Here is a 57,671-nt window from a genome sequence, read left to right as displayed (position 1 = left end):
CTCACGGCCCACGGCCACGAGCCCGTCGACTGCGGTCCCCACATTTACGACGCCCAGGACGACTACCCCCCGTTCTGCCTGCGCGCCGCGGAGCGGACCGCCGCCGACCCGGACAGCCTCGGCATCGTGATCGGCGGCTCCGGCAACGGCGAGCAGATCGCCGCCAACAAGGTCAAGGGCGTACGGGCCGCGCTGGCCTGGAGCGAGGAGACCGCCAAGCTCGGCCGCGAGCACAACAACGCCAACGTCATCTCCGTGGGCGGCCGGATGCACACCCAGGAAGAGGCGACCCGCTTCATCGAGGTCTTCCTCGGCACGCCCTACTCGGGCGAGGAGCGGCACACCCGCCGCATCGACATGCTCTCGGCCTACGAGACCACCGGCGAGCTGCCCGCCATCCCCGCCCACCACCCGCAGGGCTGACCCCCGTTCATCCCGTCGCCCGCCCGCCCCGGCCGCCGGGGCGGGCGGGCGCGCCCGCTGGAGGACACCCGTGCCCGAGGGGCATACGATCCACCGCCTCGCCCTGGACCACCGCGCCCGCTTCGAGGGCGGACCGGTACGGGCGAGCAGCCCCCAGGGCAAGTTCGCCGACGGCGCCGCCCTCGTGGACGGCCAGGTCATGACCACCGCGGAGGCGCACGGCAAACACCTCTTCCTCGGCTTCGGTCCCCCAAGGACCTCCGACGATCCCCCGGTCTCACCTCCGTTCGACCGGGGGGACCCCCATCGGTCCAGGGGGTACCCCCATCGCTGGATCCATGTGCACCTCGGCCTGTTCGGCAAGCTCGGCTTCGGCCCGGCCCCCGCCCCGCCGCCCACCGACACCGTGCGCCTCCGGCTCGCGAACCCGGCCGCCTACGCGGACCTGCGCGGCCCCACCACCTGCGCCCTGATCTCCGAGGACGAGAAGCGCGCGATACACGACCGGCTGGGCCCCGACCCGCTGCGCCCCGGGGACGACGGCACCCGCGCCTGGCAGCGGATCTCCCGCAGCCGTACGACGATCGCGGCGCTGCTGCTCGACCAGAAGATCATCGCCGGGGTCGGCAACGTCTACCGCGCCGAGGTCCTTTTCCGCCACCACATCGACCCCTACCGCCCCGGCCGCGACCTCACCCGCACCGAATGGGACGCGATCTGGTCCGACCTGGTGTTCCTGATGGCCGAGGGCGTCCGGGACAACCGGATCGACACCGTCCGCCCGGAACACCTGCCGGAGGCCATGGGCCGCCCGCCGCGGGTCGACGACCACGGCGGCGAGGTGTACGTCTACCGCCGGGCCCACCAGGACTGCCACCTCTGCGGCAGCGAGATCCGCACCGCCGGGCTCGCCGCCCGCAACCTCTTCTGGTGTCCGGGCTGCCAGCCGTCCACCGGCGGCGGCTGACCGCCGGGGAGGGCCGCACCGGCCCTCAGAACCCGTGCGGCAGCCAGGGCGCCACCTGCGACCCGAACGCCCACGAGGCGGCCGCCACCGCACCGGGCCGCAGCTCGCGCACCCGCCCCGCCGACGCCGGCGCGCGCAGCGAGAACCCGCCCGGACAGGCCGAGCCCAGCTCCCGCACCGACAGCGCCAGACCGGCCGGGGCCGCGGCCCGCTCGCAGACCGCGCCCGCCGCGTCGCCGGACAGCCGCCAACGCCCCTCGTTCCAGGGGCAGAACGGGTCCGGCACCGATGGCCAGGGCCCGTGCGACCTCGGTGAGGGCGCGCCGGAGCGCACGCTCCTCCTCGGACGGCGGCACCCCGCCGAACGCCCGCTCCAGCGCGTTCGACCAGTCGTCCCACTCGGTGTCCCGCAATGTCCGCGATGCGCTCGCCATGGCCCATGCCCAGCAGGGTGCTCTCCGGCCGCGCGACCGCATTTCGAACGGTGTTTCCCGGCTATTCTCCGGGGCGACGTGCGGCGAATCGACGCGCCGCCGAACGGGTGGATAAGGTCCCAGAACAATGACAACCGGCCAGGGAACGGAAGCCCTGACGGCCCGGGTGCACAAAAGCCTGCACCGGGCCCGCATCGGCGTGCGCAAGGCCGGTGTCGACTACTTCCGCGGCGACGGCTCCGACCGGTTCGCGCTGGCCGTCCTCCTCCTCGCCATACCCGCCCTCGCCGCGGGCACCCTCGGATGGCCCGAATGGATCGCCCCGACGGCGCTGGTCCTCCCGGTCATCGCCGGCGGACTGCTGCTGCGGCCGGCCAACCTCCTGATCCTGTACGCCGCTTCCGCGGCCGCGCTGGTCGTCGAGGCCGCGCTGTTCGGCCCGTATGACGAAGGGCCGGAACGGATCACTCCGGGCACGGTCCTGGTCGTCGCCGCGGTCGGGTTCTCCGGCCTGCTGATCGCCCAGTTCCGCAGCCGGGTCGGGGTGCCCTGGCGGCGCGGCGGCACCATGCTCTTCGACCTGCGCGAACGGATCCGGGTCCAGAGCACGCTGCCCGCGCTCCCCGAGGGCTGGCACCACGAGATGGCGCTGCGCCCGGCCGGCGGCCAGTTCTTCTCCGGCGACTTCGTGGTGGCCTCCCGCACCCACGGCGGCCAGATCCTCGAAGTGGTGCTGACCGATGTCTCCGGCAAGGGCATGGACGCGGCCTCCCGCGCGCTGCTGCTGTCCGGTGCCTTCGGCGGCCTGCTCGGCTCGCTGCCGCCGCACGGCTTCCTGCCCGCCGCCAACGGCTATCTGCTGCGCCAGGACTGGGACGAGGGGTTCGCCACGTCCATCCATCTCGTCCTCGACCTGGAGTCCGGCGACTACGAACTCCTCTCCGCGGGACACCTGCCGGCCCTCCAGCTCAGTGCCGGCAGCGGCCGCTGGGAGGAGAAGCCGGGGGAGGGGCCGCTGCTCGGTGTCTACGACGGCGCCCAGTTCGACCCGGTCAAGGGGACGCTGCGGCCGGGCGATGTCCTGATGCTGTTCACCGACGGTCTGGTCGAGTCCGCCGAGCGTGATATCGCCGAGGGCATCGACCGGCTGACCGGCGAGGCCGACCGCTATGTCGCCAGTGGTTTCGCCGGGGCCGCCTGGCACCTGATCGAGGCCGTCGCCAAGGACGTCAACGACGACCGCGCGCTGCTGCTGATCTGCCGGGACGCGTAACCCGAGGACGCCTGGCACGAGGACGCGTCACACGAGGGGACCGGAGCCCGGGGCGGACGCCCGGCCGCCGCCGTGACGATGCCCGGCCGGCCCCGTGACGACGCGCTCAGGCGCTGACGCGGGCCCGCGCCGTGTCGGCCGGGTCCTTCCGGAACGCCCAGGCCATCGTCGGCTCCATCGCGAAGCGGAACACCCTGCGGACCGGCGGGGTGCACAGGGCCGTCACGATGGCTCCCGCGAGCAGGGTGACCGCGATCTCGCCGAGCGGGGAGTGCAGCCACTCGTAGTCGTCGAACCAGCCCCAGAACCGCGAGCCCTTGGCCAGGAAACCGTGCAGCAGGTAGCCGTAGAGCGTCCCGGCGCCCAGCACCGTGAACCACGTCCGCCGGGTCGGTACCCAGGAGAAGAAACAGGCCGTCATCACGATCGAGCAGCCGAAGAGCGCCAGCGTCATCACCACGCCGATCCACCAGGTGGTGCCCAACTCCTGGGCGCTGTCGCGGTGGTAGAACCACGCCGAGCTCATCCGGGGCGCCGCCCAGTAGGCCATCACCAGCGCGCAGGCGAAGACCGGCAGCGAGGCGATCCGCACGGCCCGCCGCTGCACCAGCTTGAAGTGCTCGGGCCGCAGCGCCAGTCCCAGGACGAAGAACGGGAGGAACTGCAGCACCCGCTGGAGATCCAGGTCATCGCCGATGTCCGGGGACACGGAGGCCATGACGGCGATGGCCACCGCGAGCGGAATCGGCCAGCGGACGATCTTCCACAGCGGGGTGGTCAGACGCCAGATGAACAGCGCCACCAGGAACCACGTCAGGAACCACGGGTCGAGCAGGCTGATGGGGTGCCCGGGATCGTCGTCCGCCCAGCGCTTGAAGAACGCATAGGCGGTCTCGAAGAGGACATAGGGGACCGCGACCCCGGTGACCAGCCGCTGCAGCCGGTCCTTGCGCATGTCGAAGCTGCGCGAGAAGTAGCCGGAAATGATGATGAAGGCCGGCATGTGGAAGGTGTAGACGGTCATGTAGAGCGCCTCGGCGGCGCGACTGCCGTCGGTCAGCGGTTCCCATGCGTGCCCCATCGCCACCAGCACGATGGCCAGATACTTCGCGTTGTCGAAGAAGGCGTTGCGGCCATCGCTCTTGGGTGCGGGTGGCGCCGCGCCCTCGGCACCTTTGGCGCCGTCCGCCCCGGACGACCGGTCCGTGGGCTCCGGCCGGTCGGTGCCCTCCGCCGCGCGGGCAGGGGGCAGTTCGGTGCGCGGTGTCGGGGCAGCGGGAAACATTGGAGGCACGATAGCGGCGGCCGGCGAATGCGTAAAACCGCCTCGAAGGCATTCCCCTATTTCCTTGGGTTACACAGCGGACGGGGCGTGGATAACATGCGCTATCGCCCCGGACAGCCCACACCATCGCCGCCCGATTCGCTCCCTATCGTCCCCTCAAATCGCCCTGTATCCCCCGCAAACGACTCAGGGGGAATGTCCGATTCCTTAGTCTTATGTCCGAATGCTCATCAGCCTTGATGGCGCCCTTCACCGCAGTGACGGATGCCACGGGTGGGAAATTCTCCGGGCCGGAAAATGATCAGAATGCCCGGGCGGAATAGTCGTGGCGAGCTGTGGTGAATTGCCGACGCCGTGGCAGGCGGAGAAATTCCCGGCGGCGGCCCGGCGCGAGGTGGCCCGTCCGTCCGTGGCGCCGGGCGGGCACCGCCACGCCGCCCGCGCGTCACCCTGCCGCCGCGCCGTAGCCACCATCGACGGGAATCGGGCAAAGCGTTGGCCGATGATTCGTCACCGCCCTGCAGTGGGCATGGAGTTGGTGGCACGATGGGTGCAGGGGGGTGTGCGCGGCATGCCCCCGGGCCGGTGAGGCGTTCCGACCGAGGGTGTGATCAGTGTGGCTCTTTCGCTGTCAGTGGTGCTGCTGTTGGGAATCGTTCTGATCGTCCTGATCAGAGGGAAGTCGATCAAGGCGGGTCCGGCGTTCGTCGCCATACTGTTCGGCTTCTTCCTCGCCTCCACGGGCATGGCCCCGTCGATCAACCGGTTCCTCAACTCGATCGCCAACACCATCAACCACATCACCTTCTAGGCGGCCCGCCTCCGGGTGTCCGCCGGCCCCGTGCCGGGCGCCGCACGGGGTTCAGCCCTTCGAGGCCTCTTCGCCCCCGGTCCGCGCCACTGCCTCGCGTACGGCTTCCTCGCTCCGTCCCACCAGCGCCGAGCCGTCGTCCGCCGTGATGATCGGCCGCTGGATCAGCCGGGGGTGTGCCGCCAGCGCCGCGATCCACCGCTCGCGCGCGGCGTCGGTGCGCTCCCACTGCGCGAGGCCCAATGTCTTCGCCTCGTCCTCCTGGGTCCGGGTGATGTCCCAGGGCGCCAGGCCCAGCCGCGTCAGCACGCCGCGCAGGTCATCGGCGTTGGGCGGGTCCTCGAGGTATCTGCGCACGGTGTAGCGGGCGCCCTCTTCGTCCAGGATCTCCACGGCCGAACGGCACTTGGAGCACGCGGGGTTGAGCCAGATCTCCATGCGGGCCACCTTATGGGGGCCGCGGCCCGGCGCGAAGGGGCGTGCGGACACCGGGTGGCTCGTTCCGGAGAGCGGAAAACCCCAGGCCATCCGGCCCGGGGTTTCCTGGTGAGAGCGGGCGACGGGAATCGAACCCGCGTAGCTAGTTTGGAAGACTAGGGCTCTACCATTGAGCTACGCCCGCGAGCGCCGCAGGTCGCAGGACCTCGGCACGCAGTGCATCCTAGCGGGTCGCGGCGGTGCACCGCACATCCCCTCGCGCGGACGAGGCGGACGGCCCGTCCGGGCCCGCACATCGCCCCACGGGGCATCCGGGTAACTGGCAGCCGTACCGCCTGCGGCCATGTACCCTACGTGTCGCACCGACGGGGTGTGGCGCAGCTTGGTAGCGCGTCCGCTTTGGGAGCGGAAGGTCGTCGGTTCGAATCCGGCCACCCCGACCAGCAGCAGGTCAGCCCGACGACACGGTGTCGGGCGGGGCCCCGGCCCACCGTGGCGGCGCCGCCCGGGAGCGGCCGTCCAAGGTCGCGTTGTGGGCGTCATCCTTCTTGCGGTTACTATGCAAGCTGCGTGCCCGTGTGTCTGTGTACCGGGCGAGATCGGCCGGACCCGGATCAGCCGGGCACAGGCAGATCTCACGCAGAACCCCAGAAGTCAGCCCCAAGGAGACCGAACCGTGAAGAGCGCCGTGGAGACCCTGAACCCGACTCGGGTTCGGCTCACTGTCGAGGTGCCCTTCGAGGAGCTCAAGCCCAGCCTCGACGCGGCGTACAAAAAGATCAACCAGCAGGTCACGGTGAAGGGCTTCCGCCAGGGCAAGATCCCGGCCCGGGTCATCGACCAGCGGTTCGGCCGTGGCGCCGTGCTGGAGGAGGCCGTCAACGACGCGCTCCCGAAGTTCTACACCGAGGCGGTCAACGAGGGTGAGCTGAACGTCCTCGGCCAGCCCGAGGTCGACATCACCGAGCTGAAGGACGGCGAGCTGCTGGCCTTCACCGCCGAGGTCGACATCCGCCCCGCCCTCGAGATCCCGGACTACTCCGGCATCGAGGTCGAGGTCGACGCCGTCGAGGTGTCGGACGAGGACGTGGACAAGTCCGTCGAGCAGCTGCGTGAGCGCTTCGCGACGACCAGCCCGGTCGAGCGCGCGGCCCAGGACGGCGACGTCCTGACGCTGAACCTCGAGGCCAAGGTGGACGGCGAGGTGCTGGAGGACGGCGTCGCCGAGGGTGTCTCGTACACCGTCGGTTCCGGCGAGCTCCTCGACGGCATCGACGAGGCCGTCACCGGCGTGGAGGCCGGCAACAGCGCCACCTTCACCTCCGAGCTCAAGGGCGGTTCCGCCGAGGGCAAGGAGGCCGAGGTCACGGTCGAGGTCACCGAGGTCAAGTCCCGCGAACTGCCCGAGCTGGACGACGACTTCGCCCAGCTGGCGAGCGAGTTCGACACCCTCGAGGAGCTGCGCGCGGACAGCCGCAAGCGCCTCGAGCAGATGAAGAAGTACGACCAGGCCACCCAGGCGCAGGAGAAGGTCCTGGACGAGCTGCTGAAGCTCGTCGAGGTGCCGATGCCGGAGAAGCTGCTCGCGGACGAGATCGAGACCCGCAAGCACAACCTGGTCAACCACCAGCTCGGCCAGATGGGCCTCGACCTCGCGAAGTACCTGGAGATCCAGGGCAAGAGCGAGGAGGAGTTCGACGCCGAGACCAAGGAGCAGGCCGAGAAGGGCATCAAGACCCAGTTCATCCTGGACGAGCTGGTCAACAAGGAGAAGCTGAACGTCAGCCAGGAGGAGCTCACCGAGCACCTCATGCGCCGCGCGCAGTCCTCCGGCATGTCCCCCGACCAGTTCGCCCAGGCCGTCGTCGAGGGCGGCCAGGTGCCGATGCTCGTCGGTGAGGTCGCCCGCGGCAAGGCCCTCGCGGTCGTCGTCGAGGCCGCCACGGTCAAGGACAGCAACGGCGAGGTCATCGAGCTCGACGACGAGGACGAGACCGCCGAGACGGTCGAGGCCACCGAGGCCGACGAGACCGAGGCGGTCGCGGAGGAGAAGCCCGAGGCCTGAGCCCCGGACACCGCCCTGCGCCTGCGCGCAGCTCTGTGAGCACGGGCCCGAACACGCACGTCCGCGTGTTCGGGCCCGTGGTCGTACCGCCCCGTGAGCCTGCGCTCACAGCGAACAGTTATCGATGCGGGATGGCGTTGTCCGACCTGCGCGTTAGGGTCCGTAGATACGAGGGCAGGGGAGTCCCTGAAACCGCGCCGGGGCCACACACGGCGCCGCCTCCCCACGCCCCAGCAGACGACGCTGAGACGGCCTGGAGCCGTCCGACAACGAGCAGGTGGACACGTGACGATCCCGATGCCTTCCGCCGCCGCTGAGCCGACCTTCGGTGGCCTCGGCGACCAGGTCTACAACCGGCTGCTCGGCGAGCGGATCATCTTCCTCGGCCAGCCGGTCGACGACGACATCGCCAACAAGATCACCGCGCAGCTGCTTCTCCTCGCCGCGGACCCGGACAAGGACATCTTCCTCTACATCAACTCCCCGGGCGGCTCGATCTCGGCCGGGTTGGCGATCTACGACACCATGCAGTACATCAAGAACGACGTGGTGACGATCGCGATGGGCCTCGCGGCCTCCATGGGACAGTTCCTGCTGAGCGCCGGCACCCCCGGCAAGCGCTTCGCGCTGCCGAACGCCGAGATCCTCATCCACCAGCCCTCCGCGGGCCTGGCGGGCTCCGCGTCGGACATCAAGATCCACGCCGAGCGGCTGCTGCACACCAAGAAGCGGATGGCGGAGCTGACGGCCTTCCACACCGGTCAGACCGTCGAGCGGATCACCCAGGACTCGGACCGCGACCGCTGGTTCTCCGCCGATGAGGCCAAGGAGTACGGCCTGATCGACGATGTGATGACCTCCGCCGCCGGCGTTCCGGGCGGGGGCGGCACCGGGGCCTGAGCCCCGTACCACTCGCCCTACAGCCCCCAGCCCACTTGATCGCCACCAGGACGGTGAACACCACGATGAACAACTACCCCGGCAGCGGCCTCTCCCAGGGCGCGGAGTCCGAGTTTTCCGGCCCGCGCGCAGAGTCCCGCTACATCGTCCCGCGCTTCGTCGAGCGCACCTCGCAGGGCGTGCGCGAGTACGACCCGTACGCGAAGCTGTTCGAGGAGCGCGTGATCTTCCTCGGCGTGCAGATCGACGACGCCTCGGCCAACGACGTCATGGCGCAGCTGCTGTGCCTGGAGTCGATGGACCCGGACCGGGACATCTCGATCTACATCAACAGCCCCGGCGGCTCCTTCACGGCGCTCACGGCCATCTACGACACGATGCAGTTCGTGAAGCCGGACATCCAGACGGTCTGCATGGGCCAGGCGGCCTCCGCCGCGGCCGTGCTGCTCGCCGCCGGTACCCCCGGCAAGCGGATGGCGCTGCCGAACGCCCGGGTGCTGATCCACCAGCCCTACAGTGAGACCGGCCGCGGCCAGGTCTCCGACCTGGAGATCGCCGCCAACGAAATCCTGCGGATGCGTTCGCAGCTGGAGGACCTGCTGGCCAAGCACTCCTCCACGCCGGTCGAGAAGATCCGTGACGATATCGAGCGTGACAAGATTCTGACCGCCGAGGAGTCCCTGGCGTACGGTCTGGTCGACCAGATCGTCTCGACGCGGAAGTCGTCCGTCTCCATCGGCTGACGATCCTCGCGAAGTGAGCCGGAGCGTTGCCCCCTTGGACCAAATCGGATCGAGTGAACCGAGTCGGTCCAAGGGGGGCCCGAACGGGGGGCCCGGCAAGGTACCGTCGATAGGCAAGCACCCGGGTCCGTGAAGCAATGCGGATCCCAGGCGAAGGGGAAGCACCTCGTGGCACGCATCGGTGACGGCGGCGACCTGCTCAAGTGCTCATTCTGCGGAAAGAGTCAGAAGCAGGTGAAGAAGCTCATCGCGGGACCTGGTGTGTACATCTGCGACGAGTGCATCGACCTCTGCAACGAAATCATCGAGGAGGAGCTCGCCGAGACCTCCGAGGTGCGGTGGGAGGAGCTCCCCAAGCCGCGGGAGATCTACGAGTTCCTGAACGGCTACGTCGTCGGCCAGGACCCCGCCAAGAAGGCGCTCTCGGTCGCCGTCTACAACCACTACAAGCGGGTGCAGGCGGGCGAGAACGGCCCCGGCCGCGGCGATGAGGGCATCGAGCTCGCGAAGTCCAACATCCTGCTGCTCGGCCCCACCGGCTCCGGCAAGACCCTGCTCGCGCAGACCCTCGCCCGGATGCTGAACGTGCCGTTCGCCTTCGCCGACGCCACGGCGCTGACGGAGGCCGGCTACGTCGGCGAGGACGTCGAGAACATCCTCCTCAAGCTGATCCAGGCCGCGGACTTCGACATCAAGAAGGCCGAGACCGGCATCATCTACATCGACGAGATCGACAAGGTCGCCCGGAAGAGCGAAAACCCGTCGATCACCCGCGATGTCTCCGGCGAGGGCGTCCAGCAGGCGCTGCTGAAGATCCTGGAAGGCACCACCGCCTCGGTCCCGCCGCAGGGCGGCCGCAAGCACCCGCACCAGGAATTCATCCAGATCGACACCACCAACGTCCTCTTCATCGTCGGCGGTGCCTTCGCCGGTCTGGAGAAGATCATCGAGGCCCGGTCCGGCGCCAAGGGCATCGGCTTCGGCGCCACGATCCGCTCCAAGCGCGAGATCGAGTCCAAGGACCAGCTCCAGGACGTCATGCCGGAGGACCTGGTGAAGTTCGGGATGATCCCGGAGTTCATCGGCCGCCTGCCCGTCCTCACCTCGGTCCACAACCTCGACCGCGAGGCCCTGCTGCAGATCCTGGTCGAGCCGCGCAACGCGCTCGTCAAGCAGTACAAGCGCCTCTTCGAACTCGACGGTGTCGAGCTGGACTTCGACCGCCCGGCCCTGGAGGCCATCGCCGACCAGGCCATCCTGCGCGGCACCGGCGCCCGCGGGCTGCGCGCCATCATGGAGGAGGTCCTCCAGGCGGTGATGTACGAAATCCCGTCCCGCAAGGACGTCGCCCGGGTCGTCATCACCGAGGACGTCGTGCACTCGAATGTGAACCCGACCCTGGTGCCGCGGGGGCGCGGCGAGTCGGGGGAGCCGCAGGAGAAGAGCGCGTAGGCGCTCCGCACGCACCGCAAGAGCCGCCCGGCAGCGTGATCGCTGCCGGGCGGCTCCGTGTTGTTACACGTGAGATGATGGCCCGTCGGCACCGAGCTGGCATGCCCTTTCGGCAATCCTCGAGTCGACCTTGATCGTGATTAGGTACGCCTGGCAGAAGGGGACGTTGTTATTCCGCTCGATGAGCCCGCCCTCCCCTGTCATCTTGCATGCGGCACGGACCTTCGGTCCCACCTTGTACCCGCCTTCGGCAAGGAACGACGTGCACTGCTTGGTGGTGGCCTGGGCCGGCGCGGTCGCCACGATCGGAAGCGCACCTGCCGCCACCAGTACTCCAGTCGCTGCGGCAAGGCGACGTATCGCTTTGTGCATGAACAACCCCCCTCGTTGTTGATCTTTCGGTCGAGGTGAGGCTAGCAGTCCATACGTCCCTTTCTCTGGGATGCGCAAGGTTTTGGCCAAGGCTCTGCCGAGTGTGCGGTTCCGCCTCCGTGAGCAAAGGCGCCCGACGAGGCCACCTCATCGAGCGCCTTGAAGCTTCAAGACCGGGCTGGACCGCTACTTTTCCTTGCGGACCTCGTTGCGGATCTTGGAGGTCTTCTCGGAGAGCTGCTCGGCGGTGGCGGCCTGGGCCGAGGGGGCGCTCGGCGAGGGGATCGCCTGGTTCATCACCACGCCCACCGCGCTGGAATCTCCCCAAATGCAGACGCTCATCCCGCCGGACGCGGTGATGGTCCCGGAGGTGAAGGAGACCTTGTAGGCCTTGCACTTCATGACCTCGCCGTCGAAGCCATCCGGGGAGTACGCGGTGACTGGTGTGACCGTCTCCACCTTGGCCTTGGACTCGCTCTGCTTCTGGCCTTCGTCGATCTTGGCGAACATCTTGTCCACCGCTCCGGTCGGGTCCGCGATGTTGCCGTAGACGCCGCCGACAGTGAGCAGATCTGCCTTGCTCTTCTGGTACTTCGCGTCGACGGAGGTGCCGTTGGTGATGCCCATCGCCTTGGCTTCCTTGTCGTCGGCGATGGGCTTGGACCCGCCGGACCCGGCGTCGGTCGCCTTGGTGTACTGACCGCTCAGCAGGCTGTCCGGCAGGACCATCGTGTACGGCTTCACCTCCCCGCCCGACCCGAACGCGAAGTACGCCCCCACGCCGATCGCCGCGACGACCGCGACCGCGCCGGCGATCAGGCCGATCTTCTTGCCGTTGCCACCGCTCTCCGGAGCGCCCTGCGGGATCGTGCCGTAGGGGGTCTGCTGGCCGCCGTACGGAGCCTGCTGGCCGTAGCCGGGCTGGCCGCCCTGCTGGGGGTAGCCGTAGCCCTGCTGGGGGGCCTGCTGCGGGTAGCCGTAGCCCGGCTGCTGCCCCGGTACCTGGCCGCCCTGCTGCGGGTAGCCGTAGCCCGGCTGCGGGGCCTGCGGCTGCTGCGGCTGGCCGTATGGGCCGGGCTGCTGGGGCTGCTGGCCGTACGGGCCGGGAGGCGGCTGGTTGAAGCTCATGGAGCGGTTCCCCTCGTGACAACTGAAGCCAGTTGAGTGCTGCGTGATGTTTATACGCTTCCGACATCCTGTATGACGCCGCTGACAGCCGGTGCCCGGGGGGCGAAACCGATTCGAAGCTGCGACATCCGCGCCCGTACACTGTGCGTCGTGACCGAGAACACTCAGCAGAGCAACCACAGCGCCCCCGAACTGCCGACTCAGTACACGCCGGCCGATGTAGAGGGGCCGCTGTACGAGCGCTGGGTAGAGCGGGGTTACTTCGAGGCGGACGAGAAGAGCGACAAGCCGCCGTACACCATCGTCATCCCGCCGCCGAACGTCACCGGCTCCCTGCACCTGGGCCACGCCTTCGAGCACACGCTGATCGACGCCCTCACCCGCCGCAAGCGCATGCAGGGCTACGAGACCCTGTGGCAGCCGGGCATGGACCATGCCGGTATCGCCACCCAGAACGTCGTCGAGCGCGAACTTGCCAAGGAGGGCGTCTCCCGGCACGACCTGGGCCGCGAGGCGTTCGTCGAGCGGGTCTGGCAGTGGAAGAACGAGTCCGGCGGCCAGATCTCCGGCCAGATGCGCCGGCTCGGCGACGGCGTCGCCTGGTCGCGGGAGCGCTTCACCATGGACGAGGGCCTGTCCAAGGCCGTCCAGACGATCTTCAAGCGGCTCTACGACGACGAGCTGATCTACCGCGCCGAGCGCATCATCAACTGGTGCCCGCGCTGTCTGACCGCCATCTCGGACATCGAGGTGGAGTACCAGGACGACGACGGCGAGCTGGTCTCCATTCGCTACGGCGAGGGCGAGAACTCCATCGTCGTGGCGACCACCCGCGCCGAGACGATGCTCGGCGACACCGCGGTCGCCGTTCACCCGGAGGACGAGCGCTACGCCCATCTCGTCGGCACCGAGATCGAGTTGCCGCTGACCGGCCGCCGGATCCCGGTCGTCGCCGACGAGCACGTCGACCCGGAGTTCGGCACCGGCGCGGTCAAGGTCACCCCGGCCCACGACCCCAACGACTTCGAGATCGGGCGCCGGCACGGCCTGCCCAATCTCGCCGTCCTCGACGAGCGCGGCGTCATCACGGCGCACGGCCCGTTCCAGGGCCTGGACCGCTTCGAGGCCCGGTCCGCGATCGTCGGTGCGCTGCGCGCCGACGGCCGGATCGTCGCCGAGAAGCGCCCGTACACCCACTCCGTCGGCCACTGCTCGCGCTGCAAGACCACCATCGAGCCGCGGCTGTCGATGCAGTGGTGGGTCAAGGTCGGCCCGCTGGCGAAGGCCGCGGGGGACGCGGTCCGCGACGGCAAGGTCGCGATCCACCCCAAGGAGATGGAGTCCCGCTACTTCGGCTGGGTCGACAACCTCCACGACTGGTGCATCTCGCGGCAGCTGTGGTGGGGCCACCGCATCCCGGTCTGGTACGGCCCGAACGGTGAGGTCGTCTGCGTCGGACCCGACGACGAGGCGCCCAGCGGCGAGGGCTGGACGCAGGACACCGACGTCCTGGACACCTGGTTCTCCTCCGGGCTGTGGCCGTTCTCCACGCTCGGCTGGCCCGAGCAGACCCCGAGCGTCGGGAAGTTCTATCCGAACTCCGTCCTGGTCACCGGCTACGACATCCTCTTCTTCTGGGTCGCCCGGATGATGATGTTCGGGCTGTACGCGATGGACGGCACCCCGCCGTTCCACACCATCGCGCTGCACGGCATGGTCCGCGACCAGTTCGGCAAGAAGATGTCCAAGTCCTTCGGGAACGCGGTCAATCCGCTGGACTGGATGGACGCGTACGGCTCCGACGCCGTCCGGTTCACCCTCGCCCGCGGCGCCAACCCCGGTGTCGACGTCCCGATCGGCGAGGACTGGGTCCAGGGCTCCCGGAACTTCGCCAACAAGATCTGGAACGCCACCCGCTTCGCGCTGATGAACGGTGCGACGGTGGAGGGCGACCTGCCGCCCGCCGAGCAGCTGTCGGCGACCGACCGGTGGATCCTGTCCCGGCTGAACTCGGTTGTCGCCGAGGTCGATGCGTACTACGACGACTACCAGTTCGCGAAGCTGTCGGACACCCTCTTCCACTTCGCCTGGGACGAGGTCTTCGACTGGTACGTCGAGCTGTCCAAGACCACGTTCATGGCGGGCGGCCCGGCCGCCGACGCCTCGCGCCGGGTGCTGGGCGAGGTCCTGGACGTCACGCTGCGGCTGCTGCACCCGATCGTCCCGTTCGTCACCGAGACCCTGTGGACGACGCTGACCGGCGGTGAGTCGGTCGTGATCGCCGACTGGCCGAAGGCGGTGGCCGTTGCTGGGGCCGACGCCCCGGGCGGCTTCCGGGACGTGGCGGCCGAGCGGGAGATCGAGACCGTCCAGCAGGTGGTGACCGAGGTCCGCCGCTTCCGCTCGGACCAGGGGCTGCAGCCCGGCCAGAAGGTCCCCGCGCAGCTGGAGCTGTCCGGTACGGCGCTGGCGCCCCACGAGGCCGCGATGCGCTCGCTGCTGCGGCTGCAGCCGGCCGGCGAGGGCTTCAGCGCCACCGCCTCGCTGCCGGTCGCGGGCGCCACGGTCGCACTGGACCTGTCCGGCGCGATCGACGTCGAGGCCGAGCGCAAGCGGCTGACGAAGGACCTGGGCGCCGCCGAGAAGGAGAAGGCGCAGGCCACCGCCAAGCTCGGCAACGAGGCGTTCCTCGCCAAGGCGCCGGAGAAGGTCGTGGAGAAGATCCGCGGCCGGCTTCAGGCCGCGGAGGCGGACATCGTCCGGATCACCGCGCAGCTGGCGGCCCTGCCCCAGGCGTAACCGCGGGCCCCGGGCCGTCCCCAAGGCCGTCGTGTGCAGGCCCCTCGTCCGTACGGGCGGGGGGCCTGCGCCGTCCCGGCTCCCGCCGGCCCCGTTCGCGTACCGGCCAGAGCAGGACGTACGCCGTCGAGACGGTCACGAACGCCAGACGGATCAGGCCCCGGGCGGCGTCGTCGGGGACGGCGAAGACGCTGCCGTAGAGGATCAGCAGGGCCAGCCAGCTCCACCAGGGGACCAGTCGGCGCTGGCCGATCACGTCCCACAGCAGGGTGCCCAGCAGCACCGACGCGGTGTAGTAGGTGTAGACGCTGGGGTCGAGGACGATACGGGCGTTGGCGCCGAGCAGCACCACCGCCGCCCAGCGCCCCCGCCACACGGCGACCGAGCCCAGTGCCAGGCCGAGCGCGGCCTGGGCGGGGCGGTCCCAGCCCGGGGTCTCGGGGTCGCCGACGCCCAGCCAGCGCAGTGCGGATGCCGGATGGTTGGGGATGGCGAACTTCGCCGCGGCGAAGGACTGCGGGTCGCCGGCGAAGAACGGCAGCCACGCCAGGGCGACCAGGCCCGCGCACCACACCCCGGCGCGCAGCCACTTCTCCCTCGGCAGGGCGAGCAGCAGCGGGAGGAAGGCCAGCGCGGTGGGCTTGGAATCCATCGCCAGGGCCAGGCAGACGCCGGTGAGCGCGGCGTTGCCGCGGGTGAGGGCCCGTACCGCGAGGGCGGTGAAGAACAGCGCGAGGACGTCGTCGAGATGCCCGAAGCGGACCGCGACCTCGATCCACATGGGGATGAAGGCCAGCCCGGCGATCAGTACGCGCTGCCGCAGCCGCTGGTGGTTGGTGCCGGTGCCCAGGAAGTGGAAGGCGGCGCTGCGGCCCGCCAGCACCACGATCACCAGGCCGAGCAGCGACATCAGCGCCGCGGCCAGGAACTGCCCGGTGGCCTCGGGGAAGGGGTTGAACAGGCCGGCCGTCAGGAAGCTGAGCGGGCCCATCTGGAGCTCGGGGTGGTGCGCGTAGAGGTTCAGGCCGCCGGAGCCGTCGCCCGCGTCGCCCTGGTAGATCAGTTCGCCGCCGGTGCGCAGATAGTGCCAGGAGAAGCCGCCGTGCGGTTCGACGAGGACGAACCACAGCACCGTCCAGGCGGTGAGCAGTACCAAATGCATCCGCTGACTGATTGCCGGCACCGGTCCTCAGCTCCAGCCTTCCCGTGCGCTGTGTGGTGATGATCTTGATCCCGGAGGCGTGGACAGCCCGCCGTGGAAGAGGGCGAAAGGCGGCGGGAAGTTGTCCCGCAGGGGCCGGTCCGGCGGTTCTCATCGCGCTCTCATAAAGCCGGGGCACGGTGGAACGGAATGCCGGAATGCCGGAATGCCCGCACCACCGCCCGTCCCCCACCGAGGAGCCGCGCTCCATGAACAAGCCCCTGCGCCGGGCCTCGATCTTCTGCCTGGCCCTCATCGTCGCGCTGATGGGCTGGGTCACCTGGCTCCAGGGCGCGAAGGCCGGCGAGTACAAGGAGGACCCGCACAATCCGCGGGTGGCGATCGGCAAGTACGCGGCGCCGCTGGGCAACATCCTCGTCGGCGGGGAACCCGTGACCGGCTCCGCCGCCACCTCCTCCACGCTCAAGTACAAGCGGACCTACAAGGACGGCCCGCTCTACGCCCCGGTCACCGGTTTCACCTCGCAGATCTTCGGCCACAACCAGCTGGAGAGCCTCTACGGCGACCTCCTCGACGGCTCCGACAGCCGGCTGCAGAGCCCCGCCGACGCGCTGACCCGCACCCGGGCCAAGGGCGGCGACGTGGCCACCACCATCGACCCCGCGGTGCAGAAGGCCGGCTACCGGGCGCTGGACGGCAAGAAGGGCGCCGCCGTCGCCATGGACCCGGACACCGGGCGGATCCTGGGCATGGTCAGCACCCCTTCGTACGATCCGGGGACGTTCGCGGGGTCCGCCGGGTCCGACCAGAAGGCCTGGCAGAAGATGTCCGCCGACCCGGACCACCCCGAGGTCAACCGGGCGCTGCGGCAGCCGCTGCCGCCCGGCTCCACCTTCAAGCTGGTGGTCGCCGCGGCCGCGCTGGAGAACGGTCTGTACTCCTCGGTGGACGAGCCCACCCACAGCCCCGACCCGTACACCCTCCCGCACACCCGCACCAAGCTCACCAACGAGAACCGCGCCGCGCCCTGCAAGAACGCGGACATCCGCACCGCGCTCCAGTACTCCTGCAACACCGTCTTCGCGAAGATGGCCGTCGACCTGGGCAAGGACAAGGTGAAGGCGCAGGCCGAGAAGTTCGGCTTCAACGACGAGAAGGTGGACACCCCGGTGCGGGCAGGCAAGAGCGTCTACCCCTCCGACATGGACGAGGCGCAGACCGCGCTGTCCGGGATCGGCCAGTTCGACGACCAGGCGACCCCGCTGCAGATGGCGATGGTCTCCTCGGCCCTCGCGAACGGCGGTGAGCTCAAGAAGCCGCAGCTGGCCGACAAGCTGACCGACGGCGGCGGCAACACCGTCCAGGACTTCGGCCCGGCGGCGTACCGCGGCGGGAAGGCCGTGTCGGCGCACACGGCCGGGCAGCTGAAATCGGCGATGCGGACGGTCGTGGACAAGGGCACCGGGTCCGGCGCGAAGATCGGCGGACTGACCGTCGGCGGCAAGACGGGCACCGCCCAGCACGGCGTCGACAACAACGGTACGCCCTACGCCTGGTTCGTCTCCTACGCCGAGGACGGCAAGGGGCACCGGGTGGCGGTGGCCGTGATGGTCGAGGACGGGCATGCCGCCCGCAACGAGGTCTCCGGCAACGGGCTGGCGGCACCGGCCGCGCGGGCGATGATGAAGGCGGCGCTGGCATAGGCGGCACGGGCGCAGGGGAGGGGGCGGCTCCGGCGTACGGGCCCGGGGCCGGGCCGGGGCCGGGCCGGGGCCGGGCCCGGCGTACGGGCGCGGTCCGGGGCCGGTCGCGCCGGCCTCCCGCTCCCTCAGGCGGCGTGGTACCCGGGAGGGGGCAGCGCAGCGCACCGCTGTCACACGTGCCTCGTAGACTGGTCGGCGTGAGCGAGCGCCCCCAGAACGACGACCCCGACCCGAACGAAGCCTTCGACGAACTGGTCGAGGCGGAGACCGACCGTGACCCGGATCTTGCGGTGATCGAGGCCGGCAGCCGGACCCTGCGCGCCCAGGCCGGGCCGCCGCAGGGGGACGGGATCCCTGCCCGCCCGGCCGACCCCGAGGTCGACCGTGCGCTGCGCGCCGTCGAGGACGAGCTGGCCGGCCGCTGGGGCGAGACCAAGCTCGACCCGTCGGTACAGCGCATCGCGGCGCTGCTGGACATCCTGGGCGAACCCCAGCGTGCCTACCCGTCCATCCACATCACCGGCACCAACGGCAAGACCAGCACCGCCCGCATGATCGAGGCCCTGCTGTCCGCCTTCGACCTGCGCACCGGCCGTTACACCAGCCCGCACGTCCAGTCGATCACCGAGCGGATCAGCCTGGACGCCGCCCCGATCTCCGCCGAGCAGTTCATCGAGACCTACCGGGACATCGCCCCGTACGTGGAGATGGTCGACTCCCAGCAGGAGTACCGCCTCTCGTTCTTCGAGGTGCTGACGGCCATGGCGTACGCCGCCTTCGCCGACAGCCCCGTGGACGTCGCGGTCGTCGAGGTCGGCATGGGCGGCACGTGGGACGCGACCAACGTCATTGACGGCGATGTCGCCGTGGTCACCCCGATCTCCCTGGACCACACCGACCGGCTGGGGGAGACGCCCGAGCAGATCGCCGGCGAGAAGTCCGGGATCATCAAGAAGGACGCCACGGTCGTGCTGGCGCAGCAGCCGGTGGACGCGGCGTCGGTGATGCTCAAGCGCGCGGTCGAGGTGGATGCCACGGTCGCCCGTGAGGGCATGGAGTTCGGCGTGCTCAGCCGCGAGGTCGCGGTCGGCGGACAGATGCTGACCCTGCGCGGACTGGGCGGCGAGTACCCCGAGATCTTCCTGCCGCTGTACGGCGCCCACCAGGCCCACAACGCCGCGGTGGCGCTCGCCGCGGTCGAGGCGTTCTTCGGCGTCGGCTCGGACCACGCCCGCACGCTGGACATCGACACCATCCGCTCCGCGTTCGCCGCGGTCAGCTCGCCCGGCCGGATGGAGGTCGTACGGCGCAGCCCGACGGTCGTGCTGGACGCGGCACACAACCCCGCGGGTGCGCGGGCGGCGGCCGAGGCGGTCACCGAGGCGTTCGGGTTCAGCCGGCTGGTGGGTGTCGTCGGGGCCAGCGGGGACAAGGACGTACGCGGTTTTCTGGAGGCCTTCGAGCCGATCTTCGCCGAGGTCGTGGTGACACGTAATTCCAGCCATCGTGCGATGGATCCCGATGAGCTGGCCGCCGTGGCCGTCGAGGTCTTCGGCGCCGAGCGCGTGCAGGTCGAGCCGCGGCTCGACGACGCCCTGGAGGCGGCGATCACCCTCGCCGAGGAAGAGGGCGAGTTCTCCGGAGCGGGTGTGCTGGTGACCGGCTCGGTGATCACGGTCGGCGAGGCCCGGCTGCTGATGGGAAGGGGCTGATCATGCGCACCCTGTGTGCGAGCACCCTGATAGGTGAATTCTTCGTGATCGGCTTCGCGGGCCTGGTGGCGATGCAGATGACCGACCTGCCGGCGGCCACGGTCTGGACGGTCAGCGGCATCGGGATGCTGCTGAGCCTCCTGCTGTGCGGGATGCTCAGCCGCCCGGGGGGCGTCCAGCTCGGCTGGGTGCTGCAGCTCGCCCTGATCGCCGCCGGTTTCGTGGTCCCGACGATGTTCTTCCTGGGCGCGGTCTTCGCGGCCCTGTGGTGGGCGTCGGTCCACTTCGGACGCAAGATCGATGAGGCGAAGGCCCGTTGGGCCGCGCAGGCCGAGGCGCCGGGCGAGCCGGCCTGAGACAGGGCGCGGGCGCCGCCCCGGGCCCCGGGGAAGGTGGCCGGGGGCGGGGCCGCCCGGGGCCGGGTCACCCATGTAGCCTCAGTTCACCCGCTGACCATTGTTCATATCCAGGGAGTTCCTCCGTGAGCCAGCGCACCCTCGTCCTCCTCAAGCCCGACGCCGTCCAGCGCGGTCTGATCGGCGAGATTCTCGGCCGTATCGAGAAAAAGGCCGGCTGGACGATCAGCGCGCTGGAGCTGCGCAGCCTGGACCGCGCGCTGCTCGAGCAGCACTACGCCGAGCACGTCGGCAAGCCGTTCTACGAGCCCCTGGTCGCCTTTATGTCCTCCGGGCCGGTGGTCTCGATGGTCGTCGAGGGCGAGCGGGTGATCGAGGGCGTGCGGACGCTGGCCGGTCCGACTGACCCGATTGCCGCGCCGGGTGGGTCCATTCGTGGGGACTTCGGAACGATCACCCGAGAGAATCTGATCCATGCATCGGATTCCGAAGAGTCCGCAGAGCGTGAAATCAAGATTTTCTTCCCCGGCATCTCCTGACGTCTCGTCAGCTACACACCCCTCGTGACCAGGGGCGACCGAAAAAAACATCGGTCGCCCTTTGGTGTATACGACACGATCGGGGGAACGCATCATCGCGACACGACGTCACCATTAAGGGGGGCGGGTGCGTGTACGGCTGACAATGGCGAAACAGCCTCCCGACGTGTTCGAGTGGGCGCACTACGAACTACGATGGAGGCTTCCGCGCCGCACAGCGCATCACCTCCTGCCGACCTCCAGTAAGCATTCGCTCCAGTTGGGAAGGCCAGACGTATCCTCATGGGGAACAACATGTCGTTCATCGGCCGTGACATGGCTGTCGACCTCGGGACCGCCAACACGCTGGTGTACGTCAGGGGCCGCGGCATCGTCCTCAACGAGCCGTCGGTCGTGGCCATCAACACCAACACCGGCGGGATTCTCGCGGTAGGTGCTGAGGCGAAGAAGATGATCGGGCGCACGCCCGGCAACATCGTCGCCGTACGGCCCCTGAAAGACGGCGTGATCGCCGATTTCGAGATCACCGAGCGGATGCTCCGCTACTTCATCCTGAAGATCCACAAGCGGCGCTATCTGGCCCGCCCGCGGGTCGTCGTGTGTGTCCCCTCCGGCATCACCGGCGTGGAGCGCCGCGCGGTCATCGAGGCCTCGACCCAGGCCGGCGCGCGCCAGGTCCACATCATCGAGGAGCCGATGGCCGCCGCGATCGGGTCCGGCCTGCCGGTGCACGAGGCCACCGGCAACATGGTCGTGGACATCGGCGGCGGTACCACCGAGGTCGCGGTCATCTCGCTCGGCGGCATCGTCACCGCGCAGTCCATCCGGGTGGCCGGCGACGAACTCGACAACGCGATCATCCAGCACATCAAGAAGGAGTACAGCCTTCTGCTGGGCGAGCGCACCGCCGAGAGCATCAAGATCACCATCGGTTCGGCGTACGACCTCGAGCAGGACGAGCACACCGAGATCCGCGGCCGTGACCTGGTCTCCGGCCTGCCGAAGACCGTCGTCATCTCGGCCGCCGAGGTCCGCAAGGCCATCGAGGAGCCGGTCAACTCCATCGTCGACGCGGTCAAGACGACGCTCGACAAGTGCCCGCCGGAGCTGTCCGGTGACGTCATGGACCGCGGCATCGTGCTCACCGGAGGCGGCGCCCTGCTCCGCGGCCTCGACGAGCGGCTGCGCCGCGAGACCGGTATGCCCATCCACATCGCCGAGGACCCGCTCGACTCCGTCGCGCTCGGTTCCGGCAAGTGCGTCGAGGAGTTCGAGGCGCTGCAGCAGGTCCTCGACTCCCAGCCGCGCAGGTAGCACGGCCCGGGTCCCGCTCCACGCCGCGGACGCCGAACGGCGTCCGCGGCGGTCGGGGCCCCTGGCGACCCCGGCCGGTCCGCCCGGCGGATCGCTGATATACAGGCACAACATCCCGACAGACACGGTGTCCTGACGCTTCATCATCCGGCGCCGTCACATCAGGCACAACGCTCAACTCCCGAACGAGACCGGCGGGGCCCGCAGCCGGCCGGTCCTACGAGGAAGGACACGGCCGCCGCACGTGAGGGACACACGAGAGAGCCGGCTGCTGCTGGTGCTGCTGATCGCGATCGCGTTCGCGCTGATCACGGTCGATATCCGCGGCGGCGAACAGTCCCCGCTCGATGGTGCCCGGCAAGCCGCCGCCTCCGCCTTCGGCCCGGTCGAGGGCGGCGTGGCCCGCGTCGTCAATCCGGTCGGCAACGCCATCGGTGCCGTGCGGGACTCCGGCCGCCGGCACAACCGGATCAGCACGCTGGAGCACGAGAACGAGGCGCTGAAGGCCAAGCTCGGCTCCTCCGACCGCAACCGCAGCCGCGCCGCCGAGCTCGACAAGATCCTCAAGACCGCCGGCACCGGCCAGTACGGCATCAAGGGCGCCCAGGTCATCGCCATCGGCTCGGCCCAGGGCTTCTCCTGGACCGTCACCATCGACGCCGGCCGCCGGGACGGCATCGCCCGCGACATGACCGTCCTCAACGGCGACGGTCTGGTCGGCCGGGTCACCACGGTCGGCGCCGACACCTCCACCGTCCTGCTGGCCGCCGACCCCGACTTCACCGTCGGCACCCGTATGGAGAAGACCAACGAGATCGGCTTCGCCAACGGGCAGGGCGTCCGCTCGCTGCGCGTGCAGCTTCTCAACGGCAAGGCCAACATCAAGCGGGGCGACCGCCTGGTCACCTTCGGCTCCAGCCGGGACAAGCCGTTCGTGCCCGGGGTGCCCGTCGGCAGGGTCGTCAAGGTCGAGCCGTCCAACGGCGATCTGACCCGCAACCTCCAGGTCCGGCCGTTCGTCTCGTTCTCCCAGCTCGACATCGTCGGCGTGGTCGTCGCACCGCCCCGCCAGGACCCCCGCGACACCGTCCTGCCGCCTGCGCCCGCGAAGCCCAAGCCGACGCCGACGGTCACCGTCACGGCCACCCCCTCCGCGAGCGCTTCACCCAGGAGCTGACCGATGCGCATCAACCGGATCCTGCTCTCGGCCCCGCTGGTGGTCGTCGCCCTCGTCATCCAGGTCACCATTCTCGCCAGACTCCAACTTCCCGGTGCGGTACCGGATCTGCTGCTGCTCGTCGTGGTCGGCCTCGCGCTGGTCTACGGCCATGTCGGCGGCGCGCTGGTCGGCTTCTTCGCCGGGCTGCTGGCCGACCTCGCCCCGCCGTCCGACCACGCCATCGGCCGCTATGCGCTGGTGCTCTGCGTCATCGGCTATGCCGCGGGTCTGACCAAGCCGGACTCGGGCCGGCACCGCTCGGCGACGCTTCCGCTGCTCGTCGTCCTCGGTGCCGCCGTCGGCTCGACGCTGATGTACGCCGGCGTCGGCTCGCTGGTCGGTGACACCGCCGCCCGCCACGTCGGCATCGTCGGACTGCTGCTCAGCGCCACCCTCTACGACCTGCTGCTGGCCCCCTTCACGGTTCCTCTCGTGATGGCTGTGGCGCGGAAAACCGAGGGCGATCTGCTGGCCGGCGACAGTTCCGGCAGCCAGAGCGGCGGGGCCGGCAGCCGCGATGCGGGATACGGCTGGCTCACCACCGGCACGGGACTCAAGGCCAGCCGCGGTGCCATGAAATCCCTGCGCACGGGCACGGGCATCGGCAGCCAGCGCGGCAGCCTGCTCGGCAAGTCGGCCCGCGACAAGGTGGGCCGCATCAAGGGGGTCAAGCGACTGTGACGCCCTGTCTCCTTCCGATCACCACCCCTCGTGGAGGCGCTGCGCGCCATGAGTAATCTCCCGGAAACCCGGACCTCCCGGGTCAGCGTCCGGCTCATCGCGATCCAGATCCTGGTCTTCTCCCTGCTGCTCACCCTCGGCGGCCGGCTCTGGTATCTGCAGATCCGCAACGGCCAGGAGTACGCCACCGAGGCGAAGAACAACCACGTTCAGCAGGTCATCGAGCCCGCCACCCGCGGCTCGATCCTCGATGCGCGGGGGGTGCCGCTGGCCGACAACCAGACCCGCCTGGTCGTCTCCGCGAGCCGTACCGATCTGCTGAAGATGAAGGACGACGGCAAGGCCGTGCTCGGCCGGCTGGCCAAGGTGCTCGGGATGTCCGAGAAGGAGATCCGCAACAAGGTCCGGCTGTGCGACGCCAAGACCCCGCAGCCCTGCTGGAACGGTTCGCCCTACCAGCCGATCCCGATCACCGACGAGGCCACCACCCAGCAGGCCCTCCAGATCCGCGAACGCTCCGAGGCGTTCCCCGGCATCAGCGCCGAACCCACCGCCGTACGGCGCTACGCCGAGCCCGGCAACGCCAACACCGCCCAGGTGCTCGGCTACCTCTCGCCGGTGACCGACGAGGAGATCAACAAGGCCAAGAACACCCGCTCGCCGTTCCTGCGCTCCGACCAGATCGGCCGGTCCGGTCTGGAACGTACGTACGACCGCTATCTGCGCGGCAAGGCCGCCGTCACCCGCTATGAGGTCGACAACCTCGGCCGGGTCATCGGCCAGGCCAAGAGCGAGAAGGGCCAGGGCGGCGCGAGCGTCGTCACCAGCATCGACGCCCGCGTGCAGGCCATAGCGGAGAAGCAGCTCGAGCAGGCCATGAAGGACGCCCGCAAGGTGCACGACAAGAACACCGGCACCAACTACAAGGCCGACTCGGGCGCCGTGGTCGTGATGGAGGCCAAGACCGGCCGGGTGGTGGCGATGGCCTCCAACCCCAGCTACGACCCCAACGCCTGGGTCGGCGGCATCTCCGGCAAGGACTACGCCCACCTCACCGGCAAGGACTCCAACTACCCGCTGCTGAACCGCGCCATCCAGGGACAGGCCGCCCCCGGCTCGATCTTCAAGGTCATCTCGACCACGGCCGCGATCAACGCGGGCTACGACTTCAACGGCCACTACCCCTGCACCAGCTCGTACAGCATCGGCGGCCAGACCTTCAAGAACTTCGAGGGCGAGGGCCACGGCGACATCAGCCTGGGCCGGGCGCTGGAGGTCTCCTGCGACACCGTCTTCTACCGGCTCTCGCACGAGGAGTGGAAGAAGGACGGCGGGGACAAGCCCAAGAAGGACCCCAACGACTGGTTCTACAAGACCGCCCACCAGTTCGGCCTCGGCAAGGAGACCGGCATCGACCTGCCCAACGAGGTCACCGGCCGGGTCCCCGACCGCAAGTGGAAGACCGACTTCTGGAAGGCCAACAAGGACGGCTGGTGCAAGCAGGCCAAGGCCTGGCCCAAGAAGAAGGACTTCGGTACCAAGCTCGCCCGTGAGGGCTGCCTCGAAGGCATGAAGCTGCACGCCTACGACTCCATCAACTACGCCATCGGGCAGGGCGACACCCTCGTCACACCGATCCAGATGGCGACCATCTACGGCGCGATCGCCAACGGCGGCACCCTCTACAACCCGACCGTCGGCAAGGCCGTCGTCAGCCCCGACGGCAAGAAGGTGCAGCAGATCAAGCCCACGTCGCACGGCAAGCTGCCGGACAGCCCCAAGACGCTCCAGCAGATCGATTCCGCGCTGGCGGGTGTGGCCACCCGCGGTACCGCCGCCTGGCGCTTCCAGGGCTGGCCGCAGGACAAGATTCCGATGCACGCCAAGACCGGTACCGCCGAGGTCTACGGCAAGCAGACCACCTCGTGGTTCGCGACGTACACCAAGGACTACACGATCGTCATGACGATCGCCCAGGGTGGTACCGGCTCCGGCGCCTCCGGTCCGGCCGTACGCAACATCTACAACGCCCTGTACGGAGTCGACGAGAAGGGGGGCATCAACCCGAAGGCCGCCCTGCTGCCGAAGCCCCAGGGCTCGCTCCCCAAGATCGAGGGTGACGGGACCATCGAGGCTCAGCCCATCAAGCCCTACGTCCTGCCGTCGCCGTCGCCGTCCGCATCGGAGAGCCCACAGTGACGACCAGCCCTACCTCCCGGGCGTTCTCGATCCGGCGCTACACCCCCGAGCTCGGTACCTGGGGCAAGCTGACGGCGCGTGATTCGGTGCTGCGCAAACTGGACTGGGTGCTGCTGCTGTCCTGCCTGGTGCTGTCGCTGATGGGGTCGCTGCTGGTCTTCTCCGCCACCCGCAACCGCACCGAGCTCAACCACGGCGACGAGTACTACTACTTCCTGCACCATCTGCTGAATCTCGGTATCGGCCTGGCGCTGGCCGCCGGCACGATCTGGCTCGGGCACCGCACCCTCCGCGGCGCGGTCCCGATCCTCTACGCCCTGTCGGTCGTGCTGGCGCTGCTGGTCCTGACGCCGCTGGGCGCCACCATCAACGGTTCGCGTTCCTGGCTGGCGATCCCCGGCGGCTTCTCGCTCCAGCCCGCGGAGTTCGCGAAGATCACCATCACGCTCGGCATGGCGATGATCCTGGCGTCCCGGGTCGACGCGGGGGACCGCCCGCACCCCGGCCACCGCACCGTCGTCACGGCCCTCGGCCTGGCGGCCGTCCCGGTCGCCGTGATCATGCTGATGCCCGACCTCGGATCGGTGATGGTGCTCGGCGCCGTCATCCTGGGCGTCCTGCTCTCCTCCGGCGCCTCCAACCGCTGGATCCTCGGACTGGTCGGCACCGGCGTCGTGGGCTGTGTCGCCATCTGGCAGCTCGGGCTACTGGACGCCTACCAGATCGCCCGCTTCGCCGCGTTCGCCAACCCGAGCCTCGATCCGGCCGGCGTCGGCTACAACACCAACCAGGCACGGATCGCGATCGGCGGCGGCGGACTGACCGGCTCCGGGCTCTTCCACGGCAGCCAGACCACCGGCCAGTTCGTCCCCGAACAGCAGACGGACTTCATCTTCACCGTCGCCGGTGAGGAGCTCGGCTTCCTGGGCGCGGGCCTGATCATCGTGCTGCTCGGCGTCGTCCTGTGGCGCGCCTGCCGGATCGCGCGCGAGTCCACCGAGCTCTACGGCACCATCGTCGCCGCCGGGATCATCGCGTGGTTCGCCTTCCAGTCCTTCGAGAACGTCGGGATGACCCTCGGCATCATGCCCGTCACCGGCCTCCCCCTGCCGTTCGTCTCCTACGGCGGCACCTCGATGTTCGCCGTCTGGATCGCGATCGGGCTGCTCCAGTCGATCCGCGTACAGCGCCCCCTGTCGGCTTCGCGCTGACGCCGCCTCACTGCCTGAGGTGGAGCTCGAACCACAGCGAGGTGGGCCGCGGCAGGTCCTCGGGCGGCGTCGTGCCCCAGTCGTCGGCGAGGTGGCCGGTCAGCAGGAGCCCGTAGTCGTCCGGCTGCCCGCCGGGCACCGGCCGCGGAATCCGGACCGGTGCCCGGTCGTGCACGCTGATCCGCAGGCCCTGCCCGGCGGTCAGCATCCGCAGCAGGATGTCCGCCGTGTGCGGTGTGTGCAGATGCGCGCGGGTCACCGCCTCCGAGGTGAGCAGCACGGCGGTGTCGAGGAGCGGGGAGAGCGGGGTGCGGCGCAGCACGGCGTGGACGAAATCGCGCGCGGCCTTGGGGGCGGTGGGGGTGCTCGGTGCGGTGAGAACGTACGGCCTGGCGCCCGCCGAGACGCGGAGGCGTGTCCGGGTGACGGGCGCGGTTGAGGGGTGCACGGTGTCTCCCTCCCCTGGGGGCGAGTGAGTGGCGAGCGGGTTGCACGCTCGATTCGTACTCTGCGTACTCGGTTCGTCACACAGAGTAACCCACCTGGTGTGTGCGGCGCTACCCGTTCCCGCGGACCCCTGCCGCGGACCGCGCGGTGGGGCGGTTTCCCCGTCCGGGCGGGTGGCCCCGGCCGGGGCGGGTGGCTAGCCTCGATGCATGGCGGACACCGTGCGGGAAATCGAACGGAAGTACGAGATCGACGACGGTGCGCGGCTGCCCGACCTGGCCGGCGTCGGCCGGGTCGCCACCGTGGCGGAATCGGGTGTCGAGGAGCTGGACGCCCGCTACTACGACACTCCTGACCAGCGCCTCGCCGCCGACGCCCTCACGCTGCGCAGACGCACCGGCGGCAGGGACGCGGGCTGGCACCTGAAGCTGCCGGTTGCGCCGGGCGTCCGGGACGAAGTGCGGGCGCCGCTGTCCGACACACCGCCCCCGGAGCTGACCGCGCTCGTCCGGTCACGGGTGCTGGAGGAGGAACTGGTGCCCCTCATCCGGCTGCGGACGCGGCGCACGGTCCGGGTGCTGCACGATGCCGGGGGCGCACCGCTCGCGGAGCTGGCGGTGGACGAGGTGCACGCACAGCGGGCGGGGAAGTCCGCCAAGAGCGGCGCGGGCGGGGCCCGGTGGCGCGAGATCGAGGTGGAACTGCTCGGGGGCGGCGACAGCGGGTTGCTGGACGAGGTCGGCCGGGCCCTGGTCGCGGCCGGGGCGCGCCCCGCCTCAGCGGAGTCGAAGCTGGCGCGGGCACTCGCCGAGACGGGCCTGGCGCGCGAGCGCCCCGCACGTCCCGGCGCGGGAGGGGAAACGTCCCGCCCCCAAGGCTCCGGCAAACGCGGAGGCAAGGCCATGACGGCGAAGAACAAGGCCACGGCCGGGAACAACAAGACCACGGCCGGGAACAACAAGACCACGGCCGGGAACAACAAGACCACGGCCGGGAACAACAAGACCACGGCCGGCAAGAAGAAGGAACCCACCGCCGGAGACGTGGTGCTCCGGTACGTCCGCGAGCAGGTACGGGTGATCATCGAGCTGGATCCGGCGGTACGGCGCGATCTGCCCGACTCGGTACACCGGATGAGGGTCGCCACCCGCCGGCTGCGCAGCGCCTTCCGCTCGTACACGAAGGTGCTCGACCGCGCCGTCACCCGGCCCATCGGCCTGGAGCTCCAGTGGCTGGCGGCGGAGCTGGGGGTGGACCGGGACCGCGAGGTGCTGACCGCGCGGCTGCAGCAGGCGCTGGCCGAGGTGCCCCGCACGCTGCGGCTCGGCCCGGTGGCCGCCCGGCTGCGCATCTGGTCCGAGCGGCGCCGCGCCGACGCGCGCAGGGAAGTGCTCTCCGTCTTGGACGGACCCCGCTATCTGGAGCTGCTGAAGACCCTGCACGCCCTCCTTCAGGAGCCGCCGCTGCGCCCGGCCGCGGACCGGCCGGCGCCCGACGTGGTGGCCGGCGCCGTGCTGAAGGACTACCGGCGGCTGGCCCGCCGGGTGGAGGCCGCGCTGGCGGCCCCGGCCGGGCAGGCGCGGGACGAGGCGCTGCACGGCGCCCGCAAGGCCGCCAAGCGGACGCGGTACGCGGCGGAGGCCGCCCGTCCGGCGCTCGGCCGGCCGGCGAAGAAGTTCGCCAAGCGGATCAAGCGGGTGCAGCAGCTGCTGGGCGACCACCAGGACAGCGTGGTGGCGCGCGGCGCGCTGCGCGAGCTGGCCACCCAGGCACAGCGGGCCGGTGAGGGCGGCTTCACCTTCGGTCTGCTCCACGGGCGTGAGGAGGCCCGTGCGGCGGACCGGGAGCGGGAGCTGCCACGCCGGTGGAAGAAGGCCTCCCGGCGCAAGCACCGGGCCGCGCTCCGGCCGTGAGCGCGCGGCGGTGGGGCGCACCACGGCGGGCCGCCTCACCGCACGGCGGCCGGCCGCCGCACCACGCGCTCCCGGCCCGGCCGCCAGCCGCCTGCTCAGCAGGGGCGCCGCGGCCTGCCGGCTCGCCGTGCGAGGGGGTGGCTTCGAGCGGTTACGCTTGAGAGTCGCCCCCTGCCAGCTCACGAAGGTTCGAGATGTCTGCCGAGTCGGTCTTCCCGCAGCTCGAGGCCCTGCTCCCGCATGTGCAGAAGCCCATTCAGTACGTCGGCGGTGAGCTGAACTCCACCGTCAAGGACTGGGACTCCTGTGATGTGCGGTGGTCGCTCATGTACCCGGACGCCTACGAGGTCGGTCTGCCCAACCAGGGCGTCATGATCCTCTACGAGGTCCTCAACGAACGCGAGGGCGTGCTGGCCGAGCGCACGTACAGCGTGTGGCCGGACCTCGAAGCGCTGATGCGTGAGCACCACGTCCCGCAGTTCACGGTCGACGCGCACCGCCCCGTCGGCGCCTTCGACGTGCTCGGTGTCTCCTTCTCGACCGAGCTGGGCTACACCAACCTCCTCACCGCCCTGGACCTCGCCGGTATCCCGATGGAGGCCAAGGACCGCACGGAGGACCACCCGATCGTCCTGGCGGGCGGCCATGCGGCCTTCAACCCCGAGCCGATCGCGGACTTCCTGGACTGCGCGGTCGTGGGCGACGGCGAGCAGGCGGTGCTGGAGATCACCGAGATCATCCGCGCCTGGAAGGCCGAGGACCGGCCCGGCGGCCGGGATGAGCTGCTGTTCCGCCTGGCGAAGACCGGCAGCGTCTACGTCCCCAAGTTCTACGACGTCGAATACCTGGCCGACGGGCGGATCTCCCGTGTCGTGCCGAACCGCTCCGGCGTCCCGTGGCGGGTGTCCAAGCACACCGTCATGGACCTGGACGAGTGGCCCTACCCCAAGCAGCCGCTCGTCCCCCTGGCCGAGACCGTCCACGAGCGGATGTCCGTCGAGATCTTCCGTGGCTGCACCCGCGGCTGCCGTTTCTGCCAGGCCGGCATGATCACGCGCCCCGTGCGGGAGCGAAGCATCACCGGCATCGGCGACATGGTGGACAAGGGCCTGAAGGCCACGGGATTCGAGGAGGTCGGCCTGCTGTCGCTGTCCTCCGCGGACCACACCGAGATCGGCGACATCGCCAAGGGGCTCGCCGACCGGTACGAGGAAGACAAGATCGGCCTGTCGCTGCCCTCGACCCGGGTGGACGCCTTCAACGTCGATCTTGCCAACGAGCTGACGCGCAACGGCCGTCGCTCCGGTCTGACCTTCGCGCCCGAGGGCGGCTCCGAGCGGATGCGCAAGGTCATCAACAAGATGGTCTCCGAAGAGGACCTGATCAGGACCGTCTCCACGGCCTACGGCAACGGCTGGCGGCAGGTGAAGCTGTACTTCATGTGCGGTCTGCCGACCGAGACCGATGAGGACGTGCTCCAGATCGGCGACATGGCGGTCAAGGTCATCGCCGAGGGCCGCAAGGTCTCCGGACAGAACGACATCCGCTGCACGGTCTCCATCGGCGGCTTCGTCCCCAAGCCGCACACCCCCTTCCAGTGGGCGCCGCAGCTGTCGGCGGAGGAGACGGACGCCCGTCTCGAAAAGCTCCGGGACAAGATCCGCGGCGACAAGAAGTACGGCCGCTCCATCGGCTTCCGCTACCACGACGGCAAGCCCGGCATCGTCGAGGGCCTGCTCTCGCGCGGCGACCGCCGCGTCGGCTCGGTCATCCGCGCCGTCTACGAGGGCGGCGGCCGCTTCGACGGCTGGCGCGAGCACTTCTCGTACGACCGCTGGATGAAGGCCGCCGAGGAGACGCTGCCCGGCTTCGGCGTCGACGTCGCCTGGTACACCACCCGCGAGCGGGAGTACGAAGAGGTCCTGCCCTGGGACCACTTGGACTCCGGCCTCGACAAGGACTGGCTCTGGGAGGACTGGCAGGACGCGCTCGACGAGACCGAGGTCGAGGACTGCCGCTGGACTCCGTGCTTCGACTGCGGCGTCTGCCCGCAGCTCGACCTCGACATCCAGATCGGCCCCACCGGCAAGAAGCTGCTGCCCCTGACCGTCGTCAAGTAGCGCCTCCCGTATACCTCTTCGGCCCGGTCCCCGCACCCCGGGGGCCGGGCCGTGGCGTACTCCTGCACAATGACGTGATGTCACCGCAGCTCATCGCCCCCACCGCCCGCGTCCATGCCTCCTTCCTCGCCGCGATGGACGAGTTCCGCGCCGACGGCGCCGAGCAGGTACCGCACTCCAACCTCGCCCGCGAGCTGCGGACTTGGGCCACCCGCTGGCCGACCGTGGAGGGGTTCGCGGAGTACGTCGACGCGATCAGCGGCGCCCCGGGTGAGGTACGCGCCGACGGGGTGGTCCCCACGACCACCCGGTGGTGGGTGGCGGACGGCAGCTATCTGGGACGGGTCACCTTCCGCCACCGCCTCACCGATGAACTCCTCCACTACGGCGGCCACATCGGCTATGGCGTACGCCCCGGTGCCCGCCGCCGTGGCCACGCCACCGCGATGCTGCGCGCCGCACTGCCCTTCGCCCATCACGAGCTGGGCATCGACCCGGTGCTGGTCACCTGCGACCACACCAACACCGGCTCGCGTAAGGTCATCGAGGCCTGCGGCGGGGTCTTCGAGGACCAGCGGGGGGAGAAGCTGCGCTACTGGATCCACGCGGCCGCGCCCGCCGCCGGAGAGCAGCCGCACCGGCGCGTCTGAGGGGCCGGTGCACCCGCGGTACGGCGACGGAAGAACCAGGGGGAGGGGCCGGATGGAGCCCACCGACAACGAGCGGCGGGTGCCCGCCCGTTACGCGCCGGGCGAGGGCTGTGTGACCCAAGTGGTCCGTATTCCGGTACGGATCGTGGTGCTGGTCCTCGTGGTGCCGGTGCGCCTGGTGTGGGACGCGCTGACCGCCGCCGGCCGGGCCGTCGACCGGAGCGTGCTGCGCCCCCTCGGCCGCGGCCTCGCCCGGCTGTGGCGCACCCTCGTCCTCGCCCCCCTGGCCTGGGCCTGGCGCACCCTCGTCGTGCTCCCGCTCGGGTGGACCTGGCGCACGCTGGTCGTCGCCCCGCTGGGGTGGCTGTGGCGCGCCGTGCTCGCCCCGGTCGGCCGGGGGACCGGCAGGGCGGTGGCGTGGCTGGTGCGGCAGCTGCTCGTGCTCCCCGCGCAGTGGCTGTACACCCACGTACTGACCCCGGTGGGGCACGGCCTCGCCTGGCTGCTGCGCGGACTGGGCGCGGCCCTGCGGTGGGTGGGCCGCGCGTTGTTCGTGTGGCCGTGGGTGGCGCTGTGGCGGTATGTGCTGGCGCCCGTCGGCCGGGGGACCGGCGCGGTCCTGGCATGGCTGGTCCGCCTGCTCGTCGTCGTGCCCGCCCAGTGGCTGTACGTCCATGTGCTGACACCGGCCGGACGGGGCCTCGCCTGGCTGGTGCGCGGCCTCGGCACCGTTCTCGCCACGCTCGTGCGGTGGCTCGTGGTCGTGCCGCTGGTCACCCTGTGGCGGTATGTGCTGGTGCCCGCCGGGCGGCTGTCGGCCGCCGTGGTGACGGCGGTGGTGCGCGAGACGGGAGCGGCGCTCGGGCACTGCTGGCGGGCCGCGGGGATCATCTCCAGGGCCCTTGGCCGGTTTCTCGCCGCGGTGCTGCGGTGGGTCCTCGTCGAGCCGCTGCGGTGGGTGTACCGCACGGTGCTCACCCCTCTCGGGCACGGCATCCGGGACGGCATCTGGCGGCCGGTCCGGCAGGCCCTGCGCACCGCCCGCGCGACCGTGCGGCAGACCCGCAGGGAGATCCGGCGGGCACTGTTCGGCGCCCCCGCCGAGCCCCGGCCGGCCACCGCTGCCGAGCCCCGGCGGGAACCGGGAGCCCCCGGCACACGTACTCTAGGTAGCAGTACGACCGCACTCACGAAGGACTGAACGACACTGGGCAAGCGACAGCCCGAAGGCCCGCCGCCCGCACCGGCGGTGCAGCGCATCCGACTGCGCTACACCAAGCGCGGCCGCCTCCGGTTCACCAGCCACCGCGACTTCCAGCGCGCTTTCGAGCGGGCGCTGCGCCGCGCCGAGGTCCCCATGGCCTATTCGGCGGGCTTCACCCCGCACCCCAAGGTGTCGTACGCCAACGCCGCCCCGACCGGTACGGGCAGCGAGGCCGAGTACCTGGAGATCCAGCTCACCGAGCACCGCGATCCGGACACGCTGCGCACCCTGCTCGACGCGTCGCTGCCGGACGGGCTCGATGTGACCGACGCGGTCGAGGCCCGCACCAGCGGCCTGGCCGACCGGCTCCAGGCCTCGGTGTGGGAGCTCCGGCTCGACGGGGTCGAGCCCCGGGAGGCCGGTCGCGCGGTCGAGGCGTTCCTCGCCGCGGACGAGGTGCTGGTCGAGCGGCGGACGAAAAACGGCATGCGGACCTTTGACGCACGGGCCGCGGTGACGCGTCTGGAAGCCACCGGTCACGCCGGCGATAGGCCCGACGGCAAAGCCTGTGCGATACTGCGGCTGGTTGTTCGGCATCTGACACCTGCCGTTCGACCCGACGACGTCCTGTCCGGCCTCCGAGCTACGGCCGACCTGGCGCCGCCGGTCCCCGCAGCGGTGACCAGGCTGGCGCAGGGGCTGCTCGATGAGGAGACCGGCGCGGTGACCGACCCGCTTGAGCCCGACCGCGACGCTGCCACGGCCGCCCCACCCACGGCCGCCGGGCTGAGTGCCGCGAAGGTGACGAGCGGGGCCTCCCCGGCAGCCGGGGACGGTACTGCGTAGGACCGCCGTCGTCGCGTCGCCGATCAGCCAGGGAGCCACCCCGGTCCGGCAGACGCACTGACCAGGAGACTTTCGCCGGTCCCTGCCCTACGGGGATCGGCGAGCGAGACGACAGCTCCCGTGCGGCGCCCACGCCCCGGACAGCGGGACCGCGCTCATCACGCGGACCGCGGCCGGAATCAGGCGCGGCGCCCGGGAGCGTGACGGGAGAACCGCCCGCATGCTCGAGCCCATTGAGCCCACCCGCGCCACGCAGTCCCAGGACCGTGGTGCCGACGACAATCACTCACCCAGCGACACGCTGCCGCCGCGCCGCCGGCGCCGTGCGGCCTCCCGGCCGGCCGGTCCTCCGGTGGCCGGTGGCGCCGCCGCAGCCGAGGTGGTGAGCACCGAGGCCACCGCCGCTGCCGAGGCCGGTCCGGCCCTCGGCGAGGAGGCCGCCGCCTCCGCGGTGACCACCGGGGACGAGGCCAAGCCGGCCCGCTCCCGCCGCCGCGCGACCCGTAAGGTCACCTCTCCCGCCGGAGCCCCGCAGCCGGCCGGTGACGAACCGGCCGAAGCCGCCGCCGAGACGCCCGCGGCCGCCGCCGAGACGCCGCAGGCCGAGGACGCCGCGCCGCGCCGCGGCCGCCGCCGGGCGACCCGCAAGGTGTCCGCGCCGGCCGGTGCCCCGCAGCACGAGGCCGGTCAGGAGCCCGCCGCCGAAGAGCCCGCGCCCTCCGCCCCGGCCGCCGCCGAAGAGCCCGCGCCCGCCGCGCAGCCCGCCCCGGCCGCCGCCGAGGAGACCGAGGACGCCGCGCCGCGCCGTACCCGCCGCCGGGCGACCCGTAAGGTCACCGCTCCGGCCGGAGCCCCGCAGGTGAGCGACGCCGGCGAGGCGGTCGGGGAGAGCGCCGCGCCCGCCGCCGAGGCCGTGGCACCGGCCGCCCCGGCCGAGAGCGCCGAGGAGACCCCGGCCGCCGCCGAGGACGCGGGGCCCGCCCGCGCCCGCCGCCGTGCCACCCGTAAGGCCACCGCCCCCGCGGGTGCGCCGCAGGCCGCGGAGGCGGAGGCCGAGCAGACTCCGGCCGCCGAGGCCGGGACCGCCGGGACCGCCGACGCCGGGACCGCCCAGGACGAGACCGCCGAGGCCCCCCGCCGCCGCGCACGCCGCCGGGGCGAGCGTGCCGCCGAGCCCGCCGCCGAGGCGCCCCGCGCCGAGGAGGAGCCCGCGCAGGAGGCGCCGCAGCGCGGCCGCCGCCGGGCGCAGCGGCCCCCGACGGCCGTCTTCCAGGCACCGGTCTTCACCGAGCCGATGTTCCAGACGCCGGAGACCGCGGCCGCCGCCGCTGCCGCGGCGCGCCAGGAGGAGACCGCCGCCGAGCCGGCCGTGGAGGAGCAGCCCGCCGGTGCGCGCCGCCGTCGCCGCCGTGGTGCCCCGGCCGAGCCCGAGCAGGTGTCCGCCGCCCCCGTCGAGGAGCCGGCGGCCGAGGAGGCCGTAGCGGCGGCCGAACCGGAGACCGAGCAGGCCGTGAGCGGCCAGGGCGAGGACGAGTCCGACGGCCGCCCCTCGCGCCGCCGCCGCCGTGGTGGCCGTCGCCGCCGTCGCGGTGAGGCCGCCGAGGGCGCCGAGGAGCAGTCCGCCGAGGACCGCGGCGCCGAGGAGCGCGAGAGCGAGCGGGCCGAGCCCGAGGAGGACGACGAGCAGCCCGAGGCGGAGGAGGAGGCCGAGGAGCAGCCGGGCGGCGGCTCCAGCAGCAGCCGCCGTCGCCGTCGTCGCCGCCGTCGCACCGGTGACGCCGGCGAGGACGGGTTCACCGGCACCGACGACCCGGAGCGCACGGTCGTCAAGGTCCGCGAGCCCCGCAAGAAGGACGAGTCCACCAGCGCCGACGAGGTGCAGTCGATCAAGGGATCGACGCGCCTGGAGGCCAAGAAGCAGCGCCGCCGGGAGGGCCGCGAGCAGGGCCGCCGCCGGGTGCCGATCATCACCGAGGCGGAGTTCCTGGCCCGCCGCGAGGCCGTCGAGCGGGTGATGGTCGTCCGCCAGAGCGGCGAGCGCACGCAGATCGGCGTCCTCGAGGACAACGTGCTCGTCGAGCACTTCGTCAACAAGGAGCAGGCGACCTCGTACGTCGGCAATGTCTACCTCGGCAAGGTGCAGAACGTCCTGCCCTCGATGGAGGCCGCCTTCGTCGACATCGGCAAGGGCCGCAACGCCGTGCTGTACGCCGGTGAGGTCAACTTCGAGGCGCTGGGCATGTCCAACGGCCCGCGCCGCATCGAGACCGCGCTGAAGTCCGGCCAGTCCGTGCTGGTGCAGGTCACCAAGGACCCGATCGGCCACAAGGGCGCCCGGCTCACCAGCCAGGTCTCGCTCCCCGGCCGCTACCTGGTCTACGTGCCCGAGGGCTCGATGACCGGTATCAGCCGTAAGCTCCCCGACACCGAGCGGGCGCGGCTGAAGCAGATCCTCAAGAAGATCGTCCCCGAGGACGCGGGCGTCATCGTGCGCACCGCCGCCGAGGGCGCGAGCGAGGACGAGCTGGCGCGCGACGTCCAGCGGCTGCAGGCGCAGTGGGAAGAGATCCAGAAGAAGGCGAAGGCAGCTTCCACCAGCTCCCCGTCGCTCCTCTACGGCGAGCCGGACATGACCGTCCGGGTGGTCCGCGACATCTTCAACGAGGACTTCTCCAAGGTCATCGTCAGCGGTGACGACGCGTGGCAGACCATCCACGGCTATGTCGCGCACGTCGCCCCGGATCTCACCGACCGGCTGCAGAAGTGGACTTCGGACGTCGACGTCTTCGCGACGTACCGCATCGACGAGCAGCTGATGAAGGCGCTGGACCGCAAGGTCTGGCTGCCCAGCGGTGGTTCGCTGGTGATCGACAAGACCGAAGCGATGGTCGTGATCGACGTCAACACCGGGAAGTTCACCGGTCAGGGCGGCAATCTCGAGGAGACCGTCACCAGGAACAACCTGGAGGCGGCCGAGGAGATCGTGCGCCAGCTGCGGCTGCGCGACCTCGGCGGCATCGTCGTCATCGACTTCATCGACATGGTGCTGGAGTCCAACCGGGACCTGGTGCTGCGGCGGATGCTGGAGTGCCTGGGCCGGGACCGTACGAAGCACCAGGTCGCCGAGGTCACCTCGCTCGGCCTGGTCCAGATGACCCGTAAGCGGGTCGGTCAGGGCCTGCTGGAGTCCTTCTCCGAGTCGTGTGTGCACTGCAACGGCCGTGGCGTCATCGTCCACATGGACCAGCCGACGGCGGCCGGCGGCGGTGGCAAGCGCAAGAAGAAGGGCAAGGGCACCCAGGCCGAGCCGCACGTCCACGAGGCCGAGGCCGTCGAGCCCGCCCCCGAGGCCGGTGCCGCGGAGGCCGCTGCCCCCGAGCTGGAGCCCGCCCCCGTGACGGAGGCCGAGCTGCAGCCCGCGGTGGAGGGGACCGACGAGTGGTTCGGCAGCCCGGCCGAGGCCGAGGCGGCCGCCGGACGCGGCCGTGGCCGCCGCCGGGCGAGCCGGAAGGTGTCCGCTCCGGCGGGCGCCCCCAAGGCCGCCGGTGAGGCCGCCGAGATCGTGGTGCCGGCCGAGCCGGCCCCGGCAGCCGAGCCGGAGCAGGCCCCCGAGCCGGTCGCCGAGGCGCCGGCCGCGGAGCCCGCACCGGCCCGTCCGCGCCGTCGCGCGACCCGGAAGGTGACCGCTCCGGCGGGCGCCCCCAAGGCCGCCGGTGAGGCCGCCGAGATCGTGGTGCCCGCCGAGCCGGCGCCGTCGGCCGAGCCGGTCGGCGAGCCGGAGCCGGCCGGGGTCGCGGAGCCCGCCGAGGGCACCGGGGCGGAGGCGGAGCCCGCGGCCAAGAAGACCGCGAAGAAGACGGCGGCCAAGAAGGCCACCGCCAAGAAGACCGCGGCGAAGAAGACCACGGCCAAGAAGGCGGCGGCGAAGAAGACCACCACCGCCAAGAAGGCCACGGCGAAGAAGACCACCGCCAAGAAGGCGACGGCCAAGAAGGCGGCGGCCAAGAAGACCGCTGCCGCCGAGGAGTCGTCGGCGGCGCAGGCGGAGGGCGTGGCGTAAGCCGCGGCGCAGCACGGCCGTGCCCCGGACCGTCAGCGGTCCGGGGCCGGTTTGACCCCCTGGTCAAGGCCCCGTAATCTTGACCGTCGGTGTCTGTGACACCGAACCCCTGAGCAAACACCTCTCGGTCCGCCGGGAGAGGCCGCTCGTCCACTCGGATTCCACGGGCCCCATCCCGAGCCCGTGTGAGCGGCTGGCATCAGAGGATCCGTTCCTAGCGAAAGAGAGTTCCGCGTGTACGCGATCGTGCGCACCGGCGGACGCCAGCAGAAGGTTGCTGTTGGCGACGTCATCGAGGTTGACCGCATTTCCACCAGCAAGGTCGGCGACACCGTCGAGCTCTCGACGCTGCTGGTTGTCGACGGCGACTCGGTCACCAGCGACCCGTGGGTCCTGGCCGGCGTGAAGGTCCAGGGCGAGGTCGTCGACCACCACAAGGGCGACAAGATCCGGATCCAGAAGTACAAGAACAAGACCGGTTACAAGAAGCGGATCGGCCACCGCCAGCTCCACACGGCGCTGAAGATCACCGGCATCGACGCTCCGGCGAAGTAAGGGACTGAGGAGACATGGCACACAAGAAGGGCGCATCGTCCACTCGGAACGGTCGCGATTCCAATGCTCAGCGGCTCGGCGTGAAGCGCTTCGGCGGTCAGGCCGTCCTCGCCGGTGAGATCCTGGTCCGCCAGCGTGGCACCCACTTCCACCCGGGCACGGGCGTCGGCCGCGGCGGCGACGACACCCTGTTCGCGCTGGCTGCCGGTGCGGTGCAGTTCGGCACCCACCGTGGCCGCAAGGTCGTGAACATCGTTCCGGTCGCCGAGTAATTCCGGCCTGACCGAGCGATAGCTCAGCATCAGCATCACTCAGGGGCGGACCGCCTTCTCCCGCGCGAGCGGGAAGGCCGGTCCGCCCTTGCGTGTTAGTACAGAGACGTGTGCGCAGGGCAGAGACATGCGCGCAGTAGAGCGACATACCCGTAGTTATCTGGAGGCACCCCCACCATGACCACCTTCGTGGACCGCGTCGAGCTGCACGTCGCCGCGGGTAACGGAGGCCACGGCGTGGCCTCCGTGATGCGGGAGAAGTTCAAGCCGCTGGGCGGCCCGGACGGCGGCAACGGCGGCCGTGGCGGCGATGTGATCCTCGTCGTCGACCAGGACGTCACCACCCTTCTCGACTACCACCACCACCCGCACCGCAAGGCCACCAACGGCCAGCCGGGCGCGGGCGACAACCGCTCCGGCAAGAACGGCCAGGACCTGGTCCTGCCGGTCCCCGACGGCACCGTCGTCCTGGACCGCGCGGGCAATGTGCTCGCCGACCTCGTCGGCCAGGGCACCACCTTCGTCGCCGGGCAGGGCGGCCGCGGCGGCCTCGGCAACGCCGCGCTGGCCTCCGCCCGCCGCAAGGCCCCCGGTTTCGCGCTGCTCGGCGAGCCCGGTGAGGCCCGCGACATCGTGCTGGAGCTCAAGACCGTCGCGGACGTCGCGCTGGTCGGCTACCCGAGCGCCGGCAAGTCCTCGCTGATCTCGGTGCTCTCCGCCGCCAAGCCCAAGATCGCCGACTACCCCTTCACCACCCTGGTGCCCAACCTCGGTGTGGTGACGGCCGGTTCGACCGTCTACACCATCGCGGACGTCCCCGGTCTGATCCCCGGCGCGAGCCAGGGCAAGGGCCTGGGCCTGGAGTTCCTGCGGCACGTCGAGCGCTGCGAGGTGCTGGTGCACGTCCTGGACACCGCGACCCTGGAGTCCGACCGCGACCCGGTCTCCGACCTCGACATCATCGAGGAGGAGCTGACGCAGTACGGCGGCCTGGACAACCGGCCCCGGATGGTCGTCCTCAACAAGATCGACGTCCCGGACGGCAAGGACCTCGCCGACCTGGTCCGCCCCGACCTGGAGGAGCGCGGCTACCGCGTGTTCGAGGTCTCCGCGGCCGCCCACACGGGCCTGAAGGAGCTGTCGTTCGCGCTCGCCGACGTCGTCTCCAAGGCCCGCGCCGCCAAGCCCGTCCAGGAGGCCACCCGTATCGTCATCCGGCCCCAGGCCGTCGACGACGCCGGCTTCACGATCACGGCGGAGGGCGAGAACTTCTTCCGCGTGCGCGGCGAGAAGCCCGAACGCTGGGTCCGCCAGACCGACTTCAACAACGACGAGGCCGTCGGCTACCTCGCCGACCGCCTCAACCGCCTCGGCGTCGAGGACGAGCTGCGCAAGGCGGGCGCGCACGCGGGCGACGGCATCGCCATCGGCCCCGAGGACAACGCGGTCGTCTTCGACTGGGAGCCGATGATGGCGGCCGGCGCGGAGATGCTGGGCCGGCGCGGCGAGGACCACCGTATGGAGGCGCCCCGGCCGGCCGCGCAGCGCCGCAGGGACCGGGACCTGGCACGGGACGAGGCCGACCAGGAGTACGACGGCTTCCGGCCCTTCTGAGGCCGCCGGGCGGACTGCCCTGGCACGGCGGCCACGGCAGCGGCCACAGCAACCCACAGCAACGGGGAAGGCCCCCGGGAGGAGAACTCCCGGGGGCCTTCCCCGTTGTCGGCGTGGCCCGCGCCGCGGCCGAAGCCGTGAGCGGCCCGCTGCGGCCTAGACGGCGGCCGTGGTGTCCGAGGCGCCGCTGGCCTCGTTCTCGGCCGTCTCGGAGGCGTCCACGTCCTCCTGCGAGCGCTGGCCGGGGATACCGGACAGCCGGTTCTCCATCCGGATGCGCCGCTCGTCGGCCTTCGCTGCCAGATCCAGCGCGGCCTGGTTGAAGCGGACCGACGACGGCGGGTCCGACGGGCCCAGCAGATGCTCCTTGAGCTCGGCCCGCTCCGCGGCCAGGGTGTCGCGCTCCGGGTTGCGGACCGCGTCGAGCAGACCGGCCACCTCGTGCGCGTCGGGCGTGAGGATCGTCGCGGCCCGCACCGTCGGGAAGTTCGCCCTGAAGTCGTCCTCGCTCATCCCCGAGGTGTTGGCGACCGCGTACGGCTTCTCGCTGCTCAGGTAGTCGGAGACCACGCTGGAGACATCGCTGATCAGCACGTCGGCCTGGTTGAAGCAGCTGAAGATGCCGGGGCGGGCGGTGGTGATGATGCGGTGCTCCCACCGGGGGAAGGAGTTCCAGTACGCCGCCTCCCAGGCGGTGACGGCCGCTTCGACGGCGGCGGCGCGGCCCTCCTCGGGGGTGCCCTGCAGGCCCATCCGCTCCAGCTCGTCCGCGCTCTTGCGGAACGCGGAGGTGGTCAGCGCGCTGAGCTCTTCGGCGCGGCGGGCCAGCTCGGCGGCGGCCTCCGGGCCGGGACGCTCACCGCTGCGCCGGGTGTTCGCCTCCGTGATCATCGCCTGGATGCGGGTGTTGGCGGCGCCCGCGCGCGGGTCCACGGAACCGGTCATCGGGTGCGGCTTGTACAGCAGCTGCACGTTCTCGTCGGCGAGCAGTTCGCGGACGATGTTCTCGCCCGCCAGGATCACCGAGGTGTTGCCCGGGTTGCCGTCCCAGCCCTCCCAGGTCGGGGCGTACAGCACGGTGGTCATCCGGCCGGCCGGGGCGCCCGCGTACGGCTGGATCGGGGCCAGCTGGGGGCGGCCGACCTCGATGACGTCCTTGTCCTCGACGCCGATGTCGGCGAGCTGGTAGCGGTCACGGGCCGCCGGGCCCGCCACCCACACCTCGTCGTACGCCTTGGCGTACGGGTTGCAGGAGGACAGCTTGTCGCTCTCGCCGTGGTTGGTGAAGGCGTGCTTGATGGAGGGGATGCGCAGGATCTGCGAGGTCTTGCCGGAGTTCGCCGGGTGCAGCAGGACCTTGAGCGTGGAGTGCTCCAGCCGCATCAGGTTGGCGACCTTGGGGATGCAGACGATCGGCACGTCCGTGGCCTCGATCTTCTGCACCATGAAGCGCTCACGGAGCACGATGATCGGGTTGCCGTCGAGGGAGGCCAGGGTGCTCAGCCACATGTTGGCCTGGTAGGCGGAGGAGGAGCCGCCGGAGAAGTACATGCCGACCGTCGGCCGGTACTCGGCCAGCCAGTCGTCCAGCCACGCCAGGGCCTGCTTCTCGCTCGCCACCCGCTTCTTGGGCAGCAGCCAGGTGCCCAGGTAGAGGGTGCCGCCGGCGGACAGGGTCAGGGAGACGGCGAGGCCGATGCCGCCCCAGTAGGCGTCGGTGGTGATCGCGGTGAGCATCATGCCGACCGTGGTGGGCACGGAGAAACGCAGCAGCCGCCGGCCCGTCTGGCGGGAGAGGATGCGCGGCGGGGCGTCGCACAGCCGCAGCGCGCTCGCGTCGATGTTGCGGGTCACGAACGGCAGACTGCGGGTCCTGCGGACCAGCACTGCGACCGCCTGGCACACGAAGTGGGTGCCGTAGAAGAGGAGCAGCGTGATGGTGAGCGGCGCCTGCTCCTCGAGCGGGTTGATGCCGTCGATGTGCAGCAGGCCGACCAGTATCAGCATGTCGCGCAGCAACTGGCGCACCGTGACATCGAACCGGATCCGGCCGAGCACCGCGAGCAGGCCGGGCTGCTTGTGCTGGAGGACCAGGTCGAGACCCAGGTTGACCACGGATGCGACGATGAACAGCGGGATGACGGGCAGCAGCGCACCGACCAACTGGGCGGTGAACGCGACCATCATCGCGAAGAGTGCCGCGAGCTGGACGGCTCGGCGGGGGGCGATTCCGGCGGAAGGCACGGGGGAGGGCTCCTGGCAGCACGAAAGGTCAAAGGGGAGGCCGAGGGGGGCGGCCGGGTCCCGCGCTGCGACGCCGCCGGAGCGGCGAAACGGGACCGATGGACACCCGACCGTATGACCTTGTTGGCCTTGGTGACAATCTGCTGTGGCTCTCATCACCGCGAAAGCGGACCAATCGAACGCAACCTGCTGGCCTCGGCTTCCCTCTTAAGGAAAACCGTGCGGGCGGGGAAAGGCACGGAAGCAAGGCCCGGCATTTCGGCCCCTATTCTGCGCCCTTCGCCGGGCGCCGGGTCCCGCCCCTCCCCTCCCGCAGGGCGTCCGCCAGGCGATATCACGAAGCGCCCGGGGTCCGCTCTGCCGTAGATTGCGCCCGTAGGGCCGTGGTGCGGGTCGGGCGGTAATCCCCCGTACGGCGGTGAGATCGGCGAGCACAGGGGTATGCAGGTGGCAGGCGCAAGGCAGGACGTGAAGGACGCTCGCCGGATCGTGGTGAAGGTCGGCTCGTCCTCGCTGACCACGGCCGCCGGGGGACTGGACGCGGACCGTGTGGACGCGCTGGTGGACGTGCTGGCCAAGCACCGGGACAAGGAGATCGTGCTGGTCTCCTCCGGAGCCATCGCGGCCGGGCTGGCGCCCCTGGGGCTGGAGCGGCGGCCCCGTGACCTGGCCCGGCAGCAGGCCGCCGCCAGCGTCGGCCAGGGCCTGCTGGTCGCCCGCTACACCGCGTCCTTCGCCCGCTACGGCCGCCGGGTCGGCCAGGTCCTGCTGACCTCCGACGACACCAGCCGCCGGGCTCACTACCGCAACGCCTACCGGACCCTCGACCAGCTGCTGGCCATGGGCGCCGTGCCGATCGTCAACGAGAACGACACCGTCGCCACCGACGAGATCCGGTTCGGCGACAACGACCGGCTGGCGGCCCTGGTCGCCCATCTCGTCCGCGCCGACCTGCTGATCCTGCTCTCGGACGTGGACGGCCTCTACGACGGCGACCCGTCCGCCCCCGGGACCTCCCGGATAGCGGAGGTCGGCGGCCCCGCGGACCTGGAGGGCGTCTCCATCGGCAGCGCGGGCAAGGCCGGGGTCGGCACCGGCGGCATGGTCACCAAGGTCGAGGCGGCCCGGATCGCGGCCGCGGCCGGCATCCCGGTCGTCCTGACCTCGGCCGTGCACGCCGCGGACGCCCTGGCCGGCGGCTCGACCGGCACCCACTTCCTGCGCACCGGCCGCCGCTCCGCCGACCGGCTGCTGTGGCTCGCGCACGCCTCCACGCCGCGCGGCGCCCTCGTCCTGGACGACGGCGCCGTACGGGCCGTCGTCGACCGGCGCTCCTCGCTGCTGCCGGCCGGCATCGCCTCCGTGGACGGCGAGTTCTCCGCCGGCGACCCGGTCGAGCTGCGGGACGCCGAGGGCCGCGCGGTCGCCCGGGGGCTCGTCAATTTCGATGCCCGGGAAATCCCCCGTTTGATGGGGCGTTCGACCCGCGATCTCGCCCGTGAGCTGGGCCCCGCCTACGAGCGGGAGATCGTGCACCGCGACGATCTGGTGCTGCTGCACCCCTGAGGCCGCGTTCCGGCGCCCTCCGGCCGAGGGGCGTCACGCTCCGTGAACCCCGCCCACCACGCGGTGCGGAGACCGGCCTTTCCGTGGAGACCTTGGGGAAAACGCCCCCGCGACGGGCCGCGGGCTGGTCAACTTTGTTGCGGGGACGCCGTAGGGGAGCGGCGCCCGCAGCGCGCGAGCGCACCCGCCGACGTACGAGGCTCCGCACCCCCGAGGGCGGAGCGATTCGCATCACAGGAGGCCGCCGGTGAGACGAGGGCGCCCAGGGGCGCTGCCCCGAGGGACGGCGGAGCGCACGCTGACCAGCGTCGGAACCGGCGAGGACACCGGCCGGCCGGATGAGCGCGGTGCACAGCGGGACGGGGCGGCACAACGCGGACCGGACGCCGCGCAGCGCGAGACGTCCCGGCTGTGGCACATCACGCTCAGCGTCTCGGGCGCCGAGGCCCCGCTGAAGGAGGTCCGGCGGGCACTGGAACAGCTCGCCCACGACCATCCCTTCCTGCTGACCAGCCGCTACGCCAACGACCACGCCGAGATCCGCTACTGGGAGGAGGCGCGGGACCTGCACGACGCCGCGGCGGTCGCGCTGCGGCTGTGGGGCGAGCACCGCTCGACGGCCAAGCTGCCGCCGTGGGAGATCGTCGGCCTGGAGGTCATCGACCGTGATACCTACCATCAGCGCGTAGCGGAGGGTTACGGTCCGCCCCCGGCCTCCCCGGTCGGCGTCCACCCCTTCTGACCCTCGGTCGTCCGCGTCCCGCGCTGTGAGATACGGCGTGGCCGCGGCCCGCCGCCCCGTTAGGCTGCGGCCATGACCAGCAGCGCATCGCACTCCTCGCCCGTCCTCGAGACCGCCCGCCGCGCGCGGGAGGCCGCCGCCGTCCTGGCGCCGCAGCCGCGTACGGCCCGTGACGCGGCGCTGCTCGCCATCGCCGACGCCCTGGTGGAGCGGACCGACGCGATCGTCGCCGCCAATGCCGAGGACATCGCCAAGGCCCGGGCGGCCGGCACCGCCGAGTCGATCGTGGACCGGCTCACCCTCACCCCCGAGCGGATCGCGGCCATCGCCGCGGACGTCCGCCAGGTCGTGGCGCTGCCCGACCCGGTGGGCGAGGTGGTGCGCGGCTCGACCCTGCCCAACGGCCTGGACCTGCGGCAGGTCCGGGTCCCGCTCGGGGTGATCGGCATCATCTACGAGGCCCGGCCCAATGTGACGGTGGACGCCGCCGCCCTGTGTCTGAAGTCCGGGAACGCGGTGCTGCTGCGCGGCTCGTCCTCCGCGTACGCCTCCAACAGCGCCCTGGTGGACGTGCTGCGCGACGCCGTCCTGAGCACCGGGCTGCCCGCCGACGCGGTGCAGCTGGTGCCCGGCGAGAGCCGCGAGTCGGTGCGCGAGCTGATGCGCGCCCGGGGCCTGGTCGATGTGCTGATCCCGCGCGGCGGCGCCTCCCTGATCCGCACGGTCGTCGAGGAGTCCACGGTCCCGGTGATCGAGACCGGCACCGGCAACTGCCACGTCTATGTCGACGAGGCCGCCGACCTCGACATGGCCCTCGACATCCTGGTCAATTCCAAGGCCCAGCGGCCCAGCGTCTGCAACGCCGCCGAGACGGTGCTGGTGCACGCCGGGATCGCCGAGAAGTTCCTGCCGCGCGCCCTGGAGGCGCTGACCCAGGCCGGCGTGATCGTGCACGGCGACGCCGCCTGGCAGCAGGCGGGCCCCGGACTGGTCGCCCCCGCCACCGACGAGGACTGGGCGACGGAGTACCTCTCGTACGACATCGCGGCCGCCGTGGTGCCCGACCTGGACGCCGCGGTGGCCCACATCCGGCGCTGGACCTCCGGTCACACCGAGGCGATCGTCACCACGTCGCAGGCCGCCGCCCGCCGCTTCACCCAGTTGGTGGATTCCACCACCGTCGCGGTCAACGCCTCGACCCGTTTCACCGACGGCGGCGAGTTCGGCTTCGGCGCGGAGATCGGCATCTCGACGCAGAAGCTGCACGCCCGCGGCCCGATGGGACTGCCCGAGCTGACCTCCACCAAGTACATCCTCACCGGAGACGGCCACACCCGCTGAAGCGTCCCCCGGATTCCCCGTTCTCCCTGCCCAAAATGAGCGCCCGGGGCTAACCTGGACGGGTGCCGGACGACGTGGGGGGCAAGCCGTTCCCGGACGGTGAAGAGCCCGACGAGCACCACCACGGGAGCCACGGAAAAGCGGACGAAGAATTCGCCTCCGTGGTCTTCGACGAGGAATTCGTCCGGTCCGCGCAGATTCACGAACCCTCGGCGGTCGAGCGGATGCTGGCCGCCGCCGAGGCGCGCGCGGAGGCCGAGGCGGCCCGCTCCGGGCCCGGCTTCGGCCCCGAGGGCGACGACCCGGACGAGACCGGCCTGCGCAGCCGGCGAGGCATCCGGGGGAGCGACGACTTCGACGGGTACACCGACTACGCCGAGTACGACGACGCCGAGTTCGGCGACTACCCGCCCTACGGCCCGTACGGCCCCTACGGCGGCGCCCTGCGCCCCTACCGCAGCAGCACCCGCTGGCACCGGCCGGTCGCCTGGGTGCTGGCCGTGGTGATGGGCATCGGGCTGGTCGCGCTGGCCTTCAGCGCGGTCTACCGCGGCTCCTCGGGACGGACCCAGAGCCCCGCACCGGCGCCCACGTCCAGCGGTGTGGACGCCCCCGCCACGGGTGTCCTGGACAGCGTCCGCACGGCGCGCCCCGGCCTGCCGTCGGCCGAGCCCCTGCGCCCGTCGTTCCCGGCGGCGCCCAAGCCGCACTGACGTCGTGACGCCGTGCCCGCAAAACGCGTTTCCGAAACGGAATCCCGTTACGAAGTTGCCCGCCGCCCCGGCGTTTACCTTCGCCCCGGCAGACCTACTCTTGTTGTATGACCGGGCCTGGGGACCCTCCCGAAGGGACGCCCAACGGCGCCCCGGGAGGCGGTGAGGACGAATACCGATCCGTCGTCTTCGACGAATCGTTTGTCCGTGCTGCGCGACTGCAGGAATTCTCCGCGGACGAGCGGCTGGGCGAGCACCATTCGCCGGCCGTCAAGACCCGGCACGCCTGGATGCGGCTGGGCGGCTCACGGCAGGCCGTCCTGCTGGTGCTGCTGATCGTCCTCGCCTTCGGCACCGCCGTCTACATGGGCGTACGCCACCCGTACAAAACCCCGGAGACGGTCCGGGCGCAGCCGCTGCGGTCCGCGGTGGTGCCGCTCGCGCCGGCCGGGAAGGTACCCGGGGCGACACCGGGGGACCTCTTCGCCCACAGCCCCGCGGCCAACTACCGGATCGGCGCAGCGGGCGTCAATCTGCCCGCCGTCACCCGCACCGAGCACTTCTCCGACGGCCAGATCGTCGCCGCCCTGACCGTCGCGAAGGACTACCTCGTCCGGTCCTCCCTGGACCCGGACACCCTCACCGGCGGGTCCGTACGGCCGGTGCGGCTGCTGCTCGACACCGGCCAACTCGACCAGTTCGACCGCAGCCTGGCGCGCCCCGACGACAACGGCCACGACGCGGCGACCGGGTGGCTGATCCGCTTCGACCCCCGGCAGACCCGGCTCGCCGACCGGAACGTACGGGTCAACGGCACGCTGGTCGCGTCGGAGTTGAGCCCGGACGCGCTCGACGTCACCGCCGACTACACCTTCGTCTACGCCGTCCGGCCCGCCCCCGGTGCCCCGGCCAACGCCCCGGGCCAGGGCATCGGCAAGCCCACCCCGGGCGCCGCCTCGCTGGTCACCGTCCGGCGTGAGGTGCACTTCCGGCTGAGCCGGGAGAACCTCAACGACCACCGCCTGGAGGTCGTGCAGAGCAGCCTGCAGGCCGGGCCGCTGGCCTGCTCCTCGCGGCCCGCCGACGCGCTGCGCCCGCTGTTCGCGGGACAGCACGCCGGCCAGGACCGTCCCCGGGGCACCGACCCCTACGCCAGGGACCGCGCCAACCCCTCGCTCTGCGGTGAGCTGGCGCCCTCCGCCCAGCCGAAGCCGAGCCATCCGCTGCGTTAGGAGGCCTCCGGGCGGTCGCTCCCGCCGGAGCCGTTGTTGCCGTTGCCGCTGCCCGGGCCGTCGGAGCGCGTGCCGCCACGGAAAACCGTGTCGCGCAGCTTGCCGCCCAGATCGCCCGCACCGCCCGCGATATCGCGCACCAGGCCCATCAGCGGGTCCTTGCTGTTGCGCACCGAGTCGGCGTAGTGGGCCGCGGAGTCCCGGAACGAGTCGGAGACCGAGGTGTCCTTGTCCTCGTCCCGGCGCGGGTAGTGGCCGTCCATGATCCGCTGGTAGTCGCGGCTGGCCGCCCACTTCTTCAGCTCGGCCGCCCGTACGGTCGTGAACGGGTGGCTGCGCGGCAGCAGGTTGAGGATCTTCAGCACGGAGTCGCGCAGATCGCCGCCGGCCTCGTACTCGTCCGCCTGCTTCAGGAAGGCATCGACGTTCATCTCGTGCAGATGATTGCCGCCCGCCAGCTTCATCAGTCCGCGCATCGAGGCCTGCAGGTCCTGGCCGACCAGCAGTCCGGCACGGTCGGCGGAGAGTTCCGACTTGCGGAACCACTCGCGCAGTGCCGTCACGATCGCCATGATCGCGACATTGCCGAGCGGGATCCAGGCGACCTTCAGGGCCAGGTTCGTCAGGAACAGCAGAATCGTGCGGTAGACGGCGTGCCCGGACAGTGCGTGACCGACCTCGTGGCCGATGACCGCCCGCATCTCCTCCTCGTCCAGCAGCTCGACCAGACCGGTCGTCACCACGATGATCGGCTCGTCCAGACCGATGCACATGGCATTGGGCTGCGGGTCCTGATTGACGTACATCGGCGGGACCTTCTCCAGGTCCAGGATGTAGCAGGCGTCGCGCAGCATGTCGTTGAGGTGCGCGAACTGCTGCTCGCCCACCCGTACCGAGTCCGACAGGAACAGCAGCCGCAGGCTGCGCTCCGGCAACAGGCCGCTGAGCGTCTTGAAGACGGTGTCGAACCCGCTCAGCTTGCGCAGCGCCACCAGCGCCGAACGGTCCGCCGGGTGCTCGTACGACCGCGAGGAGATTCCGGGGAATCGCCGCCGGTCCCGGCTCGGAACGTTCGCGCTGCCGCCTGGGCTCTCCGTCATTGGGGCCTCCCCCTGTTCGACTGCGTGTGTTTCAGACTAGAGGACGCCGCCGACAGGAGAATGGATGCTCGGGCGTACGCTGGCGATCGCACCAATGACCGCACAGGCCCCTACAGATGACCGCACGGGCCGTACCCGAGGGAGCGCACCGTCATGCCGTATCCGAGCGTGCTGCTCGCCGCAGCCCAGGAGACCGCCAGGGACGGGGGGCCCGGGTGGATCCTGCGCACCGTGATCGTCGTCGGCTTCGTGGGCGCCGGCCTGCTCGCCTGGTTCCTGCTGCGCGGCTACGGCCAGGACTGACCTGACGCGTGCGGCCCGGACGCCTCCGGGCGGAGTCGCCGTGAGCCCGCGGTGAGGCGGCGCTTACGATGTGGTGGAAGTCTCTGCCCGACCCCAGCCCGGATTGGTCCTGCTGACGATGAGCCTGCACACCACCGCACATTCCCTGGTTTCCTTCGCCGCCGAGCCCGGACACGAGGGCGGTCACGCCAGCCTCAGCCCGTTCGTAACCGGCGGCGGCGCCCTGTTTGTCCTGCTCCTCCTGCTCTGGATCACCACCCGCTTCAACCGGGACCGCTGAGCCCGGCACCCGGCCTCCGGCATCGCGCACAGCCCAGTAGGGTCTGCACGCATGGGAGAGCACACAGGGCCCGTGAAGCGGCGACTCGGAGTGATGGGCGGCACGTTCGACCCCATCCATCACGGACACCTGGTCGCCGCCAGCGAGGTGGCCAGCCAGTTCCACCTCGACGAGGTCATCTTCGTGCCGACGGGACAGCCGTGGCAGAAGAGCCACAAGACGGTGTCCCCGGCCGAGGACCGGTATCTGATGACGGTCATCGCGACCGCGTCGAATCCGCAGTTCTCCGTCAGCCGCATCGACATCGACCGCGGCGGCAAGACGTACACCATAGACACGCTGCGTGACCTGCGGACGGAGCACCGTGACGCGGATCTGTTCTTCATCACCGGCGCCGATGCGCTCAGCCAGATCCTGACCTGGCACGATGCCGCGGAGCTGGTTTCGCTCGCCCACTTCATCGGGGTGACCAGGCCCGGCCATGTCCTCGCGGACCCCGGGCTGCCCGCGGGAGCGGTGTCGCTGGTCGAGGTGCCGGCGCTGGCCATCTCCTCGACCGACTGCCGGGCGCGCGTCGCCCAGGGGGATCCGGTCTGGTACCTGGTGCCGGACGGTGTGGTGCGCTACATCGACAAAAAACAGCTGTACCGCAACGACCGCTGACGGGGCTGACGGAAAGGGGCACCGGTGAGCGACCGACAGGATCCGTACGGGCCGCAGGACCCGTATGCCCACGACCCCTATGGCCAGGAGCAGCAGGGGCATACGAGCTACACCTACGACGCCTACGGGCAGCCGGTGTACCGCGACGCCGCGCAGTCGTCGTACGAGCAGCACTACGACGCCTACGGGCAGCAGCCCGCCCCCTCCGCCTATGAGGGCTATGACCCCTACGGCGGTCACCAGAGCGGCCAGGCCCCACAGGGGCAGCAGGGATACCAGGGGCAGGCGGAGTACGGCTACGACGCGTACGGCCGTCCGCAAGTGCAGGACCGGACCGGCTATCCGCAGCAGTACGACCCGTACGGCCGGCCCCAGCAGCCGCCTCAGCAGCAGCCGCACCAGCAGGAGTGGATTCCCCAGCAGGCCCAGCAGGCCCAGCAGGCCCAGCAGGCCCAGCAGCCCCCGTACGAGCAGACCTCCTACGCGGACGGGCCCCGCTACGACGAGCCGGCTCCGCAGCGCCAGGACCAGCCGCCGCGGCAGCCGGAGCGCCGCGGCCCGGCGGACGACGGTGACGGGACGGGCACCCCCGGCGGTGCGCCCGGTTCCCCGGGCGAGGACCCGGAGTACCGCACCGAGCAGTTCTCCTTCATCGAGGAGCCGGACGAGGACTCCGAAGACGTCATCGACTGGCTGAAGTTCACCGAGAGCCGCACCGAGCGGCGCGAGGAGGCCAAACGGCGCGGCCGCAGCCGCATCGTCGCGCTGTCCGTCGTGCTGGCCTTGCTGGTCGCCGGCGGCGTCGGCTATCTGTGGTGGGCGGGCAAACTGCCCGGCCTGGCCGGTCCCGGCACCGGCCAGGCGGCCGCGGCCGGCGGGCAGAAGCGCGACGTCCTCGTCGTCCATCTGCGGGACACCAAGTCCGGGAACAGCTCGACGGCGCTGCTGGTGGACAACACGACCACCCACAAGGGCACCACCGTCCTCCTGCCCAACAGCCTCGTCGTTCCCAAGGACGACGGCAGCTCCACGACGCTCGGCAAGTCCGTCAAGGACGACGGCACCGAACCGACCCGGGACTCCCTCAACAGCCTCCTGGGCGCCGACCTCAAGGCCAGCTGGCGGCTGGACACGCCCTATCTGGAGAACCTCGTCGAGACGGTCGGCGGGATCACGCTGGACACCGACGCCACCGTGCCCGGCGCCAAGAAGGGCGACTCCCCGGCCGTCAAGCAGGGCAGCGCCCAGGACCTCAACGGCCAGGCCGCCGTGGCCTACGCCACCTACCAGGCGCCGGGCGAGCCCCAGACCCGGCAGCTGCAGCGGTTCGGCCAGGTCATGCAGGCGACCTTGAAGAAGGTCTCCAGCGATGCCGACGGCGCCACGGCCACCGTGAAGTCGCTGCTGCAGGTGCTCGACCCGCCGCTCACCGAGGGCCAGCTGGGCAGCTCGCTGGCGCAGCGGGCGGAGCTGGCGAAGACCGGCGCGTACCGCACGACGCTGCTGCCCGTGCAGGCGAACGGCACCCTCAGCCAGGCCGCGGCGGCGGGTGTGGTCAAGGACGTGCTCGGCGGCACGGTCAAGAAGACCGCCCCCGACGCGACCGCCCGGGTCGCCGTGCGCAACGCCACCGGCTCCCGGGGCGCCACCAACAAGGCGCAGGTCGCGCTGCTCAACGGCGGCTACAGCTTCGTCGACGCGGGCACCGCGGGCCCGGCCGCCACGTCCCGGATCACCTACGCGGACGCCGCCCAGAAGTCCAAGGCCGCTGAGGTCGCCAAGACCCTGGGCCTGCCGGCGGGCGTGGTCAGGCAGGGAAAGGGCGCCTCGAACGCCGACATCACGGTGGTGCTCGGGCAGGACTACAAGGGCTGACGGGGCCACCGCCCGGTGCCCGCCGGTGGAGGCCGGCGGGCACCGGGCGGCCGCTCCCCGCTGTGCCGCCCCTGCCCAGCCGCTGCGCCCACCCTGCCCGGCCCCCGTGCTGACCAGCCCGGACACCGGAACGGACCGACCGGTTCGAAAACCCAGTCGGGAGTGTCGGTGGTCCGTGAGACCCTTGAGGGGTACTTGACCGCCGATCCGGTCGTCCACGGGGACTGCGGCACGCGCCGCGGCTCAGCAGTGAGCCAGCTGCCCCTGCCCGGCCGGAGAGGCTGCCCTCGACCCGGAAAGCCGCTTGTGACCGCCACGGACCGTTCCCTCGAGCTCATCAACGCCGCCGCGCAGGCCGCGGCCGACAAGCTCGCGCACGACATCATCGCGTACGACGTCAGCGACGTCCTCTCGATCACCGACGCCTTCCTGCTGGCTTCGGCACCCAGCGACCGCCAGGTCAAGTCGATCGTCGACGAGATCGAGGAACGGCTCAACAAGGACCTCGGCGCCAAGCCGGTCCGCCGTGAGGGCGACCGCGAGGCCCGCTGGGTCCTGCTCGACTACGTCGACATCGTGGTGCACGTCCAGCACAGCGAGGAGCGCGTCTTCTACGCGCTCGAGCGCCTGTGGAAGGACTGCCCCGAGATCGACCTCCCCGAGGAGGCCAAGGCCACCCGAGGCAAGGCCGCCGAGCATGCCGAGGCCACGGCGGGCGAGCAGGACGGAGAACTGCTCTGAACGGCACCAAGGGCGGCCGGGGCCGCCGCATCGTCCTGTGGCGCCACGGCCAGACGGCCTGGAACCTGGAGCGCCGCTTCCAGGGGTCGACGGACATCGAGCTGACCGAGGAGGGCCGCGGCCAGGCGCGCCGCGCCGCCCGCCTCCTCGCCGCCCTGCGGCCGGACGTCATCATCGCCTCCGACCTGCAGCGGGCCGCGATCACCGCGAGGGAGCTGGCCGCGCTCACCCGCCTCGAGGTCACGCACGACGCGGCCCTGCGGGAGACCTACGCGGGCTCCTGGCAGGGGCTGACGCACGACGAGATCCTTGCGCGGTACCGCGAGCAGTACACCGCGTGGAAGCGCGGTGAGCCGGTGCGGCGCGGTGGCGGCGAACTGGAGACCGAGGTCGCCGACCGGGCCGCCCCGGTCGTGCTCGGCCACGCCGACAAGCTGCCCGACGACGGCACCCTGGTCGTCGTCAGCCACGGCGGCACCATCCGCACCACCATCGGGCGGCTGCTCGGCCTGGAGGCCCACCACTGGGAGGGCCTGGGCGGTCTGTCGAACTGCTGCTGGTCGGTGCTGGGCGAGGGCGCGCGCGGCTGGCGCCTGCTGGAGCACAACGCCGGCACCCTGCCGGAGCCCGTGCTCGGCGACGACGACTGAGCCCGCCGGGCGCCCCCGGCAGACCGGATTTCACATCTGGGCAGGTCGCAGGCTAAAGTTCTTCTTGTTCGCGGCGCCGCCGGGGGAAACCCGGGGGAGCGGAACAAGACCCGGGGCTATAGCTCAGTTGGTAGAGCGCCTGCATGGCATGCAGGAGGTCAGGAGTTCAATTCTCCTTAGCTCCACAGCCCGGAAGATCCCGCCTCCGTCTGGAGGCGGGATCTCCGCGTTCTGCGGCATCTCCGCGTTCTGCGGGTCCTCGGCGTGGTGCCGGTTCTCTGCATGGCGGGGGATCTCTCCGGGTTCCGGGACGCCGCCCACCGCCAAGGACGGCGAGACCAGCCGTATCTCACCGGCCGAGGCGTGCCGGCTCACCTTCATGGGGTGTTCCCCGCTGGCGAGGCGTCCCCGGTCTCCCACAGGCGCGCGACCTTTGCACCGGTCCGTGACAGCCGCCCGATCAGCGATTCCCCTGCCGGCTCGCCCACATGGCATCGGTGCGGGCCTCGGGTGCGCCCACCGCCCCCCTCTTGCCGCCGCGTTGGGAACCGTAGGCAAGGAGTACGCGGCGGAGGGGCGGGCTCGCGGGGATGGCGAGAAGGCGGACCTGACCCGGTCCGTGGTCCGTGGCAGAATCGGACGGCGCCGGCAGGGGAGGAGAGATCGCGATGCCCACGAGCATCCTCGAGGAGGTCAACGACCTGCTCGACGTGGCCGGGGCGCAGGGCCATGACTGGCTGCCGGAGTATGCGCTCCGCTTCACCTGTCCCGTAGATGCCCGTCCCCCCGCAGCCGGCGGCGATGACGGTTCCGCTCCGCAGTGCTCCTCGTGCGGCGCCTCCCATGTGGCGCAGGTGCTGGGTGACGACGGGGGCATTTCCTTCGTTTGTACGGCCTGCGGCCGCAGTTGGAGCTGATGGATGGGCGCCCACAGCAGGAAATGTGACTGGTGCGGCAGCGGTACGCCGATCGTCCGCGACATGGAACCGGTCAACGCCGACTACCAGTACTGGTGCGAGGAATGCGCCCGCGCCCTCGTCATAAAAGGCGACCCCATCGAGACCTACCGGGAGCTCGACGGGGAGCCGATCTACGGACGGCTGCTGGACGAGCACTGCACCCTCAAGCGCTTCTACTCGTTCGCGACGGCCTGAGCGGGGCCCGCTCAGGCGAAGCCGGCGGCAGCCGGGACACCGCGGAACTGCCGGTTTTGCGGGCGGCGTTGGGACGGGGGCGCGACGGCCGCCACGTCATTTAGCCGCGCGGGCGCCCGGTTCACACCTCACGGCCGGCGGCCGCAGTGCGGTGGCCGCTGCCCCTGCCCGGCCGCCGGCCGCGCCGCCACAGCCGGGCCCCGGCCAGCGCCAGCAGCGCAAGACCGGCGAGCGGATAGACGTCGGAGAGCAGCATCTGGACGCCGTTCTGGTGCAGTTCCTCGTGGCGGTGCCAGCGGTGCGGCACCCACCACAGCGCGAACGAGCAGAACAGCAGGCCCAGTGCGGTGGCCGCCGCCCACCAGCGGCGGGCGGCAGCGCCGGTCCGGTGCAGTGCCTCGGAGCCGAGCAGGATCACCATCGGTACGCACCACACCCAGTGGTGGGACCAGGAGATCGGGCTGACCAGGAGCGCGGTCGCCGCGCAGGTGACGACGGCCCAGGCGCGCTGCCCGCGCAGCAGCGACGCGGCCGCCGGCGCCAGGCCGAGGGCCGCGGTCAGACCGGCGGCCACGAGCCAGGCGGGGCCCGGATCGTGGGTGTGCAGCAGCCGGGCGAGAGCGCCGCGCAGGGACTGGTTCGCGGTGATCTCCACCTCACCGACCCGGTCGGCGGCGAAGACGATCTCGGTCCAGAAGCGGTGCGCGTCGCGCGGCAGCGCGAGCGCGGAGAGGAGGGCGGTGGCCAGGAAGGTGGCGGTGGCCACGGCGGCCTGCCGCAGCCAGGGGTGGCGGACGGCGCGCACCCCCGCGCCGGAGCGGAGCAGCTGCCCGGCACGGACGGCGCCGGCCAGTGCGAGGAGCACGGCGAACAGTGCCGGGGTGAGCTTGAGGCCGGCCGCGATCCCGATGCCGACACCCGCGAGGCGGTGGGTGTCCTTGCGGGTCAGGTCCCACAGCACGAGCGCGGTGAGCAGCAGGTTGATCTGGCCGTAGCGCAGCGTCGTCCACACCGGCTCGCACCACACCAGCAGCGCCGAGACCGCGAGCGTCGCGGCCGGCTGGGGGAGGTGCCGGGGCCGGCCGGCCAGCCGCAGCGAGAGGTGGACGACGGCGAGGAGCAGCACGAGGTTGCCGGCCGTGGCGAGGGTGCGCATCGCGGGGACGCCGAGGAGGGTGAGCGGGGTGAACAGCAGCGCCGCGAAGGGCGGGTAGGTGTTGGGCAGGTGTGCCGAGGTGGCCACCATGTCGTAGAGGGACCCGCCGTTGCGGACCGTGAAGCCCTCGGCGCGGTAGACCATGAGGTCGAGCATCGTCACATGGGCGAGGCGCTGCACGGTCCAGAAGACCGTGAACGAGACCAGGCAGGTGAGGGCCGCCGCGCGGGTGGGGTGCCGGCGGAGGACGCCCGGGCCGGAGCGGGTGCCACGGGGGTCGGCGGGCGCTTCCAGCTCCAGCGCGGTCACGGCGTACGGCTCCCCCAGGACGAATCGGGCACGGCGTGCCGACAGTACCGCGCGGCGCGCCGAGGGGCCCGGGTGCAACGGCCGGGGACCCCGGGCGCAACGGCCGAGGGGCCCGGGCAGAACGATTTGGCAGAAGGCGGGGAGGTCCGTGTAATGTAGGCGATGCCGCAGCGGGGAACCGGGGCGGGAAACAGAATACGGGGCTATAGCTCAGTTGGTAGAGCGCCTGCATGGCATGCAGGAGGTCAGGAGTTCAATTCTCCTTAGCTCCACAGAGAACGGAGCGGGTCGTCCGATGCGGACGGCCCGCTCCGTCGTGTGTGCCCTGCGGGGCGGGTGTCCCGGCCGTCCGGGTCTCGGCGGCGGTTCCTCCTGGGTTGCCCTGATATCTGGTCAGGGGGCCGTTCGTTATGGCGAGTTGAATGTTCGCTCTCTGTTCATTCGTGGTCATTCCTTGCCATTCCTTGGTCTCTTCTTGGTGATCGCATGCCCCTGACATGAACGGTTCACCGAAAGAGTGGCGCATCGCGTGAACGTCACATCCCACGCATTCACCGCTTGTGCGGTGCCGCGCACCTGCGTACCGGCGCAGCGCGGTACCCGCAGCGCACCGCATCGCCACAGCAGGGGGTTACATGAGATCCAGCCGCACCAGATCACCGCGCGCCCGCGCCGGTCTGGCCTGGGCAGCGACGCTGCCGCTGGTCGCCGGCGCGCTCGCGCTCGGCGCACCCG

49 protein-coding genes, 4 tRNA genes and 1 pseudogene (2 of these 54 cut by a window edge) are annotated in these 57,671 nt (G+C 71.1%); 44 read left to right on the top strand and 10 right to left on the bottom strand.

Going from position 1 to position 57,671, the window contains the following annotated elements; genetic code table 11:
- Positions 1 to 423, top strand: partial view of a ribose-5-phosphate isomerase gene (locus CFW40_RS11285; protein WP_088797658.1) — the 3' portion only. The gene continues 63 nt to the left of window position 1, outside the view; only the last 423 of its 486 coding nucleotides appear in the window; its start codon lies beyond the left edge, outside the window; the stop codon is at positions 421 to 423.
- 70 nt (positions 424 to 493) lie between these two features.
- Complete coding sequence (locus tag CFW40_RS11280) at positions 494 to 1,390, top strand: Fpg/Nei family DNA glycosylase (protein ID WP_088797657.1); 897 nt, start codon at positions 494 to 496, stop codon at positions 1,388 to 1,390.
- A gap of 25 nt (positions 1,391 to 1,415) precedes the next feature.
- On the opposite strand, the pseudogene CFW40_RS37995 reads toward CFW40_RS11280, so the two are convergent.
- Positions 1,416 to 1,676: pseudogene (locus CFW40_RS37995) on the bottom strand (sterol carrier protein domain-containing protein); the annotation flags it as partial.
- A gap of 275 nt (positions 1,677 to 1,951) precedes the next feature.
- Here CFW40_RS37995 and CFW40_RS11270 point away from each other — a divergent pair.
- On the top strand, positions 1,952 to 3,097 hold the full coding sequence (locus CFW40_RS11270) for a PP2C family protein-serine/threonine phosphatase (RefSeq protein ID WP_088797655.1): 1,146 nt from the start codon (positions 1,952 to 1,954) through the stop codon (positions 3,095 to 3,097).
- Positions 3,098 to 3,203: 106 nt separating this feature from the next.
- On the opposite strand, the gene CFW40_RS11265 is transcribed toward CFW40_RS11270, so the two are convergent.
- The gene (locus CFW40_RS11265) at positions 3,204 to 4,382 is read right to left on the bottom strand and encodes an acyltransferase family protein (protein ID WP_176956524.1); all 1,179 of its coding nucleotides are present in this window, start codon (positions 4,380 to 4,382) and stop codon (positions 3,204 to 3,206) included.
- A gap of 616 nt (positions 4,383 to 4,998) precedes the next feature.
- Between CFW40_RS11265 and CFW40_RS11260 the strand changes: the two genes are divergently transcribed.
- Complete coding sequence (locus CFW40_RS11260) at positions 4,999 to 5,193, top strand: hypothetical protein (protein WP_088802050.1); 195 nt, start codon at positions 4,999 to 5,001, stop codon at positions 5,191 to 5,193.
- A 51-nt stretch (positions 5,194 to 5,244) separates the two neighbouring features.
- Here the strand turns inward: CFW40_RS11260 and CFW40_RS11255 are convergent, their stop codons facing one another.
- Positions 5,245 to 5,631, bottom strand: coding sequence for an arsenate reductase family protein (locus CFW40_RS11255; RefSeq protein WP_088797654.1), 387 nt, complete (start codon positions 5,629 to 5,631; stop codon positions 5,245 to 5,247).
- A gap of 113 nt (positions 5,632 to 5,744) precedes the next feature.
- Positions 5,745 to 5,815, bottom strand: a tRNA-Gly gene (locus CFW40_RS11250).
- A gap of 182 nt (positions 5,816 to 5,997) precedes the next feature.
- On the opposite strand from CFW40_RS11250, the gene CFW40_RS11245 reads away from it, so the two are divergent.
- The 5 genes from CFW40_RS11245 to clpX all read left to right on the top strand — a co-directional run bounded on the left by CFW40_RS11245 (position 5,998) and on the right by clpX (position 10,791).
- Positions 5,998 to 6,074: transfer RNA gene (locus CFW40_RS11245), tRNA-Pro, on the top strand.
- A 233-nt stretch (positions 6,075 to 6,307) separates the two neighbouring features.
- Positions 6,308 to 7,696, top strand: coding sequence for a trigger factor (gene tig, locus CFW40_RS11240; protein ID WP_176956525.1), 1,389 nt, complete (start codon positions 6,308 to 6,310; stop codon positions 7,694 to 7,696).
- A gap of 297 nt (positions 7,697 to 7,993) precedes the next feature.
- Positions 7,994 to 8,596: an ATP-dependent Clp protease proteolytic subunit gene (locus CFW40_RS11235; protein ID WP_030283915.1), complete on the top strand. Its 603-nt coding sequence runs from the start codon at positions 7,994 to 7,996 to the stop codon at positions 8,594 to 8,596.
- 65 nt (positions 8,597 to 8,661) lie between these two features.
- On the top strand, positions 8,662 to 9,339 hold the full coding sequence (locus tag CFW40_RS11230) for an ATP-dependent Clp protease proteolytic subunit (RefSeq protein WP_088802049.1): 678 nt from the start codon (positions 8,662 to 8,664) through the stop codon (positions 9,337 to 9,339).
- Between the two features lie 168 nt (positions 9,340 to 9,507).
- Entirely contained in the window at positions 9,508 to 10,791 is a 1,284-nt protein-coding gene (clpX, locus tag CFW40_RS11225) for an ATP-dependent Clp protease ATP-binding subunit ClpX (RefSeq protein ID WP_086718378.1), read from the top strand.
- 558 nt (positions 10,792 to 11,349) lie between these two features.
- On the opposite strand, the gene CFW40_RS11215 is transcribed toward clpX, so the two are convergent.
- Positions 11,350 to 12,291 (bottom strand): hypothetical protein, encoded by a 942-nt coding sequence (locus CFW40_RS11215; RefSeq protein ID WP_088797651.1) that lies wholly within the window; start codon positions 12,289 to 12,291, stop codon positions 11,350 to 11,352.
- Positions 12,292 to 12,441: 150 nt separating this feature from the next.
- Here CFW40_RS11215 and CFW40_RS11210 point away from each other — a divergent pair, with 150 nt between their 5' ends.
- On the top strand, positions 12,442 to 15,090 hold the full coding sequence (locus CFW40_RS11210; RefSeq protein ID WP_088797650.1) for a valine--tRNA ligase: 2,649 nt from the start codon (positions 12,442 to 12,444) through the stop codon (positions 15,088 to 15,090).
- Here the strand turns inward: CFW40_RS11210 and CFW40_RS11205 are convergent.
- Positions 15,056 to 16,252, bottom strand: coding sequence for a hypothetical protein (locus CFW40_RS11205; RefSeq protein ID WP_088797649.1), 1,197 nt, complete (start codon positions 16,250 to 16,252; stop codon positions 15,056 to 15,058). The genes CFW40_RS11210 and CFW40_RS11205 overlap by 35 nt on opposite strands.
- A gap of 248 nt (positions 16,253 to 16,500) precedes the next feature.
- Between CFW40_RS11205 and CFW40_RS11200 the strand changes: the two genes are divergently transcribed.
- The 9 genes from CFW40_RS11200 (at position 16,501) to rodA (ending at position 27,186) form a co-directional block, all read left to right on the top strand.
- Positions 16,501 to 17,955 (top strand): penicillin-binding protein 2, encoded by a 1,455-nt coding sequence (locus tag CFW40_RS11200; RefSeq protein WP_088802048.1) that lies wholly within the window; start codon positions 16,501 to 16,503, stop codon positions 17,953 to 17,955.
- A 197-nt stretch (positions 17,956 to 18,152) separates the two neighbouring features.
- Entirely contained in the window at positions 18,153 to 19,667 is a 1,515-nt protein-coding gene (locus CFW40_RS11195) for a folylpolyglutamate synthase/dihydrofolate synthase family protein (protein ID WP_088797648.1), read from the top strand.
- Positions 19,668 to 19,669: 2 nt separating this feature from the next.
- Positions 19,670 to 20,023, top strand: a complete 354-nt coding sequence (locus tag CFW40_RS11190; RefSeq protein ID WP_088797647.1) for a DUF4233 domain-containing protein — start codon at positions 19,670 to 19,672, stop codon at positions 20,021 to 20,023.
- A gap of 125 nt (positions 20,024 to 20,148) precedes the next feature.
- Positions 20,149 to 20,562: a nucleoside-diphosphate kinase gene (ndk, locus tag CFW40_RS11185; protein ID WP_088797646.1), complete on the top strand. Its 414-nt coding sequence runs from the start codon at positions 20,149 to 20,151 to the stop codon at positions 20,560 to 20,562.
- 294 nt (positions 20,563 to 20,856) lie between these two features.
- Positions 20,857 to 21,876, top strand: a complete 1,020-nt coding sequence (locus tag CFW40_RS11180; protein ID WP_003985182.1) for a rod shape-determining protein — start codon at positions 20,857 to 20,859, stop codon at positions 21,874 to 21,876.
- A gap of 244 nt (positions 21,877 to 22,120) precedes the next feature.
- Complete coding sequence (mreC, locus tag CFW40_RS11175) at positions 22,121 to 23,053, top strand: rod shape-determining protein MreC (RefSeq protein WP_088797645.1); 933 nt, start codon at positions 22,121 to 22,123, stop codon at positions 23,051 to 23,053.
- A 3-nt stretch (positions 23,054 to 23,056) separates the two neighbouring features.
- Positions 23,057 to 23,776, top strand: a complete 720-nt coding sequence (mreD, locus tag CFW40_RS11170) for a rod shape-determining protein MreD (protein ID WP_088797644.1) — start codon at positions 23,057 to 23,059, stop codon at positions 23,774 to 23,776.
- 48 nt (positions 23,777 to 23,824) lie between these two features.
- On the top strand, positions 23,825 to 25,975 hold the full coding sequence (gene mrdA, locus CFW40_RS11165) for a penicillin-binding protein 2 (RefSeq protein WP_088797643.1): 2,151 nt from the start codon (positions 23,825 to 23,827) through the stop codon (positions 25,973 to 25,975).
- Between the two features lie 29 nt (positions 25,976 to 26,004).
- Positions 26,005 to 27,186 (top strand): rod shape-determining protein RodA, encoded by a 1,182-nt coding sequence (gene rodA / locus CFW40_RS11160; protein WP_256331797.1) that lies wholly within the window; start codon positions 26,005 to 26,007, stop codon positions 27,184 to 27,186.
- 7 nt (positions 27,187 to 27,193) lie between these two features.
- Here the strand turns inward: rodA and CFW40_RS11155 are convergent, their stop codons facing one another.
- Complete coding sequence (locus CFW40_RS11155; RefSeq protein ID WP_088797641.1) at positions 27,194 to 27,634, bottom strand: ATP-binding protein; 441 nt, start codon at positions 27,632 to 27,634, stop codon at positions 27,194 to 27,196.
- A gap of 208 nt (positions 27,635 to 27,842) precedes the next feature.
- On the opposite strand from CFW40_RS11155, the gene CFW40_RS11150 reads away from it, so the two are divergent.
- The 9 genes from CFW40_RS11150 (at position 27,843) to obgE (ending at position 40,867) form a co-directional block, all read left to right on the top strand.
- Entirely contained in the window at positions 27,843 to 29,546 is a 1,704-nt protein-coding gene (locus tag CFW40_RS11150) for a CYTH and CHAD domain-containing protein (RefSeq protein ID WP_088797640.1), read from the top strand.
- A gap of 194 nt (positions 29,547 to 29,740) precedes the next feature.
- Complete coding sequence (locus CFW40_RS11145) at positions 29,741 to 31,666, top strand: TIGR03960 family B12-binding radical SAM protein (protein WP_088797639.1); 1,926 nt, start codon at positions 29,741 to 29,743, stop codon at positions 31,664 to 31,666.
- Positions 31,667 to 31,743: 77 nt separating this feature from the next.
- On the top strand, positions 31,744 to 32,316 hold the full coding sequence (locus CFW40_RS11140; protein WP_088797638.1) for a GNAT family N-acetyltransferase: 573 nt from the start codon (positions 31,744 to 31,746) through the stop codon (positions 32,314 to 32,316).
- A gap of 52 nt (positions 32,317 to 32,368) precedes the next feature.
- Positions 32,369 to 33,517, top strand: a complete 1,149-nt coding sequence (locus tag CFW40_RS11135) for a hypothetical protein (protein ID WP_088797637.1) — start codon at positions 32,369 to 32,371, stop codon at positions 33,515 to 33,517.
- A gap of 48 nt (positions 33,518 to 33,565) precedes the next feature.
- Complete coding sequence (locus CFW40_RS11130) at positions 33,566 to 34,366, top strand: TIGR03936 family radical SAM-associated protein (RefSeq protein ID WP_088797636.1); 801 nt, start codon at positions 33,566 to 33,568, stop codon at positions 34,364 to 34,366.
- 220 nt (positions 34,367 to 34,586) lie between these two features.
- Complete coding sequence (locus tag CFW40_RS11125; protein ID WP_088797635.1) at positions 34,587 to 38,426, top strand: Rne/Rng family ribonuclease; 3,840 nt, start codon at positions 34,587 to 34,589, stop codon at positions 38,424 to 38,426.
- Between the two features lie 234 nt (positions 38,427 to 38,660).
- Complete coding sequence (rplU, locus tag CFW40_RS11120; protein WP_006605648.1) at positions 38,661 to 38,981, top strand: 50S ribosomal protein L21; 321 nt, start codon at positions 38,661 to 38,663, stop codon at positions 38,979 to 38,981.
- Positions 38,982 to 38,995: 14 nt separating this feature from the next.
- Positions 38,996 to 39,253, top strand: coding sequence for a 50S ribosomal protein L27 (rpmA, locus tag CFW40_RS11115; RefSeq protein WP_018088248.1), 258 nt, complete (start codon positions 38,996 to 38,998; stop codon positions 39,251 to 39,253).
- Positions 39,254 to 39,430: 177 nt separating this feature from the next.
- Positions 39,431 to 40,867: a GTPase ObgE gene (gene obgE, locus CFW40_RS11110; RefSeq protein ID WP_088797634.1), complete on the top strand. Its 1,437-nt coding sequence runs from the start codon at positions 39,431 to 39,433 to the stop codon at positions 40,865 to 40,867.
- A gap of 156 nt (positions 40,868 to 41,023) precedes the next feature.
- On the opposite strand, the gene CFW40_RS11105 is transcribed toward obgE, so the two are convergent.
- Positions 41,024 to 43,111 (bottom strand): hypothetical protein, encoded by a 2,088-nt coding sequence (locus tag CFW40_RS11105; RefSeq protein WP_088797633.1) that lies wholly within the window; start codon positions 43,109 to 43,111, stop codon positions 41,024 to 41,026.
- Between the two features lie 468 nt (positions 43,112 to 43,579).
- Here CFW40_RS11105 and proB point away from each other — a divergent pair, with 468 nt between their 5' ends.
- The 5 genes from proB (at position 43,580) to CFW40_RS11080 (ending at position 48,705) form a co-directional block, all read left to right on the top strand.
- The gene (proB, locus tag CFW40_RS11100; RefSeq protein ID WP_256331510.1) at positions 43,580 to 44,677 is read left to right on the top strand and encodes a glutamate 5-kinase; all 1,098 of its coding nucleotides are present in this window, start codon (positions 43,580 to 43,582) and stop codon (positions 44,675 to 44,677) included.
- A 247-nt stretch (positions 44,678 to 44,924) separates the two neighbouring features.
- Complete coding sequence (locus CFW40_RS11095; protein ID WP_088797632.1) at positions 44,925 to 45,419, top strand: hypothetical protein; 495 nt, start codon at positions 44,925 to 44,927, stop codon at positions 45,417 to 45,419.
- A gap of 72 nt (positions 45,420 to 45,491) precedes the next feature.
- Positions 45,492 to 46,760, top strand: coding sequence for a glutamate-5-semialdehyde dehydrogenase (locus CFW40_RS11090; RefSeq protein ID WP_088797631.1), 1,269 nt, complete (start codon positions 45,492 to 45,494; stop codon positions 46,758 to 46,760).
- A gap of 62 nt (positions 46,761 to 46,822) precedes the next feature.
- Positions 46,823 to 47,473 (top strand): hypothetical protein, encoded by a 651-nt coding sequence (locus CFW40_RS11085; protein WP_088797630.1) that lies wholly within the window; start codon positions 46,823 to 46,825, stop codon positions 47,471 to 47,473.
- Positions 47,474 to 47,580: 107 nt separating this feature from the next.
- A complete protein-coding gene (locus CFW40_RS11080) occupies positions 47,581 to 48,705 on the top strand; it encodes a hypothetical protein (protein WP_088797629.1) in 1,125 nt (374 codons plus the stop codon).
- Here the strand turns inward: CFW40_RS11080 and CFW40_RS11075 are convergent.
- Positions 48,702 to 49,805, bottom strand: coding sequence for a M48 family metallopeptidase (locus CFW40_RS11075; RefSeq protein WP_088797628.1), 1,104 nt, complete (start codon positions 49,803 to 49,805; stop codon positions 48,702 to 48,704). The genes CFW40_RS11080 and CFW40_RS11075 overlap by 4 nt on opposite strands.
- A 153-nt stretch (positions 49,806 to 49,958) precedes the next feature.
- Between CFW40_RS11075 and CFW40_RS37050 the strand changes: the two genes are divergently transcribed.
- From CFW40_RS37050 to CFW40_RS11035, 9 genes are all read left to right on the top strand, one after another.
- Positions 49,959 to 50,108 (top strand): hypothetical protein, encoded by a 150-nt coding sequence (locus CFW40_RS37050; protein ID WP_164993054.1) that lies wholly within the window; start codon positions 49,959 to 49,961, stop codon positions 50,106 to 50,108.
- A 118-nt stretch (positions 50,109 to 50,226) separates the two neighbouring features.
- The gene (locus CFW40_RS37045) at positions 50,227 to 50,388 is read left to right on the top strand and encodes a hypothetical protein (protein WP_088802046.1); all 162 of its coding nucleotides are present in this window, start codon (positions 50,227 to 50,229) and stop codon (positions 50,386 to 50,388) included.
- A gap of 51 nt (positions 50,389 to 50,439) precedes the next feature.
- The gene (gene nadD, locus CFW40_RS11065; protein ID WP_088797627.1) at positions 50,440 to 51,051 is read left to right on the top strand and encodes a nicotinate-nucleotide adenylyltransferase; all 612 of its coding nucleotides are present in this window, start codon (positions 50,440 to 50,442) and stop codon (positions 51,049 to 51,051) included.
- Positions 51,052 to 51,075: 24 nt separating this feature from the next.
- Complete coding sequence (locus tag CFW40_RS11060) at positions 51,076 to 52,926, top strand: LCP family protein (RefSeq protein WP_088797626.1); 1,851 nt, start codon at positions 51,076 to 51,078, stop codon at positions 52,924 to 52,926.
- Between the two features lie 306 nt (positions 52,927 to 53,232).
- Positions 53,233 to 53,667, top strand: a complete 435-nt coding sequence (gene rsfS / locus CFW40_RS11055; RefSeq protein WP_088797625.1) for a ribosome silencing factor — start codon at positions 53,233 to 53,235, stop codon at positions 53,665 to 53,667.
- Positions 53,664 to 54,317 (top strand): histidine phosphatase family protein, encoded by a 654-nt coding sequence (locus tag CFW40_RS11050; RefSeq protein ID WP_088802045.1) that lies wholly within the window; start codon positions 53,664 to 53,666, stop codon positions 54,315 to 54,317. Before rsfS ends, CFW40_RS11050 begins: the two co-directional genes overlap by 4 nt.
- Before the next feature lie 112 nt (positions 54,318 to 54,429).
- Positions 54,430 to 54,502 (top strand) — tRNA-Ala (locus tag CFW40_RS11045).
- Between the two features lie 483 nt (positions 54,503 to 54,985).
- Positions 54,986 to 55,234 carry a hypothetical protein gene (locus CFW40_RS11040; protein WP_088797624.1) on the top strand — a complete coding sequence of 83 codons (249 nt, stop codon included), beginning with the start codon at positions 54,986 to 54,988 and terminating at the stop codon, positions 55,232 to 55,234.
- A gap of 3 nt (positions 55,235 to 55,237) precedes the next feature.
- A complete protein-coding gene (locus CFW40_RS11035) occupies positions 55,238 to 55,471 on the top strand; it encodes a hypothetical protein (RefSeq protein ID WP_004571982.1) in 234 nt (77 codons plus the stop codon).
- Between the two features lie 121 nt (positions 55,472 to 55,592).
- On the opposite strand, the gene CFW40_RS11030 is transcribed toward CFW40_RS11035, so the two are convergent.
- The gene (locus CFW40_RS11030; RefSeq protein WP_088797623.1) at positions 55,593 to 56,936 is read right to left on the bottom strand and encodes a glycosyltransferase 87 family protein; all 1,344 of its coding nucleotides are present in this window, start codon (positions 56,934 to 56,936) and stop codon (positions 55,593 to 55,595) included.
- Between the two features lie 199 nt (positions 56,937 to 57,135).
- Here CFW40_RS11030 and CFW40_RS11025 point away from each other — a divergent pair.
- Both CFW40_RS11025 and CFW40_RS11020 read left to right on the top strand, forming a co-directional pair.
- A tRNA-Ala gene (locus tag CFW40_RS11025) sits at positions 57,136 to 57,208 on the top strand.
- Between the two features lie 363 nt (positions 57,209 to 57,571).
- Positions 57,572 to 57,671 carry the beginning of a protease pro-enzyme activation domain-containing protein gene (locus CFW40_RS11020; protein ID WP_088797622.1) on the top strand. Its footprint extends 1,859 nt past the window's final position, so the window shows 100 of its 1,959 coding nt (coding positions 1–100); it begins with the start codon at positions 57,572 to 57,574; the stop codon falls past the right edge of the window.

Source organism: Streptomyces sp. 2114.4, assembly GCF_900187385.1.
In the GTDB taxonomy this organism is placed as follows: Bacteria; Actinomycetota; Actinomycetes; order Streptomycetales; family Streptomycetaceae; genus Streptomyces; species Streptomyces mooreae.
Note: the sequence above shows the minus strand (reverse complement) of the source record. Positions and strands in the feature narration are given on the sequence as shown.

Bases quoted from the DNA above. Each gene is read 5' to 3' on its own strand.
- CFW40_RS11270 (WP_088797655.1), top strand. From the start codon at position 1,952: ATGACAACCGGCCAGGGAACGGAAGCCCTGACGGCCCGGGTGCACAAA.
- CFW40_RS11265 (WP_176956524.1), bottom strand. From the start codon at position 4,382: ATGTTTCCCGCTGCCCCGACACCGCGCACCGAACTGCCCCCTGCCCGC.
- CFW40_RS11255 (WP_088797654.1), bottom strand. From the start codon at position 5,631: ATGGAGATCTGGCTCAACCCCGCGTGCTCCAAGTGCCGTTCGGCCGTG.
- CFW40_RS11235 (WP_030283915.1), top strand. From the start codon at position 7,994: ATGCCTTCCGCCGCCGCTGAGCCGACCTTCGGTGGCCTCGGCGACCAG.
- CFW40_RS11230 (WP_088802049.1), top strand. From the start codon at position 8,662: ATGAACAACTACCCCGGCAGCGGCCTCTCCCAGGGCGCGGAGTCCGAG.
- CFW40_RS11215 (WP_088797651.1), bottom strand. From the start codon at position 12,291: ATGAGCTTCAACCAGCCGCCTCCCGGCCCGTACGGCCAGCAGCCCCAG.
- CFW40_RS11205 (WP_088797649.1), bottom strand. From the start codon at position 16,252: ATGCATTTGGTACTGCTCACCGCCTGGACGGTGCTGTGGTTCGTCCTC.
- CFW40_RS11200 (WP_088802048.1), top strand. From the start codon at position 16,501: ATGAACAAGCCCCTGCGCCGGGCCTCGATCTTCTGCCTGGCCCTCATC.
- CFW40_RS11190 (WP_088797647.1), top strand. From the start codon at position 19,670: ATGCGCACCCTGTGTGCGAGCACCCTGATAGGTGAATTCTTCGTGATC.
- CFW40_RS11180 (WP_003985182.1), top strand. From the start codon at position 20,857: ATGTCGTTCATCGGCCGTGACATGGCTGTCGACCTCGGGACCGCCAAC.
- mreD (WP_088797644.1), top strand. From the start codon at position 23,057: ATGCGCATCAACCGGATCCTGCTCTCGGCCCCGCTGGTGGTCGTCGCC.
- mrdA (WP_088797643.1), top strand. From the start codon at position 23,825: ATGAGTAATCTCCCGGAAACCCGGACCTCCCGGGTCAGCGTCCGGCTC.
- CFW40_RS11150 (WP_088797640.1), top strand. From the start codon at position 27,843: ATGGCGGACACCGTGCGGGAAATCGAACGGAAGTACGAGATCGACGAC.
- CFW40_RS11145 (WP_088797639.1), top strand. From the start codon at position 29,741: ATGTCTGCCGAGTCGGTCTTCCCGCAGCTCGAGGCCCTGCTCCCGCAT.
- CFW40_RS11140 (WP_088797638.1), top strand. From the start codon at position 31,744: ATGTCACCGCAGCTCATCGCCCCCACCGCCCGCGTCCATGCCTCCTTC.
- CFW40_RS11135 (WP_088797637.1), top strand. From the start codon at position 32,369: ATGGAGCCCACCGACAACGAGCGGCGGGTGCCCGCCCGTTACGCGCCG.
- CFW40_RS11125 (WP_088797635.1), top strand. From the start codon at position 34,587: ATGCTCGAGCCCATTGAGCCCACCCGCGCCACGCAGTCCCAGGACCGT.
- rpmA (WP_018088248.1), top strand. From the start codon at position 38,996: ATGGCACACAAGAAGGGCGCATCGTCCACTCGGAACGGTCGCGATTCC.
- obgE (WP_088797634.1), top strand. From the start codon at position 39,431: ATGACCACCTTCGTGGACCGCGTCGAGCTGCACGTCGCCGCGGGTAAC.
- CFW40_RS11090 (WP_088797631.1), top strand. From the start codon at position 45,492: ATGACCAGCAGCGCATCGCACTCCTCGCCCGTCCTCGAGACCGCCCGC.
- CFW40_RS11080 (WP_088797629.1), top strand. From the start codon at position 47,581: ATGACCGGGCCTGGGGACCCTCCCGAAGGGACGCCCAACGGCGCCCCG.
- CFW40_RS11075 (WP_088797628.1), bottom strand. From the start codon at position 49,805: ATGACGGAGAGCCCAGGCGGCAGCGCGAACGTTCCGAGCCGGGACCGG.
- CFW40_RS37050 (WP_164993054.1), top strand. From the start codon at position 49,959: ATGCCGTATCCGAGCGTGCTGCTCGCCGCAGCCCAGGAGACCGCCAGG.
- CFW40_RS37045 (WP_088802046.1), top strand. From the start codon at position 50,227: ATGAGCCTGCACACCACCGCACATTCCCTGGTTTCCTTCGCCGCCGAG.
- nadD (WP_088797627.1), top strand. From the start codon at position 50,440: ATGGGAGAGCACACAGGGCCCGTGAAGCGGCGACTCGGAGTGATGGGC.
- CFW40_RS11040 (WP_088797624.1), top strand. From the start codon at position 54,986: ATGCCCACGAGCATCCTCGAGGAGGTCAACGACCTGCTCGACGTGGCC.
- CFW40_RS11035 (WP_004571982.1), top strand. From the start codon at position 55,238: ATGGGCGCCCACAGCAGGAAATGTGACTGGTGCGGCAGCGGTACGCCG.